The sequence below is a fragment of the Sphaerisporangium sp. NPDC004334 genome (assembly GCF_053602655.1).
Window position 1 is genome coordinate 171,506 of sequence record NZ_JBSGDZ010000016.1, and the last position, 56,573, is coordinate 228,078.

Genomic DNA, 56,573 nt, shown 5'->3' on the forward strand with positions numbered 1-56,573 from the left:
CGGCCTGTGGGCGCCCGGCGTGATCGAGGCCGCCCACGACCTCGGCATGTTCGCCGAGCTGGCGAAGGGCGCGGCGTCCGCGGTCGAGGTCGCCGAGACGCTCAAGACCGACGAACGCGCCACGCGCATCATGCTGGACGCCCTGCACGCCTACGCGATGGTCGACGCCGTCGTGCCGCCGGACGGCATCACCCGCTACGTGCTCGGCGAGCGGATGCTCCCGTCCGTCCTGCCCGGCGGGGTCTGCAGCCTGACCGGGAAGATGGACTACGACCGGGCGGTCGCCTGGCCGGCGTGGCGGAGCCTGGCCGAGGCCGTGCGGCACGGCTCGCGCGACGCCGCCGGCCACGACCGCGCCAACCAGATCTCCGAGGCCGACTACGAGTCGCTGGCCCTGGGCATCAACTTCTGGGCTCCGCCGATCGTCGCCCGGCTGCACGACTGGCTCGACGCCTCCGGATGGGACGCGAGCGTCCCCGCGCGGGTGCTCGACGTCGGCTGCGGCAGCGGCCTGTACGGCCAGCTCATGCTCCGCAGGCGGGAGAACTGGCACGTGACCGGCGTGGACGCGCCGCGCATCATCGAACTGGCCCGGGCCCAGGCGCGGCGGCTGGGCGTCGCCGACCGCTTCAGCGGCATGGTCGGCGACTTCTGGGCCGACGCCTGGGGCGCCGGCTTCGACCTGGTGTTCTTCGCCAACATCTTCCACCTGCAGACGCCGGAGAGCGCCGCGAAGCTCACCGCCACCGCCGCCGGCTCCCTGTCGGAGCGCGGACTGATCTGCATCGCCGACCACATCGTGGACGACACCGGCCGGGGCGACTCCGAGCAGGACCGGTTCGCCCGGCTCTTCGCGGCCTCGATGCTGGCGACCGGCGGCGGCGACGCCTACCGCCTGAGCCGCTACGACCGGTGGCTGGAGTCGGCGGGGCTGAGGCGGGTGGCCCTGATCGACGCGCCCATGCACCGCATCCTCATCGCCACCCGTCCGGACAACACCTTCTGACGGCGGCGGCGCCCGCGCCGACGCCCAGCTCGGCCGACGCTCAGCTCGGCCGACGCTCAGCTCGGCCGGCCCTGAGCCCGGCCGGACGCGCGCCGAACCCGATGTGAGACCGGTGAGTTCTGAGCCGGGCCGGAGCGTGAGCCGGGGCCGGACGTGAGGGGCCGCGGTGGTCCCGTCCTCGTGGGGACGCGACCACCGCGGCCTTCTTTTCCTCCCTCGCCGGTGGCGCGGCCGGTGGCCGGCCGCTCTCAGCCGCGGAGCTCCAGCTCCGCCTCGATCTCCACGGGCATGTTCCACGGCAGGCCCGCGACGCCGACGGCCACCCGAGAGTGCCCGCCCACCTCGTCGCCGAAGGCGTCGAGGAGGAGCTGCGAGGCCGGGTTGAACACGGCGGGGAAGTCGATGAAGTCCGGGGACGCGTTGACCATGCAGTTCAGGCGGCACCACGCCCCGACGCGGTCGAGGTCGCCGAGCTCCCGCTCGAGGTCGGCGAAGATGCCCAGCAGCGTGAGCCTGGCCGACTCCTGCGCGGTGGCGAGGTCCACCTCGGAGCCGACCTTGCCCGACGGCCCGGCCACCGTGCCGTCCTCGCCGATGGGGACGTGCCCGGACACCAGGACCCGGTTTCCGAGCACCCGGACGAGGCTCGGAGCGATCTTGATCTGGTTGGGAAGCTGCCAGGGCTTGGGCAGCGACCTGCCCTGGGCGGCCAGGCGCGCACGAACCTCCTGGCTGCTCACGGCCGGGCCGTAAATATTCCGGACGTTCATGTGATCGGTTCTCTCTCTTCTTGTCGGCGGGCGAAGGACGACGCCCGCGGCGGTCAGGCCTCGGGGGCGGGGCGCGCGGCGCCGAAACGCTCCCGCAGGGCCCGCTTGTCGACCTTCCCGACGCCGGTCCTGGGCAGCTCGGTGACGACGCGCACGGTCGGCAGCCACGACGGCGGGACCCGGCCGGCGAGGTGGGCGGCGAACTTCTCGGGGGCGGGCCGCGCGCCGTCGCCCTCGCGCAGGACGACGCAGGCGAGCGGGCGCTCTCCCGACTCGGCGTCGGGCACCCCCACCACGGCGGCGTCGGCGACCGCCGGGTGCGCCATGAGGTGCTCCTCCAGCTCGACCGTCGAGATCCACTCGCCGTTGGCCCGGATGAGGTCCTTCATCCGGTCGACGATGCGGATGTAGCCGAGCTCGTCGATGCGGGCCGCGTCGCCGGTCCGCAGCCAGCCCTGCTGGAACTTGTCCGGCGGCGACCCGTCGCGGAAGTACTCGCGCACCACCCATGGCCCGCGCACCTGCAGCTCGCCCATGGACGCGCCGTCCCACGGCACCTCGCCGCCGGTGTCGTCGGCGATGCGCATGTCGACCATGGCCAGCGGCCTGCCCTGCGAGACCGCGTAGTAGGCGCGGGTCTCCTCCGAGGGCCGCTCCCCGGCCTCGGCGGGCGGCCGGCTGAAGCTGCCGTGCCCGCTGGTCTCGGTCATGCCGAACACCTGCACGATCGGGACGCCGACCTCCTCCTCGAAGGCGCGCGAGACCGCGCGCGGCACGGGGGAGCCCCCGCACACCATGCGCCGCAGCGAGGACAGGTCGGGCCGGTGGCGGCGCCAGTGGTCCAGCAGGCCGGTGAGGGCGGCGCCGAACCCGACCGACACCGTCGGCCTCTCGCGCTCGATCAGCTCGCACACCCCGGCCGGGGTCAGGTCGCCTCCGGGCAGCAGCAGGCCGCAGCCGTGCATGGCCGCGCTGAACGGCAGCCCCACCTGGCTCAGCGAGAGGGGCACCAGGGCGAGCAGCGTGTCGCCGGACGACAGGCTCTCGGCGTCGGCGAGCCCGGCGCAGAAACTCTGCAGCACCGTGCTGCGATGGCTGAAGACCACGCCCTTCGGGCGTCCGGTGGTGCCGGTGGTGTAGCTGACGTGCGCCGCCGCGGCCTCCTCCACCTCCGGCCAGGCCTTCAACGGGTCGGCCTCGGCCAGCAGCCGCTCGTAGCCCAGCCGCCCGCCGGCGGGCGGCTCGTCGCCGTCCCCGTCGGGCAGCACGACGACCGGGCGGCGGCGCGTGAGCCGGGACTCCGCCTCCTCCCAGGCGGGCAGCAGGCCCGCCTCGCACAGCACGAGCGTGTCGTCGGCGTGGTCGACGATGTAGGCGACGTGCTCGGCCGGCAGGTGGACGTTGACCGTGTGCAGCACCGCCCCCATCGAGGTGGCGGCGAGGTAGGCCTCCACGTGCCGGTGCGTCCCACCGGCGAAGGTCGCCACCCGGTCGCCCGGGCCGACCCCGAGCGCGGCGAGCGCCCCCGCCAGCCGGCGGGCACGGGCCACCACGTCACCCCAGGTGAGGCGGGTGACGCCGGCCCGTGACCGGGTGACCACCGGCCGCCTCGCGAACAGCCGCTCGGCGCGCGAGGTGACCATCCCGGGAATGGTGAGCGGAGATTCCATCATCCCGCTTCGCATGCGATCTTTCTCCCTGTGGGTCGAGATGTGCCCGTCACGCGACGACCGCGCGCGACGGTTCGGCCGTCTCCGGGGCGCCGCGGCGCGCCGGGACCACCAGCAGCACCGTCACCGCGGAGAGGATCATGAAGCCGGCCACGACGTACAGGCCGGCGCCGAACGAGCCCGTCCAGTCCTTCAGCAGGCCGAACAGGTGGGGGCCCAGGTAGCCGCTCGCCGCGCCGATGCAGTTGATCAGGGCGATCGCGCCCGCGGCCGCCACGCCCGTCCCCGCGACGACCCGGGCGGGCAGCTGCCAGAACGCGACGGTGGAGCTGAGCATGCCGGTCAGCCCGAGCGCGATGCCGGCGACCAGCACGTACGGGTTGCTCGCCAGCACGCACGCGACCACGGCGACGGCGCCGAGCAGGAGAGGCACGGCGCAGTGCAGGCGCCGCTCGCCCGTCCGGTCGGAGTGGCGCGCCCACCACACGAAGCCCACCGTGGCCACGGCGAACGGGATGGCCGTGACCAGGCCCACCTGCAGGTAGGAGAACTTCGTGCCGAAGGCCGTCTCGAGCCCCTTGATCATCTGTGGCAGGAAGTAGGTCAGCGCCCACAGCCCGAACGCCTGGCCGAACAGCACCACGCCGAGCAGCAGCACGCGCGGGTCGCGCACCGTCCGGCCCAGCGCCCCCTTCTGGTGGGGCGGCGCCTGGTTCTCGGCCTCCAGGGTCCCGACCAGCCACTCGCGCTCGTCGTCGGCCAGCCAGCGGGCCTCCTGCGGGCGGCTGGTGAGCCAGAAGAACGCCCACACGCCGACGATCACCGACGGGATGCCTTCGGCCAGGAACAGCAGGCGCCATCCGGACATGCCGAACAGTCCGTCGCCGTACTGCATGATCGCCGTGGACAGCGGCGCCCCGAGCACCGACGACAGCGGGATGCCGAGCAGGAACATCGACAGCATCTGCGCCCGCCGGCGGGCCGGGAACCACAGGGCGACGTAGAGCAGCAGCCCGGGGTACAGGCCCGCCTCGGCGACGCCGAGCAGCGCGCGCAGCGCGTACAGGCTGCCGGGGCCCTGGGCGAAGGCCAGGGCGGCGCTGCACAGGCCCCAGGTGACGGCGATGCGGGCGATCCAGACCCGGGCCCCGAACTTGAGCATCGCGATGTTGCTGGGCACCTCGAACAGCACGTACCCGATGAAGAAGACGCCGGCGGCCAGGCCGAACATCGACGCGGTCAGCCCGAGCTCGGCGTTCATGTCGAGCGCGGCGTAGCTCATGTTCACCCGGTCGAGGAAGTTCAGGAAATAGAGCACGATCATCAGGGGGATGAGCCTGCGGACGAGTTTGCGTACGGTCCGGGTCTCGATCTCCTCGGACCCGGCGGGTGGAACGGACATGTCGCCCTCCGGTGGCGGGTGGACTCGGTGCGGCGGGAAGCTCACGCGTCGACCGTGCGCATGATCCCCTCGGGGTAGCGCTCGCCGGACACCGAACCGGCGGGGACGGCGCTCTCGAGCAGGCCCACCTGCTCCGGCGTGAGCCGCACCTGCGCCGCGGCGACGTTCTCCCGCAGGTAGGTGACCCGCTTGGTGCCGGGGATGGGCGCGATGTGCTCGTCCTGGGCGAGCACCCAGGCCAGGGCGATCTGGGAGGGGGTCATCTCCAGCTCCGCCGCGATGCTCTGCACGCGGTCCACCAGCGCGAGGTTGCGGGCGAGGTTGGCGCCCTTGAACCGGGGGTCGGTGTGCCGGTAGTCGTCCTGCGACAGCGTGCCCATGTCGCGCACGGTGCCGGTGAGGAAGCCGCGCCCGAGCGGGGAGAACGCCATCAGGCCGATGCCGTGCTCGCGGCAGGCCGGCAGCACGTCCTTCTCCACGTACCGCTCGAACAGCGAGTACTCGCTCTCCAGCGCCGTGATCGGATGGGTCGCGTGCGCGCGCAGAAGGGTGTCGGTGCTGACCTCCGACAGCCCGATGTAGCGCACCTTGCCCGCGGTGACCAGCTCGGCCATCCCGCCCACGATCTCCTCGATGGGCATCTCGCGGTCGCGGCGGTGCAGGAAGTACAGGTCGATGACTTCCACGCCGAGCCTGCGCAGCGAGGCCTCGCACGCCTCGCGGGCGTACTCGGGGCTGGAGTCCAGGACGAAACTCCCGTCGCCGGTCCAGCCCTTGATGCCGAACTTGGTGGCCACGACCGCCTGGTCGCGCCGGCCGGCGATGGCCCGGCCGACCAGCGACTCGTTGTGGCCGTTGCCGTATCCGTACATGTCCGAGGTGTCGAGCAGGGTGATGCCGAGGTCGAGCGCCGCCCGGATGGTGGCGATGGACTCCTCGTCGTCATAGGGGCCGTACGACTGCGACATTCCCATGCAGCCGAGGCCGATCGCGGACACGTCCAATTCCCCGAGCTTCCGGTGTTCCATCGGTTTCTCCTTGTGGTCCGCCGGGTGTTTCTCCGGCCGCGGCGGGACTGTGATCCACGGAATCGGAAAACGCGGGCAGCCCTTTTACGGCGGCGCGGTCATGCCGCCGGCGCTGGGCCGTCGCGCCGATGGACGAGCAGTCCCCGCCGACGCCCGGGACGACGCCGACCACGTTATCCGAGGGATGGTTAGGTGACGGGCGAACCGTCATCGACGCCGGTCGCGCCCGCTCGCGCGCCGTCGGCGTGACTCCTCGCCCGGTTGTTCCGGCGGCGTCTGTGATATACGGGTGAGAAATGATTAAAGGCCGGACGTGATACCGCTCCCGAATTAATGGCGAGGCCCCGTGACTTCTTTATCCCGTGATATGACGGAAAGCGTGGGCGAGCTGCGCGCCCGGCTCGGCCCCCGCCTGCTGACCGGCGATGCCGTGCAGGCCTACCGCCACGACGCCGCCCCGCTCGCCGCGCCCGGCGTGCCCCTCGCCGTCGTGCGCGCCCGGGAGGAGGGCGACGTCCAGCAGGCCCTGCGCTGGGCGCACCGGCACCACGTCGCCGTCGTGCCCCGCGGCGGCGGGACGGGTCTGGCCGGCGGCGCGACGGCCGTGGACGGGTGCCTGGTGGTGAGCCTGGCCGGCATGGACCGCATCGTCGAGATGCGCGCCGACGACCAGTACTGCGTGGTCCAGGCCGGCGTGATCACGGCCGACCTCGACCGCGCGGCGGCCAGGCACGGGCTGATGTACGCCCCCGACCCCTCGAGCCACGAGACCTCCACGATCGGCGGCAACCTCGCCACCAACGCCGGGGGCCTGCGGTGCGTCAAGTACGGGGTGACGCGCGACTGGACGCTCGGCCTGCGGGCGGTGCTCGCCGACGGCCGTGTGCTCGCCACCGGGCGGCGCACCGTCAAGGGCGTCGCGGGATACGACCTCACCGGCCTGCTGGTCGGCTCGGAGGGGACGCTCGGCGTCATCGTCGAGGCCACCCTGCGGCTGCGCCCCCGCCCGTCCGGCGCGCCGGTCACGGTGGTGGCGCAGTTCCCGCTGCTGGAGGCCGCCGCCATCGCCGCGCTGGAGATCACCAGGGCCGGACTCGACCCCGGCCTGATGGAACTGCTCGACGCGGCCACTCTCGCCGCGCTGAGCGACCACACGCGCATGGACTTCGAGGACGCGGCGGCGCTGCTGCTCGTGCAGTTCGACGGCGCCGGCCGCGAGGACGCCGCCGACGCCGCCCTGGCGGTCCTCACCCGCGGCGGCGCGGGGACGGCCCTGCGGTCCGAGAGCGCCGCCGAGGCCTCCGAACTCGTGGGACTGCGGCGCCTGGCCTACCCGGCGCTCGCCCGGCGCGGCGTCCCCTTCACCGAGGACGTGTGCGTGCCCCGGTCACGGCTCGCCGAGATGGTGCGCCACATCCAGGCCGTCGCCGCCGCCCACGCCTGCGAGATCGCCACCGTCGCCCACGCCGGGGACGGCAACCTGCATCCGTTGTTCGTCCTGCCGCACGGGACGACGGGGATCCCCGCCAACGTGTCGCGGGCCGCCGACGAGATCTTCGCCCGCGCGCTGGAGCTCGGCGGCACCCTGACCGGCGAGCACGGGGTCGGCACGCTCAAACGGCGCTGGCTCGAACGGGAGATGTCGGCCGAGTGCGCGGAGGTCACCCGCGCGGTCAAGCGGGCGCTCGACCCGCACGGCATCCTCAACCCCGGCAAGGCCGTCCCCTTCCCCGGCGAAGGGAACGGGGACGACCTTCCCGGCTGAGACGACACTCCTCACGAGTGCGGGTCGTGTCACCGAGCTACCAGAGTCACCAGCGTTACCGGGTTCACCAGGGGAGCGGGCCGTCGGCTCCGAAGCAGCCGCCCGTCGGCCCGTCCGGCGCGAGGACCGCCAGCCGCACGGCGATCGCAGCGCCGTCGGCCGCGGTGCGCGCCATGCCCGCCAGGGCCGGGGCGAACGCCGTCGCGCACGGGCCCGGGTCGGCCGCGTTGACCAGCACCCCGTGCTCGCGCAGCGCGTTGGCGTACTGCACGGTCAGCGCGTTCACCGCCGTCTTGGACGGCACGTACGCCGCCGACGGAGGCCTGCGGGCGAACGGCCCCGCCGGGTCGCTCATCAGCGTCAGCGAGCCGAGGCCGCTGGTGAGGTTGACGACCCGCCCGCAGGGCGAGCGCGTCAGCAGCGGGATCATCGCCGTGGTCACCGCGATCAGGCCGAAGACGTTGGTCTCGAAGACCTCCCTGACCACCTCCAGGTCGGCGTCGCACGGGTCCTGCCCGGCCACGTCGCCGAGGATGCCCGCGTTGTTCACCAGGACGTCCAGCACGCCGAACCGCTCGGCGACGTACCGGGTGACCGCGTCGATCGACGCGCGGTCGGTCACATCGAGCGTGACCGTGCGCACGTCGGCGCCGGTCGCCGACCGCAGCGCGGCGGCGGCCTCCTCGCCCCTGCCCGGGTCGCGGGCGCCGAGCAGCACGGTCATGCCCCGTTCCGCCAGCTGGGCGGCGATCTCGCGGCCGATGCCCTGGTTGGCGCCGGTCACCAGCGCGACCTGCGGCCGGGTGCCGTTGGCCGTCATCTCCGGGTACCGCCCCGCACGGGCGCGGGCGCCGCGTGGCCGCCCACGTCAGTCCTGTTCCGCGGTGGGACGGGCGGCGCCGCGCTCGGCGCGGAGCACCTCCACGACCGCGGCGATGTCGGCGCCGGAGCCGCACCGCTCCGCGGCCTCCTCGTACCGGCGCCCGACCAGCCGCGCGATCGGCAGCGACAGCCCGTGCGCGTCGGCCGCCTCGACCAGGTGCCGCACGTCCTTGGCGCCGAGCCGGGTGGAGAACCAGCCGTGGTGCTCGCCGCCGATGATGTCGTCGATGCGGTTGCGGACGGCGATCGGCACGGTCGGCCACTGGTCGAGGACCTCGCGCAGGAGCTTGGTGTCCAGCCCCGTCGCCTCCGCCGTGGCGACCACCTCGGCGACCAGGGCGACCTCCGCCATCAGGAGATAGTTGTTGAGCAGCTTGAAGGTGGTCGCGCTGCCCGGGTCCTCGCCGCAGTACCAGTGGACGTCGAAGAGGCGGACCCACAGGGGCTCCAGCCGTTCCACCAGATGGCGCTCGCCGCCGAGCAGGCCCGAGGCCCTGCCTTCCAGGACGGTCCTCGGCGCGCCGATGATCGGCGCGGCCACGAACCGGCTCCCGGGCGCCAGGTCCGCCAGCCGGCGGGAGGTGCGCGGAGAGACGGTGCTCATGTCCACCACGATCGGCCCGTCGGCGCCGGACGCCTGCTCGGTGAGCCTCTCCATGACCTGCAGAGCGGCCTGGTCGTCGGCGAGCGACATGAGCACCGCGTCGGCGCCCCGGGCCGCCTCCGCGGGGGAGGACGCCTCCACCGCCCCGGCCGCCACCACCTCTTCCACCTTGCCCGGCGTGCGGTTCCACACCCGCGGCCGATGCCCTTGAGCGGCCAGCCGCACGGCCACCGCACGCCCCATGTTGCCCATTCCCAGGACAGTTATTTGCATATGTCATCCCCCTGCCGCCAATTGTCGCCGCAGGCGCCGCTCTCGCCGCGGAGACTCGCTGGAGAAAGCCGGAGATGGAGATCTGCCGGGGTGCTGAGCTGGCATGTCATGCATGTGTGATAAGGGCGGACTTCGCGCTCGCTGATTGGTGTCATGGGGGAGAGGGGTATATACACGCATAATTCCGCCCGGAGCGGGGACACGCGGCCGAATGGCCGGGTGAGGACGCGAACCGCATATATGTTTGCCGCAGGAGCGCATAATCGGGGGGCACGAATGGAAAACCGTCGACGCGGGAAGAGGGCCAGCGGCCTGGCAGCCATCGGAGGAGCCGGTCTGGCGTTGCTGTGCGCCCTGCCACCGGCCGCGGCCGCGGCCGCGCCGCGGGGCGCCGACCCGGACGCGGCCGCTCTCGGCGACATCTGGCGCCGGCAGGCCGAGGCGTGGGGCAAGGGCGACGCCGCCGCGTACGCCGCGATGTACACCCCGGACGCCGACCTGGTGAACATCAAGGGCGAGCACCTGCACGGCCGCTCGGTGATCGCGGCCCGCATCGGGTACTACTTCAACAACCGGCTCAAGAACACCCAGATCATGCGGCTGGCCGAGAGCGTCCGCATGGTGGCGCCCCTGACGGCGATCATCGTCAGGAAGGACTGCGTCCTGTACGCCGCCGAGACGGCCTGCCGCCCGTCCAACCTCTCGATCAACAGCAGCGTCGCCGTCAAGCGCCAGGGCCACTGGCTGATCGAGTCCTTCCAGAACACCCTGGTCAGCCCCCAGGAGGAGCGCCAGCGCCCGTTCAGGATGACCGGCGACCCGGCCCCCGACCACCCCTCCGTCGCGCTCGCCGCCGCCCAGCCGCCCCCCGTCGCCCCCAACGTCCCCGCCCTCGCGCCGCCCAGCATGGCCACACCCGGCCTAGCGCCCTCCGGCGCGGCCGCACCGGCACTCGCATCGCCCGCCGCGGCCGCCGGTGACATCGCGGCCGAGCTCACCGCGCTGAGGCGGCTGTGGTGGCGCCAGGCCGACGCGTGGTCCAAGGGCGATGGCAAGGCCTACGCCGCCACCTACACACCGGACGCCGACTTCGTGAACGTCACCGGCGAGCACCTGCGCACCAGCGCCGAGATCGGCGAGAAGTTCCAGCGCTACCTGCACGCCCAGCTCGCCCACAGCCGCATCGTCACCCTGGAGGAGAAGATCGACCTGGTCTCCCCGACGGTCGCCTTCATCATCCGCAAGGGGTGCGTGCATTTCGGCGCGGAGAACAAGTGCCGCCCCAACACCGTGTCCTACAACACGAGCGTCGTGGTCAAGAAGTCCGGCCAATGGCTGGTCAGGTCCTTCCACAACACCCTGGTCAACCAGCCCGGCCGCAAGACCACCCCGTCCCCGAGCCCCACCCGCACCTGAAGGCACACCCCGCCGCCGGCATGGTCACGGCGTCCCGGCGGCCCGGCGTCCCGGCGTCCCGGCGGCCCGACGGCCCGACGGCCCGACGGCCCGACGGCCCGACGGCCCGACGGCCCGACACGACGGTGGGCACCCGGGCGGAGCAGGCGAGGCGGAATCACCGAGCCGGGCGAAGCCGCTCCGCCCGGCTCGGCACGCCTTCGCCTCCGTGTTCACGAAGCACGCACGACCATCAGGCGCCCGCCCTCGACGAGGAGCGAGGCGGCGTTCAGAGGCCGGTGGCGGTCAGGACCACCGCTTCGACCGCCTCGCCGACCGCGTATGCGGCAACAGCAGAGATGACGCTCATGACGAGGGACAACAGGCATCCCCGCCCGCCGCCCAGCCGCGAAGAGGGCGGTGGCAGGTCGTCGAACGGCCGCCAGAGCGGGCGGGGCTCCAGGACGAGGAACAAGATCGCCCCGACACGGCCCACCGTGAACAGCCAGAACCACGCCCAGCGGTTGCCGGCACGCGGCCGTTCCACGGACAGCATGCCCAGCAGGGCCAGGACCCAGGCCGCGCCCACCGGCCACGACCCGTAGGGCACCGGTACGTGGAAGGGCCAGCGGGGAAGGAAGCCTCGCCCGTTCTGGGGGCCGATCCGCCAGTCCACGGGAGGCGGCCCGTACACGACGCTCAGGTCCGCGTTCAGATCGGTCTGCGAATAGCCGCTGGTGCCAGGAACGGGGAGGATCGCGCGCGACCAGAACAGCGTCCCGGACGACCACCGCAGGTCACGCAGGACGCGCCCGGAGCCTTCGGCGATGACGTAGCTCACCTCCCCAGCCCGCAGCGCCGCGCGGAACTCCCCGAGGGGGCGCAGGGGCGGGTTCACCGAGAGGGCGGTCACGAGCGCCCCCCATGACAACACCACCAGCAGCACTACCCGCAGCCATAACAGCACCACCACGCCCGGCTCCAGCAGAGCAGGCCTTCCCCGTTGCACGTCCACAGCACTCCCCGTCATCACCCATACGGCCGTCCCCGCCCAGGCGATCCCGCCCCGAGGCCCGTGTCGCGGTGACCCCGCCCTGGTGACCCCTTGAGGCGACCCGTTGTGGAATTGCGGGTATCCCTTGCGGTGATCTCGTCCCGACGGCGCCGTCCTGCCGACCGCGTCCTGGGCTCACTTTGCCGCCGTCCACCGACGCGAATCAAGGGCCCCGGCCACGCTCCCATGCGCGACTCCGGCCGGGAAGCGCCTCCACAGCGAAACAGGCGGCGGCCGGTCGGCGGAGGCCGCCTGCAAACGGCGGGGACGTGCGGTGATGTCGTGGTGTCGTACATCGGGTTCTGGCGCTGGCGTGTCCGGCCACGCCAGGTTACACTTATTTCAGATATTTCTCGGTGGGAGGTGGTCATGCCCCGCACAGGCGTTCTGGCCGGCGCGACCCGTGTCGAGGCGGACAGCGGCGATCGCGAGCTGCTTGCCCACCTGGAGGCGGCAGCGGCCTCGACGAAGGCGTCGCTGGTGCTACGAGAGCCCGACGGTGCCGACATCGAGTTGCCCCGGTCACTGGTGAGCCTCCTGGTGGCGGCAGCGCACGACCTGGCGAAGGGTAATGCCGTCCTCGCTTTGCCGGTCGAGACTCGGCTGACTCCGAACGAGGTCGCCGAACTGCTGGGACTGTCCCGCCCCTTCGTCGCGCGACTGCTCGACGAAGGAGAGATCCCCTCGCAACATCTGCCGGACAGCCGTCATCGTCTGGTGCGCCTCGCGGATGTCCTGGAGTTCCAGGCTCGTCGCGAACGCCGCGCGGAAGGCCGTCGCAGGATCATGGAGGTAGCCGAAGAGGCGGATCTACCCTACTGACCTCTGACCTCCCGGGGAGCATGCCGATGGTGCGGGTCTTCGTTGACACCAACGTGCTGTTCCCCTTCTCGCTGATGGACCTGATGCTCTCCCTGACCGAGGACGCGGTGCACGCCGTGGTCTGGAGCGATCACCTGCTGGAGGAGTGGGAGCGGGTCATCGTACGCGAGCAGCACCGCTCCGCGTCGGCGGCGGCCCGCATCAGCATGGCGATTCGCGAGTTCTTCGCCGACACTCGAGTGCCCGAGGAGGACTACAAGTATCTGCTGGACCGGTTGGTCGGTCCTGATCCCGATGATCTTCACCACATGGCGGCCGCCATCGCCGGCCGCGCACAGACTTTGGTCACCTGGAATCTCGCCGACTTCCCTGCCACGACCTTGGGCCGCTATGGGCTGACCGTCACCGATCCCGACAGCTATCTGTGCTCTCTGCTGGCGCAGAGCCCTCAGGAGGTGGTCGCGGCGCTGGCCAGGATGGCGGCGGGCAAGCGGCGACCGCCCATGACCGCAGTGGACATCACCCGTGCGCTGGAACGTGCCGGGGTGCCGGTGTTCGCCCGCAGGTTGCGCGACCGCCTGCTCGTCGTACCCGAAGGCCCCTGATCAGATGGCCTGCTCGGTGGCGGGGGAGGGGTGGGTGGGGAGGGTCAGGGGGACGAAGAGGAAGGCGGCCGCGGCGGTGAGGAAGGGGGCGGGGCCGGTCTTGCCGGTGAGGCCGGCGGCCAGTGCCACCACGCCGGGCACCGCGGGCTGGGCGAGGCCCCAGGACGACCCGAGGAAGGCGAACCACCGGGGTCGCTCGGCCTCCGGGGCGGTGTCGGCGATCAGCGCCATCCACCGGCCGAGCAGCACGCCGTTGACGCTCGCCCAAACCAGGTAGGCGCCGATGAGGACGGCGAGGCCCGAGGCCCGGGCCATGGCCAGGGCGAGCAGCCCGAGCAGGATGGCGCCGGCGGCCAGCACGACCACGTGGGAGCGGCCGGTCAGCGGCCGCCGCGTCGCCCACAGCGCCAGCGGGGCCAGCAGGGCGGCGCCGGCCAGCACGAGCCCTGGAAGCCACGCCGCGGCGCCCCGCCGCAGGAGCTCCAGGGGAAGGAACATCACCACCGACAGGTAGCCGAGGGCGAAGGCGGTGCCGGCGACGGTGAAGCGCACCAACACCGGCGGCGGCCGCCAGCGTCCCCCGCCCCGCCTATGGCCGGGCCGGCCGCTCGTGGGGGCGGGGCCGGTTCTCGGGAGGAAGGTCAGAGCGACCGCCGCGGCGGCCAGGCAGGTGAGGGCGTCGACGACCACGAGCCACCGCACTCCCAGCGGCAGGAGCACCGCGGCGATCAGCCCCGCGACGGCGCCCGCCGCCACCAGCGCGTTGCCCAGCAGCGCGTACAGCTCCTGGCGCCGGTCGCCCTCGGTGACCGTGGCCACCAGTTCCTGGCTCGCCGGCTCGTAGATCTCGAAGGCCAGGCCCACCAGAGCGATGCCGATCAGCACCTGCGCGGGAGTGCGCGCGAAGGCGAGGATCGCCAGCGACATACCCGTCGCTCCCAGGCCGGCGGCCACCGTGAGCCCCGGCGGCAGCCGGTCGAGCATCAGCGCCCCGCCCCAGCGGGACAGCAGGGCCGCGACCCCGAAGACCGCGAGAGCGGCCGGGGCGAGATCGGGCCCGGCGAGGACCGCGAGGAAGGCGAGCGCGTACGCCCCGAGCTGGTTGAGCACTCGCACCCACAGCAGCGCCTTGGCCGCCCCCGGCAGCGCAGCCGACACCTCGCACCTCCCGTCGTCATCGGAGGGGTCGCGGCGATGCTCATGGCGGTGGCCGGACCCGTGACGACCACCCGAGCGCAGACCCGCCACGGCGGCGGGCAGGCGGAACGCATCCTGCCGGTCGGCACCGACATTTCCACGATCCATGGGGCCGCTCCCCGTCCGCGGGTTCCGGCATCTCCTGGGATGTGGGCGCTCGCCGCGAGTGCGTCTCCAGGGAGGCTCTGTCCCTTGTTGTGATCCTCGGGTATGGCGATCGCTCACAAGGAAGGACCAGGCATGGGTGGCGAGGGCTGGCGGGCGAAGGTCCGGCGGTTCGCCGCCGTGACGCTCAGGGGAGGCTGCGTTCTGCTGCTCCATTTCGGCCGGACGGGCGCGGCCTACGTCGTCATGGCGCACGCGGAGCCGGACGACACGCCGCCGCGATGACGGCCGGCCCGGTCAGGGCGCGTGGTGCGTCCTGACCGGGCCGGTGGAGTGGCCGCGGGGTCTCAGCCCATGTGGGGGTAGCGGTGGTCGGTCGGCGGGACGAAGGTCTCCTTGATCGCGCGGGCGCTGACCCAGCGGACCAGGTTGAAGATCGAGCCGGCCTTGTCGTCGGTGCCCGAGGCGCGGGCCCCGCCGAAGGGCTGCTGGCCGACGACCGCGCCGGTGGGCTTGTCGTTGATGTAGAAGTTGCCCGCCGCGAAGCGCAGCCGCTCGGTCGCCGAGGCGATGGCGTACCGGTCCTGGGCGATGATCGAGCCGGTCAGCGCGTACGGCGACACGCTCTCCATCTGGTCCAGGACGGCGTCGAACCGGCTGTCGTCGTACACGTGCACGGCCAGGACGGGGCCGAAGTACTCCTTGACGAAGATCTCGTCGGCCGGGTCGTCGCCGACCAGGATGGTGGGCTTGACGAAGTAACCGGTGGAGTCGTCGTAGGAGCCGGTGAGCACCTCGATGCCGCCGGTCGCGCGGGCCCGGTCGATGGCGGCCTTGTTCTTGGCGAAGGCGCGGTCGTCGATGACGGCGCCCATGAACGTCGACAGGTCGGCGGCCACGTCGCCGACGGTCAGAGACTCGGCCGTCGCGACCAGGTCGTCCTTGATGGCCGACCAGACCGAGCGCGGGACGTACGCCCGGGAGGCGGCCGAGCACTTCTGGCCCTGGTACTCGAACGCGCCGCGGATCAGCGCCGTGGTCAGCGCGGCCGGGTCGGCGGAGGGGTGGGCGAGCACGAAGTCCTTGCCGCCGGTCTCGCCGACCAGCCGCGGGTAGCTCCGATAGCCGGCGATGTTGGCGCCGACGGTGGCCCACAGGTGCTGGAAGGTGGCCGTGGAGCCGGTGAAGTGGATGCCCGCCAGGTTCGGGTCGGTCAGCGCGACCTCGGACACGGCGGCGCCGTTGCCGGTGACCATGTTGATGACGCCCGGCGGCAGGCCCGCCTCCTCCAGCAGCCGCATGGTGAAGTGCGCGGCGAACTGCTGGGTCGGGGACGGCTTCCACACCACGACGTTGCCCATCAGGGCGGCGGAGGTCGGCAGGTTCCCGGCGATGGCCGTGAAGTTGAACGGGGTGATCGCCAGGACGAACCCCTCCAGCGGCCGGTACTCCATGCGGTTCCACACGCCCGGCGAGGAGATCGGCTGCTCCTGGTGGAGCTGGCGGGCGAAGGACACGTTGAAGCGCAGGAAGTCGATCAGCTCGCACGCCGCGTCGATCTCGGCCTGCTGCGCCGACTTGGACTGGCCGAGGATCGTGGCGGCGTTCAGCGTCGCGCGGTACGGCCCGGCCAGCAGGTCGGCGGCCTTGAGAAAGATCGCCGCCCGCTCCTCGAACGGCAGCGCCCGCCACGCCGGCGCGGCCTTCAGCGCCGCGTCGATGGCGGCGCGCACGTCGCCGGCGGAGGCGTCGGCCGTGCGGCCGAGCACGTGGGCGTGGTTGTGCGGCTGGACGACGTCGATCGAGGCGCCCGCGGCCATGCGCCGCTCGCCGCCGATCGTCATCGTCAGGTCGATCGCGGTGCCGGACAGCTCCTTCAGGCGGCTCTCCAGCACCGAGCGCTCGGCGCTGCCGGGTGCGTAGCCGTGCACCGGCTCGTTGGCCGGGACGGGGACGTTGCTGACGGCATCCATGGAAGACCTCACTTGGAGCGGAGTGAACGCAGGAAGAAGGCGACGTTGGCGGGGCGCTCGGCCAGGCGGCGCATGAAGTAGCCGTACCAGTCGTCGCCGTAGGGGACGTACACGCGGACCGTGGAGCCGGCGCGGGCCAGCGCCTCCTGCTTGTCGGTCCGGATGCCGTAGAGCATCTGGTACTCGAAGGAGTCCCGGCCGCGTCCGGCGCGGTCGGCCAGCAGCTCGGTGATGGAGATCAGCCGGTCGTCGTGCGTGGCCACCATGGGGTACCCCTTCCCCTCCATGAGGATGCGCAGGCACCGCACGTACGCCTTGTCCACGTCGGCCTTGTTCTGGTGGGCCACCGACGCCGGCTCGGCGTAGGCGCCCTTGACCAGCCGCACCCGCGAGCCCTCGCGGGACAGGTCGCGCAGGTCGCCCTCGCTGCGGAACAGGTAGGCCTGGACGGCGACGCCGGTCGCCGGGAAATCCTCGCGCAGCTCCCGCAGGATGGACAGCGTGGAGTCGACCGTGGTGTGGTCCTCCATGTCCAGCGTGACGGTGGTCCCGGCGTCCCGCGCGGCGGCGCAGATCTCCCGGGCGTGGTCGAGCGCCATGCCGCGGTCGAGCATCTGCCCGACGGCGGACAGCTTGACCGAGACCTCGGCCCGCGTGCCGAGACCGATCGGGCGCAGCGCGTCGAGCATCGAGACGTAGGCCTTGACCGTCTCGGCGGCGGCCCGCGCGTCCTTGGTCTCCTCGCCGAGGTGGTCGAGGGTGACCGTCAGGCGGGCGTCGGTGAGGCGCTGGACGGCCGCGAGCGCGGACCCCGCGTCCTCACCCGCCACGAACCGGTCGACCACGAGCCGGGTGACCGGGAAACCGGAGACGGCGCGACGCGCGAGCGGGCTCCGCGAGACCGCCAGAAGTACGGAACCGAGCATGTTCACCACCATAAATGCGCAGGTGAGCGGCTTCTATGGACATCCGCCACGGGCCTCGTCTACCCGCTTCATACAGATGTATGACAATGGGCGGGTGGATCTGCAGGAAATCGTGGACGACATCGCGCGCATTCTGGACGCCTCGGCGACGCTGGAGGACCGGGCCTTCCAGTTGCTCGCCTACGCGGCCCAGAGCGGCGACATCGACGCCGTCCGGCGCGAGTCCATCCTGCGCCGCCGCGCCTCCGACGAGGTGCGCGCCTACTTCGAGGGCTACGGCATCGCCACCGCCGCCGGGCCGGTCCGCATCCCCGCCGACCGCGGCCTCGGCGTGCTGGCCCGCGTGTGCGTCCCCCTGCGCCACCGCGGGGTCACCTATGGATACCTGTGGCTGCTGGACGCCGGCGCGCTCACCGACCAGCGCCTGGACGCCGTCGCGCCGCTGGTCGCCCGGGCCGCCGCCGCGCTCGCCCAGGAGGCCCGCAGCCGCCAGGACCTCGGGGTGCGCCTGCGCGACCTGCTTTCGGCCGACCCGGAGGTGCGCGCCGCGGTCCCGCTGGACCTGTCCGGTCCGGTGGCGGCGGTCGCCGTCCGCACCGCCTCAGGCGTCGTCGCGCCGCTGTGGACGCTCCCGCGCGGCGTGCTCGCCGACGCCGGCGACCCGCTCACCGCCCTGCTGGCGCCCGCCGAGCAGGCGGCCGCCGTCGCCGCCCGCGTCCAGGGCATGTACGGCACGGCCGCCGGCGTCGGCGGCCCGCGCGAGGACCCCGGCGAGGCGTGGCGGAGCTGGCGGGAGGCGACCCTGGCGCTGCGCGCGGCCCAGCGGGTGCCGCGCCTGGCCCCGGTCGCCGTCTGGGCCGATCTGGGGGTGCACCGCCTGCTGGTGCGGCTGTCGCCGGCCGAGCTGGCCGACCTGGCGGCCGAGGCCGCCGCCCTGTCCGGCGAGCTCGCCGCCACCGTCGGCGCCTACCTGGACCAGGGCGGCCGGGCGCGGGAGACCGCCGCCCGGCTCGGCGTGCACCGGCAGACGCTGTACTACCGGCTGGCCAAGGCCGAGCGCGTCACCGGGCTGGACCTCGACGACGGCGAGAACCGCCTGGTCCTGCATCTGGGGCTCAAGGCCGCCGAGCTGCTCGCCGGCGACCGTCAGGGCGCGCGGTAGATCTTGACCCAGTCGACGAACATCGACACCGTGCGCGGCGTCGAGGCGTTCCTGCACGGCGACCACTGGTTGCACACCACGTCGTTCTGCAGGGTCAGGTGCATCGGCTGGGCCTCGGGCACGCGCGGCCCGGTGTAGTCCCACACCTGCCTGCCGTCCAGCCAGAACGTCAGCCGGCCGGGCAGCCGGTCGACGGCCACGGTGTGCCACTGGGTGAAGTCGGCCCGCATCTGGCTCTGCGCCTGCGGGGCCTCGCCGCGGTGGACGTAGATGCCGCCGGTGCGCCGGGTCGGGTCGATCACCTCGGCGAAGTCGATCTCGGCGTACTCGCCGCGCTCGCTGCTCGGCCACAGCAGCGCGACCAGCGAGTACCCGGCGCCCGCCTCGCCGCGGAAACGCACCTCCCACCGGCCGTAGGTCTGCGACAGGTGGGAGGCGACGCCGCCGGACAGGTCCTTGCCGCCGTAGAAGCCGCCGGTCATCCGCAGCATGCCGCCGCCGACGCTGGTCGCCTGCGCCGTGCGCGGGTTCACCTTGGCGTCGGGGGAGTGGTACACCTCCCAGGTGCCGCGGTCGATCTGGGTGCCGTCGAAGTTCTCCACCAGCACCGGGGCGCCCCACCGGGGGTCGGTGCCGGACGTGGCGCGCTGCCCCGCCGTGGGCGCCGCGCTCGTGGCCACCGGGGGCGGCACGGTGCTGGAGGCGGTCGGCGGCCCGCCCGGCCGTGCCCCCGGGGACGTGCCCGGCGGCACGTCCAAGGGAGCGCCCGGGCCCGGCGGCCGGGAGGAGGGAGTGCCCGGCGGCCGGTACGACGGGCCGCCGCGCGGCCCGTACCGGTGGTCGTAGACCGGGGGAGGCGGGTAGCCGGGCGCGGCCAAGGGAGCCCCTGAGGAGCCGCCCGGGGAGGCGGCGCGCGGCACCCGGCTGGTCACCGGGCCGGCGTGCGGAGGGAAGCTCCGGTCGCCGGCCGAGGGGGACGCGCCGGCGTGGACGGGCGGACGCCCGTCGCCGGGGCGCCGCCCGTGCGGGCCGTCCTGGCCGGGGCCAGGACAGAGGGTCAACGTCGTCGCCGCTACGATCATGTATGCGCTACGAATCGACATGCGCCCATGAAAGCAAGCATCGTCCCCTGATCACAGGGTTATAGCGATTTGGCGTTCCCGGTCGGACGCACCGCTTCACCAATCTGGTCGTTAGCCGCACACTTGGCGTTGTGTCCGACTACGAGGTACTTGTCCTGGGTTCCGGACCCGGCGGCCAGAAGGCGGCCATCGCGGCCGCCAAGCTCGAACGCCGCGTCGCGATCGTCGAGCGGCGCAGCATGATCGGCGGCGTGTGCATCAACACCGGCACGATCCCCTCCAAGACCATGCGCGAAGCCGTTCTGTACCTGACCGGCCTCAACCAACGAGAGATGTACGGCCAGAGTTACCGTCTGAAGGAAGACGTCACGGTGGCCGACCTGACCATGCGCACCGCCCACGTGGTGGGGCGCGAGATCGACGTCATCAGGAGCCAGCTGTCGCGCAACCGCGTGACTCTGCTGCTCGGCTCGGGCCGCTTCCTCGACCCGCACACGGTCGAGGTGGCCGACGAGCACGGCAGGGGCACCAAGATCACGGCCGACAACATCATCATCGCGACCGGCACCCGGCCCGCCCGCCCGGACAGCGTGGAGTTCGACGACCGCACGATCATCGACTCCGACGGCATGATCCAGCTCGACAAGGTGCCCGACTCGATGGTCGTCGTCGGCGCCGGGGTGATCGGCATCGAGTACGCCTCGATGTTCGCCGCCCTCGGCACCAAGGTCACCGTGGTCGAGCGGCGCGAGCGCATGCTGGAGTTCTGCGACCTGGAGGTGGTCGAGGCGCTGAAGTACCACCTGCGCGACCTCGCGGTCACCTTCCGGTTCGGCGAGACGGTGGCCGCCGTCGAACGGCGGGCGCGCGGCTGCGTCACCGTCCTGGAGAGCGGCAAGAAGATCCCCGGGGACACCGTCATGTACTCGGCCGGCCGGCACGGCGTCACCGAGGCGCTGAACCTGGAGGCCGCCGGGCTCACGGCCGACGCCCGTGGCCGCATCGCGGTCGACCAGGACTACCGCACGACCGCGCCGCACATCTACGCGGTCGGCGACGTCATCGGCTTCCCCTCGCTCGCGGCCACCTCGATGGAGCAGGGGCGCATCGCCGCCCACCACGCCTGCGGCGAGCCGCTGAAGGGCATGTCGGACCTGCAGCCGATCGGCATCTACACCATCCCTGAGATCAGCTACATCGGCCGGACCGAGGACGAGCTCACCAAGGCCCTGGTGCCCTTCGAGGTCGGGATCTCTCGTTACCGGGAGCTGGCCCGCGGGCAGATCATCGGCGACACCTACGGCATGCTCAAGCTGTTGGTCTCGCCCGACGACCACGCCCTGCTCGGGGTGCACGTCTTCGGCACCGGCGCGACCGAGCTGCTCCACATCGGGCAGGCCGTCATGGGCTGCGGCGGCACGGTGGACTACCTGGTGGACGCGGTCTTCAACTATCCGACCCTCGCCGAGTCCTACAAGGTCGCCGCCCTCGACGCCATGAACAAGATCCGCAGGATGGCCCGCTTCGCCGACTGAGATCCGCCGGCCGAGACCCCGCGCCGAAGGCCGTTCCGCCCCGCCCGGGGTGGAACGGCGAAAGCCCGTGCCGAGGGAGGTGGCACGGGCTTTCGTCCCTCCGCGCGAACCGGTCGCTTTCGAACAGTGAATGTTTCAGCGGACCGTGGACCGCACGGCCGGCCGGAGGGTCGTTCCCGGCCCGGGGCGCGCCTGCCGGTCGCGGGTGCGGATTCCGGCTCGTCGCCGGGCGCGCGGTCTCCCGCGGGCCGCGGGCTCCGCGATCGCGGAGCGGGCCGCCGGCGGAGCGCGCCGTCGATACGTCCCGCCCCGCACCGGCGTTTGAGCCCGGACGAAACCCGCGGGCGTTGACCGCCGGTCCGGGAAGGTGCTGAATTCGCTTTGCTCGAAGTCGGCGCTACATGAAGGGACGTCCATGATTGCTGGGAATCCGGTCCGGCGGGTGCTGGCGCTCGGCTCGACGCTGGTGGCGATAGGCGCGTTGGGCGTGGTGGCGTCGCCGCCCGCCGCCGCCGACGGCATCGTTCTGCAGGCCACGGTGGACTGCCTCAACAACGACTACTACGGGGACACCAGAGACTGGTATCCCACGATCACGGCGCTGCCCTACAGCTCCATGACGGCGATCCCGGCCACACACGCGTGGCAGTACACCGTGACTCTGCCCGCCGGCAGCACCTCCGCGGCGAGCGTCCCCGCGACGTGCAGCAGCGGACACCAGTACGGCGACTACGCGGGGTCGGTCGGCTCCGTCAGCATCCCCGCGGGCACGACCACCGTGACCGCCACCTGGGGGTGCTATGCCGCCCCCGTGTACCCCGGTCCGTGGCTCACCACCTGCAGCCCGCAGTCGGTGACGTACAGCTGACCGTTCTGTCCCCGCGTCCTGAGAGAACCGACGAGCCCGCGCCACCACCGGTGGCGCGGGCTCGAGGAGTGTGGAGGGAGCCGGCTCAGGCGGCCTCGGCCTCTTCGGCGTCGGCCTCGGCGGGCAGCGCGACACCGGTGACGGTGTCGTACACCCGCACCAGCTCGCGGCTGATGCGCTCCATCGAGTAGCGCGAGCCGGCGCGGTCGGCGCCGGCGAACCCGAGGGCGGTGCGCCGGGTCAGGTCGCTCAGCAGCAGGCGGGTGCGGCGAGCGATCGGGGCGGGGTCGTTCGGGCGCACCAGCAGGCCGGTCACCCCGTCCACCACCGAGTCCAGGTGGGCGCCGACGGCCGAGGCGACGACCGGGACGCCGCAGGCCATGGCCTCCAGGGCCACTTTGCCGTTGGGGACGGCGACCGGCAGCGACAGCACGATGTCGGCGCTGCGCATCAGCTTGGCGACCGAGTTGTGCGGCACGTGCCCGAGCAGGGTCACGCGGTCCTCGACTCCGACCTCCTTGGCCAGCAGGCGCAGCCGCTCGAGGTCGGTCTCGGTGTCGGGGGCCCCGGCGATCGGTCCGCCCGCGATCAGCAGTTCGGCGCCCGGGATGCCGTCGAGGGCCCGGATCGCGGTGTGGGCGCCGCCGCCCTGGGTGATGTGGCCGACGTGGACGAGGCGGGGGCGCTCGCCACGTGACAGGGACGGGCCCTGGCGGCGGAACCGCTCGGTGTCGACGCCGTGCGGGACGACCGCGATGTTCTTGCGCGGCACGCCGAGCCGGATGAGCTCCTCGCCCTCACTCCCGCAGGAGGCGATGACCGCGTCGGCGCGGCGGCCGATCGCGCGCTCCAGCCGCACCCGCGCGGCCTGCCCGCCGCCGCCGGGACGGATGCGCGAGGAGCCGAGCTGGTGAAAGGTCTGCACGATCGGGATGTCCATGCCGTCGGCCGCGGCCACCGCGGCCAGGCCGCCGGTCCAGGAGTGGGCGTGGACCACCTCCGGGCTCTCCTTGGTCCAGCGCCGCCGCAGTTCTTCGCTGAACTCCGCGATGTGCGGCATGAGGTCGCTCTCCGGCAGCGCCTGCGCGGGGCCCGCGTCGATGTACTCGATCGTCACACCGGTGGCCACCTTCACCCGCGGCTTGCGGTCGGGGGCGTTGCGGCGGGTGTAAATCGTGACGCGGTGGGAACTGCTGAGTTCGCGGGCGATGGCCGGGATGTCGGCGGGAAGCACGTGCACGGAGACGATGGCGATGTTCACAGGAGGCACACCTCAGGGATGCCGGGTCGCATCACAGGACCCGAATGGCGTACTGAGTTGTGCCTGCGTCTTAGGCACGGAATCTGTGTCTAAGCTTACCGGCGTCTGGAACTCGACAAACCCCTCAGGGCAAAAAATCTTAGAAAAACCTTGTTACCCTGGTTGCAGGAGAAACGTCCCCGTACGTACGGACGGCGTCGGCGCAGGTCAGCGCGTGCGGCGCATGGCCAGGATGGTCGCCTCGTCGAGGATCTGACCGCCGCAGAAGGCCCGCTGGTCCTCCTCGACGGCCTTGACCACCGCCGCCCCCGGCTGGCCCGTGCAACGCGCGAGCACCTCGGTGAGCCGGCTCTCGCCGTAGGCCAGCTCCGACTGACCCGACCTGCCCCGCGAGCCGGCCAGCCCGTCGGAGTACAGCACCAGCGTCTCGCCCAGGGCCAGCGCGACCTCCTCGACCGGGACGGCCACGCCGGTCTCGATGCCGAGCGGCATGCCGCCCCCGGAGGTGTAGCGCACCCCGCCGTCGTTCTTCAGGACCGCGGGCGGATGGTTGCCGGCGGAGGCGAGCCTGACCCGCCCGCCGCGCCTGCCCGGGGTGACGAACCCGGCGGCGACCATGACGAACATGCCGGTGTCCTGCGCCACCAGGGCGTCGTTCAGCCGGGCGACCACCGTCCCCGGGTCGTCCTCCCACACGCTGAGCGTGCGGAGCCCGCCGCGCACCATCGCGGTGACCGACGCGGCCTCCTCGCCCTGCCCGACGACGCCGCCGACGGCGAAGCCCCAGCCGTCCTTGACCGGGAACACGTCGTAGAACTCCCCGCCGATCGCCCTCGGCCCCGCGCCGGTGTGGTACGTCGCGGCCACGTCGTAGCCGGGGACGTCGGGCAGCGTGCGCGGCAGCACGCCGGTCTGCAGGGTGTCGGCCGCCTGCGCGCTGCCCTGGAAGACGCGCTGGGCCCGCAACGCCAGCCCGATGTGCGCGCCGGCGTCCTCCATGAGCGCCAGGTCGGCCAGGCCGAACGGCGGCCGCTCGCGCATCCGCAGCAGCGTGATGACGCCGTGCACCTCCTCTCCGGCCAGGATGGGGACGCTCAGCACCGAACCCGCCCGGGTGGCGTGCAGGACGGAGGAGCCGTCCGGCAGCGCGCCGAACAGGGTGTCGTCCTCGACCATCTCGTGCACCACGCCGCCACCGCTCGCCAGCACGTGCGCGACCAGCGCCGCCCCCGAGGGGTCCATGCGCTCCAGCGTCTGCACCAGACGGGCGACGGGCTGGTTGGCCGGCCCGATGACCAGGGAGCGCTGCGGCGCGCCCTCGCGCACGACGTCGGCGAAGATCCAGTCGGCGGTGTGCGAGGCGAGCAGCCGGCCGGCGCGGATGAGCGCGACCGGCTCGCTGAGGCTCTCCTCGTCCAGTAGCAGGCGGGTGAGCCGCGACATCAGCTCCTGGCGGCGCGCGGCGGCCATGATGAAGGACTCCTCGGGCGACTGCTCCGGCTCCGGCGCGACCTGGCCGGCCTCGGGCGCGCGCACCTCGACCGGCAGCGCCACCGCGGCGATCATCTCCTGCGGCTCGCCGGGCATGCGCAGCTGGGTCAGGACCAGCCGCACGTTGTGCGCGCGTCCCTGGTGGGCCAGCCGGGTCGGGAAGGCCGCCGTCTCGCCGGTGTGCAGCACCGAGGTCAGATGGGAGCGGAACGCCGCCCGGCGCGAGACGTCCACCAGCAGCGGGAAGGCCCGGCCGGTCAGGTAGCCGTCCGGGCTGCCCAGCAGGCGGGACGCCTCGGCGTTCACCCGCCGCACCGTACCCGTCGTGTCCAGGATGATCACCGGGACGGGAAGGGTGCGGTAGACCGTCCGCAGGAGCTTCAGCTCGCGGTTGGAGCTGCTCTCTTTGCCACCCGACCTGCGCCTGGTCTTGCCCAGCTCGCCGATCGAGGCCCGCAGCAGGTCGCGGGCCGTGTCCAGTTCGACCAGCGCGGCGTCCAGGGTCGGGCCGGGGTCGCCGGGGTAGGCCGAGCGGGCGTCCCGGAGCGAGGAGATGCGGGCCGTCAGGCCGCTCAGCGCCTGCTCCAGTGCGGGAAGATCAGTGGGGTCGGTCAAGTTGCGTCCTTCGGATGGCGGCGGGGAGCGTGGGGTCCCCCTGCTAGACCGTACGTCAAGGAGACGCCCGTCATCGATGAGCACCTCCCGGCGGGAATTAACCTGGCTCTGAGGGGAAGCGGAAGGCCTGTATGGAGACGATGCGCATGTTCAGTCCGGCCCTCGCCCGGGACCTCGCGGCCCTTGGCCGTGTCAACGAGGGCACCTCCATGGAGAGCGTCCTCAGCGGCGTGACCAGGGCCGTGGCCGTCGGGGTGCCGGGGTGCGCGGGCGGCACCGTGGAGTTGCGGCGCGACGAGCGCCTGATGCTGTCGGCCTCGCACAGCGACCTCATCGCCCTGGTCGACCGCGAGAGCGCCCTGCGGGAGGGGCCGTCGGTCGAGGCGGTGACGACGGGCAGGAACGTCCTGATCCCCGACGTGCTGCAGGAGACCCGCTGGCCACGGTACGCCGCGACGGCCGTCAAGCACGGGGTGCGCTCGTCGTTGGTGTTGCCCATCTCGGTGGACGGCGCGACGCTGGTGCTCGGCCTGTACGCCACGCGGCCGGGGGCCCTGGCCGGCGGCTCGGCCGACCCGCTGGCCGCCCTGCTCACCGAGCAGCTCACCGTGGCCTTGGCCAACGTGTCGGACTACGACGAGGTGCTCACCGACGCCGCCCAGATGCAGGAGGCGCTCGCGGGGCGCGCGGTCATCGACCAGGCCAAGGGCATCATCATGCACGCGAGCGGCTGCTCGGCCGAGGCGGCCTTCGACGAGCTGCGCCGGCTCTCGCAGCACCACCAGGTGAAGGTGGCCGACCTGGCCCGCCTGCTGGTCAGCGAGCACCAGAGCAAGCATGGCGGCGCCCTGCCGTCCTGACCGCGTTCTTGTGACTTCTCATGCTTCGAGGCACTTTAGCGCCATATATGTGCTCGAAGCGGGGCGATCGGTCACTCCTTGAACGCGGCGAGCGCCTCCTCGGTGGTGTCGTACAGCGGCAGCCGCTGCGCCAGGCCGGTCACCCACATCACCTTGGAGTTGGAATATTGCACCCCCACCAGGGCGAAGTGTCCCTTCGCCGCCATGGTGCGCTGCCAGTGATGGACGATCAGCCCGAGCGCCCGGGAGTCCATGAAGGTCACGCCGGCCAGGTCGAGCACCAGGTCGGGGCCATGGTCGTCGGCGATCTGCGCCAGCCGGTCGGTGAACCGGTCGCGCGTCGTCGCGTCGAGGATGCCGCTGACCCGCACCACCGGCACATCGTCCGTGAGCTCGGACGTAAGGGTCAGAGCGGAGTTCGCCCTGTCTGGAACGGTCACCACGCGCCTCCAAGCCGCTTCCCTGGCGCATGGCGCCAACCCCATCGGGGGTCAATCGCAACATTACTGTTGCCTGGGGGGTAGCAATACTCTTGATTTTTGGGGAATACTGGAGCCGAGGTCCAGCAGAGGGCCTCGTCTCGACAGTAGTACGCGAGGCGATGTCGGCTCTGCATGGGCATTGTCGGTTCCGCCTCGCTTGCAAGGCATACGAGGGAGCAGCAATGGCTGCCGAGAACCACACTTTCTCCCAGACCGACGTCACCGCCGAGGACCTGCTGCGCGAGCTGCACGAGCCGGGCACGACGCACGACCGGCAGGCGCGGCTGCGAGAGATGATCGTGGAGATGCACCTCCCGATGGCCCGCGAGATCTCGCGGCGCTACCTCCACAGGGGCGAGCCCATGGAGGACCTGCTCCAGGCCGCGTACGTCGGCCTCATGAAGGCGATCAACGGATTCGACGCCGAGCTCGGACATAGCTTCAGAGGCTATGCCATGGTGACCATGACCGGCGAAGTGAAGCGCCACTTCCGCGACCGCACCTGGGCCGTACGCGTGCCGCGCCTGTACCAGGAGCGGCGCTCGGAGCTCAACCGCCTGGTCGCCGACTTCACCCAGGAGCTCGGCCGGTTCCCCACCGTCGCCGAGCTGGCCAAGAGGATGGGCATCTCCGAGGAGGACATGCTCCTCACGATGGACGCCTCCGCCGCCTACAGCACCCTGTCGCTGGACGCCCCGATGGGCGCCGACGACGACGCGGCCGCGCTCGGCGACCTCATCCCCGACGAGGACGACGAGCTGGCGACGCTGGTCGACCGCGAGGCCATCAAGCCTCTGATCGACCAGCTCCCCGAGCGCGAGCGCAACATCCTCCTGCTGCGCTACTACGGCAACATGACCCAGGCGGAGATCGCGGCGGAGTTCGGCATCTCGCAGATGCACGTCTCGCGCATCCTGCGCAAGGTGCTCGACCAGCTCCGCTCGCAACTGGTGGCCGCGGGCTGATTAAGCGGCCCTTCCTGGGGCACTGAAGGGCGGAACAGTAGTCGCGTGGAGGGGGCACTTCCCTTACGGGCCGATATCCCGGGGTATCTTCGTCGATGTAATCGGCCCCGAGCAGGGTGACCTTTCCATAGCTGATCGCTTCTGGAGGCGGTTATCGGGTGAACGAGGACGAAGTCCCTCCTCCCCGCTTCCTCTCGGACGGGGGCGGCCCGATGCCGCTCCCGTCCGGCGTGGTGGTCAAGGAACTGACCTTCAGTGTCGGAGACCTGCCCGAGGTGCGGGACTTCGCCGCCCTTCAGGCGCGCCGCCTGGGGATGCGCCACGACTCCATCGGCGACTACCTGGTGGCCGTCAACGAGGTGGCGACCAACGCCGTCACCCACGGGGCGGCCAAGGCGCGGATGCGGGTGTGGTGCGACGGCGGAGACCTGCTCGTCGGCGTGCACGACGACGGGCACTGGGTCCCCGACGAACCGCCCGGAATGATCGCCCCGCACGACTACTCCACCAGCGGCATGGGCCTGTGGGTCGCCCGGCGGCTCACCAAGGAGCTCGTCCTGCGAACCGGGCAAAACGGCACAGAACTGATAATGCGCTTCAAACTGCCGTAAATCCCCATGTAGTTCTTGGGGGCCCGGGGTACGTCCCCGGCTATGACCCTGCGAATTCCGAACGTGCTGGTCGTGGGCGGCGGTGCCGTCGGCATGCTCGCCGCCCGCCGCCTGGAGAAGCGGCTCCACCGCGGCGAGGCCCGCGTCACCGTGGCCGACCTCGACTCCTACATGACCTACCAGCCGTTCCTCGCCGAGGCCGCCGCGGGGAGCGTCGAACCCCGGCACGTCGTCGTCTTCCTGCGCCGGGTGCTGCCCCGGTGCCAGATCCTCAGCGGCAGGATCAGCCGGGTCGAACTGGCCTCGCGCACCGCCCGCTTCCACCCCCACGAAGGGCCGGAACGCGTGCTCGAGTACGACTACCTGGTGTTCGCCCCCGGATCGGTCTCCCGCACGCTGCCCATCCCCGGGCTCGCCGAGTGGGGCATCGGCTTCAAGACCCTCGAAGAGGCCATCCACCTGCGCAACCACGTCCTCGCCCAGCTCGACCTGGCCGACTCCACCACCGACGAGCGCGTGCGCAGGCGCGCCCTGACGTTCGTGTTCGTCGGCGGCGGCTACGCCGGCGTCGAGGCCCTGGCCGAACTGGAGGACATGGCCGCCGACGCCTGCCGCTACTTCGCCCACCTCAACCCTTCGGACATGCGGTGGATCCTCGTCGAGGCGACCGGGAAGATCCTCCCGGAGATCGGCGTCGAGATGGGGGAGTGGACCGTCTCCCAGCTGCGCATGCGCGGCATCGAGGTGCGCACCGGCACCCGGCTGGAGTCCGCGGTGGACCGCCACATCATGCTCAGCGACGGCGACGCCTTCGACGCCGACACCCTGGTCTGGACGGCCGGCGTCAAACCCAGTCCGCTCACCGCCGCCTCCGACCTGCCCCTCGACGAGCGCGGCCGGGTCAAGGTCGACGCGGGACTGCTCGTCGACGGCACCCGGTTCGCCTTCGCCGCCGGTGACTGCGCCGCCGTCCCCGACCTCACCCGGCCCGGGCGGACCACCCCGCCCAACGCCCAGCACGCCACCCGCCAGGCCGTCCGGCTCGCCGACAACCTGATCGCCACCCTGCGGGGCGAGCCGCGCCGCCCGTACCGGCACCGCAGCGCCGGATCGGTCGCCAGCCTCGGCATGTACCAGGGCGTCGCCAACGTCTACGGGCACCGTATGCGCGGCTTCCCCGCCTGGTTCCTGCACCGGACCTACCACCTGAGCAAGATCCCGACGGTGAACAAGAAGGCCCGCATCCTGATGGACTGGACCCTCAGCCTGCTGTTCGCCCGCGAGATCGTCTCCCTCGGCGCCATGCAGGACCCCCGCCAGGAGTTCGAACTGGCCGCCCGCACCGCCGACCGCCCCGTCCCCGCCCGCTCCCCGGCCGCCTCCGGCGCCCGCGAGTGACCCGCGGCGACGCGCCGCGGGGAGGAGGGCGAGCCGTACGGCACGCAAGGAGTGCTCTGGGGGAGGGGGCGAGGTTCCGCCGCCCGCGTCGCGGAGACGCGGAAGGGCGCCGCCCGTGACGGACGGCGCCCTTCCTCCTTCACCGCGTGCCCCGAGGCCCGGAGGGGACGCGCGGTGGGGTCCTCAGCCGTTCGGGGGAGCGCCGCTGATCTCCGACAGCGGAGACGACGGCCGGTTCTCCAGCGCCATGTCCCCGAGGGACACGATGCCGACCGGCCGGCCGTCCACGACCACCGGCACTCTGCGGACGGCCCTTTCCCGCATCAGCCGGATGACGTCCTCGACGTCCTGGTCCGGCCGGGCGGTCACCAGGTCGGAGGTGCACAGGGCGCCCAGGGGAGTCGAATCGGCGTCCCTGGCCTCGGCGACGGCGCGCACGACGATGTCCCGGTCGGTGACCAGGCCGCACAGCCGGTCGTCCCTGGTCACCAGCACGTCCCCGATCGCCTGGTCGCGCATCAGGCGCGCCGCCTTGGACACCGGAGCGTCCGCCGGCAGGCAGATCGGCCGATGCGTCATGACGTCCCGCACCTTCTGGCTCATCATCGGCACCCCATCTCCGCCGTCGGGTCGCCGTGCCGTCAGCGGCGGGTGCGCCGGTAGCCGCGCCACGGGGCGCCGCCGCCCATGCTGGCCGTGCCGATGCCGCCCTGGTGCAGGGCGAGCAGGCACAGGCCCAGCGCGATCAGCGCCGTGGTGGAGATGCCGATGCTCGTGCCGAGCAGGCTGAACAGGAAAGCGATGCCGAAGACGATCGCCGCGACGATGGCAAGCATCGGATTACCTCACTTCGTGTCGGCCGGGCCACCGCTGCGCGGGGCGCCGGAGTAAGAGAGCCCCACCAGGTCCTGGAGGAGCGAACGGTAGTCGCGCAGAGCGAGCCGGAGCCGCTCGGTGTCGTTCTGGTCGCCGTCCTTCCACTGGTCGACCAAGGCCTGCTTGCGGGAGGTGATCGCGGCGACGGCCTCGTCGACCAGCCCGTCGGCCCGCTCGACGGCTTCCCGGGGATCGTCGACGAAGCTCACCTGGACCTCGCGCCACCGCCGCTCGAAGTCCTCGGCCCCGAACCCGCGGTCGCTCTCCCCGGTGCCACCGGAGACGGCCGTCCCCGCGGCCGCGGTGCCCACCTCGCCGGCCGTGGTCCCGACGCCGGCCACGGAGTCCAGCCCGGTCGTGGCGCCGGTGCCGTAGGGGACTCCGGCGTGCGTCTCGCCGGACCGCTCGTCCAGGTCCTCCCTGGCGCTCACCGGCTCGGGCTCCACCTGGGGCACGGCCGACAGTTCGGCGTCCTCCGCCCGGGTCGGGTAGTCGGCCTCCTCCGGGTAGACCATCAGGTCCCGCTCGGGGGTCGTCTGCCCCACCGGCGTCGCCCGCCCCTCCGCGGCGGCCTGCTCGTCCGCGCCGTCCTCCGACCGGGCGTCGCCCAGGCCGGGGGAGTGGTGGGCCGGATCCGGGTCACCCGCCGCGCCGGTGCTCAGCCCGGACGCGCGGACGGCGGAGCCGGTGGCGCCGCCGGCGTCCCGCCCGGTCAGGTCGTCCGACCCCCGGTCGACCGCGTGGCGCTGATCGGCCTCGTCCAGCCGGTCGTGCTCGTCCCGCACGCCCGGTCCGTCGGGGTCGTCCGTCGTGCCGAACCCGTCGTGGTCGTCGCGCGTGCCGTGATCGTTGTGCACGTCCAGCCCGTCGTGGTCGTTTCGCGTGTCGTGGTCGTTCCGCACGTTCAGCCCATCGTCGTTTCGGGCGTGGGACACGTTCATGTCGTTCCGCACGCCGAGTCCGTCATTGTCGTGCCGGTCGTCGTCGGGGTCGTCGTCCTCGTCCAGCCCGCGTTCGCCGTCCCCGCCGGCGTCGCCCGCCCAGTTGGGCCGGGAGGGGTCGTAGACGGTGCGGATGTCATCGACGGCGGAACCGGAGGCGTCGCCGTTCTCGGGCCGGTCGGAGTCCGGGTCGTGCACCGATCCGGGCGTGGTGTCGCGGCGGTACGGTTCCATCGGTCAGCTCCCCTGGGCGTCGCGGTAGGTCCGGCCGCCGGCGACGCGGGTGCCGGTCTCGGAGGCGGCGTGACCGCCCGGCTCCTGGCCGCCGTACTGCCGTCGGTCCTGCTCGCGGCGCTCGTACTGCTGCCGGTCGAGCTCCGCGTCGCCGTACCCGGCGCCGTTGCGCCGCTGACCGTCGTACCCGCCGGAGTCCGTCCCCGTCTCGCCGTCCGCCCGCCGCCCGGCGGCGTCGCCCTCGTACGCGTGCCGCTCGCCGTGAGCGGTCTCGGCCTCGCGAGCCGTCTCGACGTCGCGGCGCTCCTCGCGCGCCTCCTCGTACCGGCGACGCTCGTCGCGCGGGTCCTCGGCCTCGCGCCGCTCGGCGCCGATGTCCGCCGCCTCCTCCAGCAGTTCCTGGAACAGCGCGCGGTAGTGCACCATCGCCTGCCGCAGCTCCTCGGTCGAGGCCTCCCGGCGGGCGGCGCGGCTGCTGATCTCGTGAGCCTTGCGGTAGTGGTCCAGGGTCTGGCCGTGGGCGACCGACAGGTCGGAGACCTGCTGCTCGAAGCCCTCGGTCGGGTAACCCCGGTCGGCCATGACCGAGGTGACCAGGTGATCCGCCTCGGTCACCGCGAAACCGGGAGCGTCCACGAACCGCTCCTGAACCTCGGTCCACTTCTTGGAGTAGGACGACCGGCTCTCCGCGGACAGCGGCCGGATGTCCAGCTTGGCGTGACGCTGCTCCCTCTCGAGCAGTTCCTGCTCCGCCTCACGGCGATTCTCGCGTTCACGCACGGTGCGCTCGTACTCGGGTCCGAAGCGTTCTTGGAGTCGACGCCTGCGCTGCTGCTGCGCCACGAGGTAGCCGACGGCCAGGATCGCCACCACCGCGGCTACAACGACGGCCACCCAGGTGATGGTCATGTCTGCCTCCGGTTATGTCTGCCTTTGTAACCCCCCGACTGCCCGAGATGACGATTTCAAAACGACACGATCCCCCGGTTTTCCTCGACGTCCGCTCCAGTGCCACGACCCGCCCAAGCGCCGGTCAGCGACCCCCCTCACCGACACGGGGGATGTTCCCGCCGAACCCCCGGCGGGCCGCGGCCCAGCACCCCATTCGCCCGAACCGTCCCGGGTCGCCCAACTGCCGGTCAGGACCTGCTCTGCGGCGGGTCCTCCTGTTCCCCTTCCCCTTCACCGAGGACGGCCAGGGCGCCCTTCAGCACCGACTCCACGTGCGATTCGCCGGCCACCGGCGTCTCGAAGAACCCCTCCTCCGGGTTGTAGGAGATGTCCAGGCCGCTGTCCACGAGCCTGCGGGCCCAGCGCAGAGCCGTGTTGACCTTCATGCGAGGGACCTCGCCCCCCTGGGCCACCGCCGACAGGTTCCTCAGGTTGGTGGCCGGTCCGGTCTGGTTGTGGGCGCGGTTCAGCTTCCACGGGATGGCCGCGCTGTGGTCGAGCATCGGCTTGGCCAGCCCCGCCGCCCGCTTGGCCTGCAGAATCCCCGACTCGGTCACCCCGAAGTGCACGGCCAGCCGCGCGTTGGACCATCCGCCGGCGACCAGCCGCCCCAGCTCATCCCGATTGATATGAGCCTTCCGCCCCATACGCCCATCCCGCCTTCAGTCGGCTCCACCGCTTCATCGCGTTCATCGCGCCACGAGCTCCGAAGATCGATCATCGGCCATCCCGCGACGCTCGCAGCTAAGACGCGCGACCACTGGGACAGGAGTGCCCACCCCGCCAGGCTCACCCGTACGCAGGACTGCTCGATCTGCGCTAAGGTTGTTCTTGCTCGCCACGGCGGGCAACGGGACGTAGCGCAGCTTGGTAGCGCACTTGACTGGGGGTCAAGGGGTCGCAGGTTCAAATCCTGTCGTCCCGACAGACGAAAAGGTCTGTCGATCTGGGAGTAATCCCAGGTCAACAGACCTTTCTTTATGTCGGCCGGCTCATCGCGTGTGGCTACACCACCCGCGGCCGGGGGCCATTTGGGGACCGGCGCCCTCGAGAAATGGGCACTCAACGCCTCCCGCCGGTGACCCGACGTTCCCGTCAGGAAATGGCGCAGCTGACGCCGTTGAGGGCGAACTGGTCAGGCTTGCCGGTATTGCCGGTATGGGTGGCCTGGAAGCCGATGTCGGTGGATCCGCCTGCTGCCAGCGTCCCGTTGTACGAGACGTTGCGCGCGGAGATCTGACCGCTGGAGCCGGTGTAGGTGGCGTTCCAGCCGCTGGTGATGGTCTGCCCGCCAGGAAGGGTGAACGCCAGAGTCCAACCGTTGATCGTTGATGTGTCACGGTTGGTGATGTGGATGCTGGCGGTGAACCCGTCGTTCCAGGAGTTCATCGTGTAGCCCACCTCGCAGGCACCGGACTGGCTCGGCGACGGAGTGGGGCTCGGCGAGGGTGTGGGGCTCGGCGACGGAGTAGGGCTCGGCGAGGGTGTGGGCGTCGGCGACGGCGTGGGGGTCGGCGACGGCGTGGGGGTCGGGGCCGTGGAGAAGGTGATGTTGGAGACGTAGGAGTTGATGTTCCAGCTCGCGTCCGCGTCGGTCGAACTGGTGACGGGTTTGCCCTGGACGGTGAAGTTGGTGAAATGTACGCCGTTGATGTTCACGGCCGACGAACGACCGTGCAGGTTGACGACCTTCTTCACGTCGGAGGAGACGTTGGTGAAGTAAGCGTCGCGGATCGTCGCGGTGTTCTTCACGGTTCGCCAGGAAGGCGGCCGGTCCTCCTCCAGGTCGATCAGGCTGTCGGTGTTCTCCACCCTGATGTTCTCCCACCGGGTGTTCGAGACAACGGCCGTGTCGACCGCGTCGATCACCATCGAGCGTCCCGCCTTCACCACGTCGATGTCACGGAACGCGACCCCGTCCATCGACCGCCCTTCCGTCTTGGTGCCGATCTTCGCGCAGCCGGAATTGCTGTAACAGACGACATGCTCGTGGACGACGTTCTTGGTGTCGATCGCACCGGCGGTCGTGTCCTCGTTCTTGGTCGCCATGTTGTCGTCACCGGTGTAGAGCAAGGCGTTGGACAACAGGCCGTTGGTCGACTCGTCGAAATCCACACCGTCGGTGTTGTTGTAACCCGTCGTGGGCCGACAGTTGATCAACTTGTAGTTCTTGATGGTGACCTTGTCGCTGCGATAGACGAGCGTGTTCCAGTAGCTGGAGTCACGGACGATCGGGCCGTCGACCTCGATGTTCGAGCTCTGCTCGATCTTCAGCAACGCCAGATTCAAGCCCTGCGCCCGCAGCGACTTCCCGTTACCGTCGATGACACCGCGGCCCAGCAGCTTCGCGTTGCTGACCTGGTACACCCGCAGGGAGGCATGCTGCATGCCCTCGATGTTCACCCCGCCGCTGCCGGTGTTGAAGTCCGCCTTGTTGTTCGAGCCGTAGAGGACCGCACCGGCGGCCAGATACAACGTCATGTTGCTTTTCAGCCAGAGCTCGCCGACCAGGTACTTGCCCGCCGGCACGTACAGAATATTGCGGGTCGCTCCCGACGCGGCGTTGATGGCACTTTGGATCTTGGCCGTGACGAGTGTCCCCCCGGTGTTGTCGACCCCGTAGTCGGCCAGGCTCTTGACGTTGGCGTCCCCCAGGTGCGGCGGAGCGGACTCGGGTGCGTCAATGAGGATGAACAGCAACTCTGCGGAGTCGAACTGGACGATCAAGTAGTTCGGGCCGCTGTCGAAGGTGATGGTGTTGCCGCTTCTCGTGACCGCCAGCTTCCGGCTCTTGGGGCTGACGGTGTAGGAGCTGAAGCTTTGGGCGACGGTGACGGAGAACCTGGCGGTGCCCGCTGCCGCCATCGAGCAGTGCGCGTAGTGCACCTGCATCTCGGGAGCGAACTTGGTCATCTTCTCGACGTACAGCGGGGAGCCGTCCGCCGTGACGGTGTAGAGGGAACTCTTCGTGGCGCCCGGCAGCGCGGGATCGGCGACGCAGCCGCCGGCTGCCAGGCCGGCCGAGTCGTTGCCGGCCGGGCCGGTCGCCGCAATCGCGCCGTACTCCGGCACCACGAGGGCGGTCGCACCGACGCCGACGCCAACGGCAAGCAGTGTGCTGATCAATAGCTTCGCCAGAGGTTTGATCTTCACGGGGATTCCTTGTTGTGGGGAGGGCATGGAGTGCTGAGCGACTCGCATCAGAAACCGGTCATCGATTCCCTCCTCCCGAAAGGGACTGATCCCAGCGGGTCAGCGGTGTGAATCCCTGCGTTTCCCTGCCCGTCAGGCCGGCGGGGGCGATCACGTCGTTGCAGGCGACCACCGCGGCGACGGAGGCGGCGAGGAGGACATCGGCGACGGCCACGCCACCCGCGAACGTGGGCGACACGGCACCGGCTTCGAAGATCGCCGTGGGTCGTTCCGGGCAGTGCAGCAGGCGGAGCGCGGCCACTCGTCCGTCATGTCTGGTCAGCTCGGCGTGTACGACGAGGTCGGTGCCCACGCGAAGGCCCGCGGCTTCCGGGGCCGAGCGGTAGCCGTCCAGTCTGGCCCGGCAGCACAGAATCCGGTCGCGGCCGGCGATCATGGCAATGCGACGGTGTCCCAGTTCGATCAGATGTCGGGTCGCCGATCCGCAGGTGGACTTTTCGTGAGCTAGGCGGTTTCACGATCGCTCCCTCGATGTCGACCTTGACGGCGCTGATCAGTACTTCCTGGCTGAACCGGCATCGGACGACCAGATATGTGGACAGGTATATGGAGACGATCGGCGCGTACTGGGCCTCGTGCGCGCCATGGACTCTCCGTTGATGAGGAGCGGTCCGCCCAACCCGTTGAACCGTCTCAGAACGGAAACTTTCTGGCTGGTCAGCTAGAAACATAACCTAGAGATGAGGCGCGTCTCGGTCCACCTGCCCTCGGCACTGTCACCCCACGCGGGCGGCCTCGCCCTCTCACCGACTGGTCCGCTGCCCCTATGACCATCGCCTTTGTCATCGACGCCGACCCGAAACGCCCGTAAGCAAAGAAACTTTCGAGGTGAACCTCCCTGAATCTTTCAGAGCGGATGCGGCGTACGGCGACGGCCACGCGTCCCAGCACATCCCAGGCGGCTCCGGCCGCTGATGGATCCTTGATGAGGAGGTGCACATGCCGTCGCGGGCGGACGGGTTTTCTTGCGCCGTGAACGGACCTCCGCGCGGTCCGGCCCGGGCGGAGGAAGTGATGAAGGGGGCCAGGCTCTTGGGCGGCGGGGACGATTCGCGACGAGGGCTCCTTCTTCGCCGCCACGTACCCGCCCCTGGACGAGACCGCCTACCGGGGCAGCAGCCTCTCCGTCACCGGAGATGCTCAGGGCCGCTTCAGCATCGGACATCGTCACTTACCAGACCTGGCGTCTGACCATGCGCCAGTGACCGCGTGGGTCCGGCGCCTCCGGTGCCGGACCCCACCATCCCGAGGGCGGAGTTGGTGGCGCTCACCAAGGTCGAGCTGTTCGAGCAGATCCGCCGAGACTCGTGGCGTGAAGGTCTAGGCAAGAGCTAGATGACGGGGAGTTCACCGCCGTCGACTGTCAGGCTTACTCCGGTGACCCACTGAGCCCGGTCCGATGCGAGGTAGGCGACGGCCTCGGCGATGTCGCGCGGGTCTCCGGGACGACCCAGAGGGATGCCCGCTGTGGTGGCGGCAAGCGGGACGTCCATCGCGTCGGCGAACTTCTGGCGGATCGCGTCGGCGCCCGGGGTGAGCACGTTGCCGGGGATGATCGTGGTGACGCGGATTCCGGCAGGCGCGAGCTCGGAAGCGAGCGCTTTGCTGTAGGTGTTGAGGGCGGCCTTGGCGGCAGCGTAGTGAGCCAATGGCGGCGCCGGCGTGAGGGCCGCTCCCGATGAGATGTTGACGATCACGCTGCCCGGCCCGGCCTCGCGTAGCGCCGGCAGCAGCGCGTTGTTGACCCTCACGGCGGACAGGTAGTTGAGGTCGAGTGCGTCGGTCCATTCGTCATCGGGGATGGATGAGATGCCCCCGATGTGGGCGCGTGCCGCCGCCGCGTTGTTGACCACGATGTCGACGCCGCCGAGTTCGTCGAGCGCCGCCGCAGTGAATGCCTGCACGCCTGCGAGCGTGCCGATGTCGCCCTGGATGAAGGTGGCGGCCTTCGGCGTCTCGTCGGAGGCGTTACGCGCCGTGGTGACGACGGTCGCGCCGCCGTCGAGCAGCCGCTGCACGATGGCCGCGCCGATCCCGCGAGTGCCTCCCGTGACGATCGCGCGCTTTCCTGCGAACTCAGTGGTGTCGGGTGAAGTGCCAGTTCTGAACATACGGTCCACAATAACGGGTTCTGGACCGATCGTCCAGAAGTTCTGGACCGGTAGTTCAGAACGACGTACCATGGAGGCATGGGGCGACCACGGAAATTCAGCGAGCAAGACGTCCTGGCCGCTGCGCGCCGGCAGTTCAACGAAACCGGCTACCACGGCACCTCGGTCGACGATCTCTCCCGCGCGACAGGGCTCAGCAAGGGAAGCCTCTACGGCGCGTTCGGCGACAAGGAGGCCCTGTTCCAGCGAATCTTCGAGGAGTACTGCGCGAACTCCGACGAGGACGCCGCCGCCCTGCTCGAAGGCCCGGAGGACCAGGCCCTCGACCGTCTCCGCAAATGGCTCACGGCGCCGGACGACCACACCGGTAGGCCTGGCTGTCTGCTGGCCAAGGCCACGGCCGAACTGGCGTCGGAGAACGACGCCATCGCGACCAGATCACTCGCGGCGTACGAAATGCTGCTCGACAGCTGCCGCCGGCTTGTCGAGCAGGCGCAGCGGGCCGGGCACGTGGATCCGGCCGCCGACGCCGAGGTGCTCGGCGGACTGATCCTCACCACGCATCGCGGGCTCGAAGCACTCGCCAAGGCAGGGATCGACGCGAAGACCAGGAACCGAATCGCCGGCGCCGCGATCGACGGCATCGCACTGCCGGTTTCTTGACCAGCTGGATCTCGTAGGGAGTCTCGCAGGTGGTGCTGGAGTGAGCGGCGGACCGGCGCCGTCATGTCTTCGAAGGCCGTGCGGGGGCGGATTCGATTGACACGCGGAACGGCGCATGCCTACTTTGTAACTAGTTACTGTAACTAGTTACTTTCGGGAGGGCGTAAGCCGTCGAGCCGAGGTCATCAGTTCCCTTTCATCCGCCCCGGCTCAGACGATGAGCGCCGAGACCGGCGACATCTGAAAGGACCCAGCAAGCCCCACGAGAGACGAGGGAGACCGATCAGCATGGTCGAGCATGTGGTCGTCATCGGTGCCGGCGTCTACGGTGCGGCGGTGACCGCCGCGCTGACGCGGCGGGGCGCTCGTGTCACGGTCGTTGACGCCGGTGCACCGGCGGCCGGCAGTTCTGGTGCGACGTTCTCGTGGATCAACTCCTGCGGCAAGCAGCCGCGGTCGTACCACGATCTCAGCGTCGCGAGTATGGCGGCCCATCGCAAGCTGGCCACCGACGTGCCCCATGGCGACTGGTACCACGAGGGCGGCAACCTCGAATGGGCCGCCGACGACGCCGGCCGCGAGGAACTGCGCAAGAAGGTCGCGGGCGTCCTCGACTACGGATACGAGGCACGGTGGCTCAGCCGAGCGGAGGCGCTGGGCCTGGAACCGGACATGGACCCCGCCGAGTTGCCGGCAGGCGAGATCGCCTACTTCCCCCGCGAAGGCTGGATCGAGCCGGTGCGCCTGATCGCCCACCTGCTGTCGAGCGCGGTGGCCGGCGGTTCCGAACTGGTGGCGAACGACGCCGTCACCGGACTGGAGGTGACCGCGGGCACGGTACGCGCCGTACGGCTCGCCTCCGGCCGGCGGCTCCTCGCGGATGCGGTCGTGAACTGTGCGGGACCCCAGGCCGCCGGGGTCGCCGCGCTGGCCGGACTGGTTCTGCCCATGCGCAACACCCGCGGTGTGCTCGTCTCCTCCTCACCGGTCGCGGTATCGGTCTCGCGCGTCATCCATGCCCCGCACGTCCACCTACGCCCGGATGGCGGCGGGCGGCTGCTGCTGCACACCCCTGAGATCGACGGCACGGCGCACGTGTCCGGCACCGGGGAGATCAGCGTCGAACCGTCGGCCGTCGACAAGGTGGTCGAGGCCGGTCGTGCGCTGTACCCGGGACTGCGAGCCTCGACCGTGGAGGCCGTCCGGGTCGGTCAACGGCCCATCCCCGGCGACGGCCTGCCGGTACTCGGCCGGGTCGTCGCGCTGCCCAACTTCCACTTCGCGGTCTCGCACAGCGGCGCGACGCTCAGCGTGCACGCCGGCGACCTGGTCGCCGGCGAGGTGCTCGGTGAGGACCACGACGACGCGCTGGCCGCGTTCCGGTTCGAGCGGCCGGCACTGGCGGCCCGGTAACGGAGTGATCATGCGCACGATCGTCCTGCATGGCTGCGACCTGGTCGACGGCACTGGCACGGATCCACGGCACGGGGTCGACATCGTCGTCGCGGGGGGCACCGTCCGCGAGATCGTTCCCGCGCGACCGGCTGACGCCTACGGCACGGTGGACGAGATCGTTGACGGGGCCGGAATGCTGATGATCCCCGGACTGATCAACAACCACACACATGGCACCGCGTACGGACCGCTGTTTCCCAGCGGACATGTGGGCCTGCCGCACGAGCAGGTCCTCGCCAACCTCGACCGGCACCTGCTGGAGGGGACGACCACGGTGCTCTGCGTGGACGGGTTCGTCACCGCCGAAGCGCTCGCGTGCACCGGTGAAGCGCACCCGATCAACGTCAAACTCGCCTCGTGCAACACCCCGGCGTGCCTGGCGGCGGCGACCATCGCCGACGGCGGCGGCCTCACCGAGGCGAACCGCATGTTCACCGCGCGGCACGCGGTACGCGCCGGCGCGGTCGCGCTCGGCGAGATCGGGGCGGGACACACCCTCGGTGGGGGCGGGGCGAGTTACATGTACATCCCGGCCGAGGTCGAAAGACGTACCGGCGTGAAGATCACACCCCGGCAGGCGGACGGGCTGAAGACCGCGGTGCTGGGCCGGCACATCTCGAAGAAGGCGTTCGATCGGGACCGTGTCGAGGAGGCCCTGGCGAGCGCGGGCCTGACTGGCACGCTCTCGGTCGAGGACACCTGTGAGATCGTCTCTGGCATCGTGTTGCCGGCCTTCGACATCGCCTTGAACGGGCTCGCCGAGGCGGCCGGGCAAGCTCGCGAGGCGGGCGTCCCGGTGCTGGTGCACAACGCGGCGGCATCGATGACCCAGGTCGCCTCCATCGCGGAGACGGACGTGACGCTGATCGCCGGGCACTCCAACCACTCGAGCTTCGAGCTCCGCGAGGCGGTCGAGCACGCCGGACGGCTCAAGGAGATGGGTGCGATCGTGGATGTCTCCACCCTGGACACCTTCGGGGCACAGCGGCTCACAACGGGGCCGGAATTGCTTTATGCGATGTTTTCCGCGGGGGTGGTCGACACGATCTCGACCGACTACGCGGGCGGCCACCACGACCCGATCCTGCTGGCGATCGACCGATCCATCAAGGCGGGCGTGGTGAGTCTGCCGGCGGCGGTCCGGATGGCGACCGCCAACGTCGCGGACGCCATCCCCGGCGTGGCGCCGCGGCGTGGCCGTGTCCTGCCGGGAACGATCGCCGACCTCGTGCTCACGGACCCTGCGGAGCTCCACCACGTGGGGATCGTCATGGTCGGTGGTGAGATCGTCGCGAGAGCCGGTCGGCGCGTCGCCGCCTGACCGGCGCCGGAACTGCTGGGGGGACCGGGAGAATCATGGTGAAACGAGCGACCATCGGCGACGTCGCCGCGGACGCCGGCGTGTCCACGGCCACGGTCTCCCGCGTCCTCAACGGCGGCGCCGTCACCGAGGCGACCGCCACCCGGGTGTGGGAAGCGGTCGCTCGTCTCGAGTACACCCCCAACGCGCTCACCAGGGGTGTCTTCGCCGGACGCTCCAGCACGATCGGAGTCGTCATCCGCGACCTGAGCAGCCCGTTCTACCTGGACCTGATCCGCGGCATCGACGAGGTGGCGGCCGCGAACGACAGCCTGGTCATGCTCGCCAACACGTTCCGTCGCGTCGACCGCGAGGTCGCCCAGGTGCGGACCATGGACGAACAGAGGGTGCGTGGCCTGATCGTGACGACCGGCGAAGCGACCGATGGCCGGACACGCCGGATGGCCGAGAACGGCACCCCCTGCGTGATCATCGCGCGCTCCGTGCTGGACGCGCCGCCCGGCATGCACTCGATCAGCTTGGACAACGTCGAGGCCGGGCGGCTGATGGCCGTCCATCTGGCCGGGTGCGGGCGGTCGTCCATAGGCGTCGTGTCCTCGGGACGCCGCACGTCTCAGATCGAGCGCACGGCGGGGCTGAGGCGGGCCCTCGCGGACCTGGGGCTGCCCTTGCCCGAGGACGCGGTGATGGTCGCGGAAACCGATGACGAGGTGAGCGGTGCCGTCGACACGCTGCTCACCCGTGGCCGTGATCGCGGCGAGCCATTGGACGCGATCGTCTGCACCACCGGCCGGCTCACCGTCGCGGTCCACACGGCCCTCACCGCTCGCGGCATCGCCATCCCCGGCGACATCGCGTTCGTGACGATGGACGATTTTCCGTGGGCCACCGCGCTCGGGATCACCGTGATCGCCCAGCCCTCCTACCAGATGGGCCTGAAGGCGGGCGAACTCGTCGTCGACCGCCCCAGCGGGCCGCTCGAGTTGGTCTTCGCGCCTACGCTGGTCGCCCGCACCTCGTGCGGCGAGCGCCAGAAGGCCTGATCCCGTACCGCGGCAGCTCGGCGCTCCCGCCGACCCTGACTCGAGCACGGGACGCTGCTCCGTCACTGTTTCCGCGACGGCAAAAGGCACGATGCGCGGTCAGCCGGATGATTCACGGCATCGGCCGAGGCTGCGAGGTGCAGTGTCAGAGATCTGCGTATTTGTCCCGGTAGATACAAGTGAAGCCTGCATGCCGGTCCGTGAAGCCGGTGCGGGAGCTTCGGGTGCCCGACCGCGCGGTCCCACCTCCGGTAAATGCGTTGCGGGGGCCGGAACGGGCGGGCATGCTGGGTTGATCGAGCGGCGGCGAACGCTGCCTGGACTAAGGAGGGCTGACGGATGGCCATCACTGTGCTGCGGCATGTCCGCATCAGTCCTACTTCTTTGTTCAGGAGCACACCCGTTGTCTTTCGAGTACGAACTCTCTGATTCCTCTTCCGACCTCCACTCCCGCTGGGCTGATCTCACCGGTGACGAGTCTCGATCAGATCCGGCCGACGCCTTCGTCGTGGAGTTTCATCCGGTCGACGAGAAGCTGGGCCCGGATCAGCGATGGTCCACCTGGCTGGAGGTCGAGCGCGGGTCTCGCGGCCCAGAACCACACCCCTCGTGGGTTGTGACGGAACAGGCCGCGATCGACACCGAGCTCGGCGTCCTCAAAACCGGCAAGGAAGCCGACGTCTTCCTGCTCGAACGGGCCGTCGAAGCCATCGGCGACAACCCGGCGAAGTCCTCGCTGCTGGCCGCGAAACGGTATCGCACCGAGGAACACCGGTCCTTTCACCGCAGTACGTCGTACGTCGAAGGCCGCCGCACCCGCAACAGCCGCGACAGCCGGGCGATGGCGAAGAAGACCTCGCACGGTCGTAGCGTCGCGGCCGGTCAGTGGGCGTACGCCGAATGGGACGCCCTCAATCGGCTGTGGAAGGCAGGCGTCCCGGTGCCGTATCCGGTGCAGGTGGACGGCACCGAGCTGCTGATGGAGTTCATCGACGACGGCGAGGGCGGTGCCGCGCCCCGGCTCGCCCAGGTCCGGCCGTCGAAGGAACTGCTCGGCGTGTACTTCGAGCAGCTCCGCAACGGCATGCGTGAACTGGCCCGCGTGGGGCTCGCGCACGGCGACTTGTCGCCGTACAACGTCCTCGCGCAGGCCGAGCGGATCGTGATGATCGACCTGCCCCAGGTCGTCGACATCGTGGGCAACCCGAAGGGCATGGACTTTCTGATGCGTGACTGCCACAACATGGCCACGTGGTTCACCAACCGCGGGCTCGAGATCGACGAACAGGAACTGTTCACCGACCTGCTCACCATGGTGCTCTGATCGCCTCCTGCAGAACGCGGTCGAAGCAGACTGCCTGCTCTGAGCCGGCGGCTGGTGTCATCGGCGGGAGGCGCGTCACGGCGACGACACCAGCCGCCGTTTCCTCTACGTCGGCGAACGCACGGGCTCCGGTGCGATCCGGGCGTTCGTCAGTTGGCGCGTTCGCGCGGTGCGCGGTCGGGTACCGTCGCGTGGCCCGGGAAGCGACTGTCGATGAGTTCCTTGTATTCAGGGTGGTCGGCGATGTAGTCCGCCACGAAGGGGCAGTAGTTGGTGAGTTTCAGGTCTTGCGCTCGTAGGTCGTCCAGGGCGTGTTCGACAAGCCGGGTTGCGACCCCTCGGCCGCGGAACTCAGGCTCAACGATCGTGTGGCTGAACGTCACGCGTTGATCGCCTCGCTGTGTGTGGTAGACGATCATGCCGACGACCTGTCCGTCGACGACGGCTTCGTATGATCCGCTGTCGCCGTTCTTCTGTATGTTCATCTCGGGTCTCACTTGGTTTCTCCTGGTATTTCGTTGAGCAGCGCGGTCTTCGCTGCGCAGTTTGGACGGCTTGTGTCTGGCCAGAACCCATCTCACGTCACCAAAGCCCGCACCCTGGGCCGAATAGACGAGGGCGAAGCGATCTCAGAGCGTGCGCGGCGTTATAGGTCCAGCCCCAAGTCCGACGGGTAGAGCAGCACAAAGCGCGGAACGCGACAGGACCGCTCCGCCGGTTGGTCGGGGGACGCCAAGCTCGCCGTGCCGATCTGCGGCCCGGCGATCGCGTCGCCGAGTCCTCATGGGCGAACGCGGATGATCGTCTTCCCTTGGGCCCGCTTGGTCGGGTTGAAGGCGGCGACGGCATCGTCGAGGGTTGCGATGGCGCCGATGTTCGTCCGCACTCGTCCGTCACGCACCCGCCGGGCGATCTCACGCAGTTGGGGGCGATCGGGCACGACAACGAAGTCGACCACCAGACCGTCGGCGGGCCGCGCTTCGAGCGGCCCGGTGATGCTCACCAGCGTTCCTCCGGGTCGAATCAGACCTGCGGACCGCTTCCCGATGTCGCCGCCGATGACGTCGAACACCAGGTCGACTCCGCCGACATCTTCCAGGGTGTCGTTCTCGAGGTCGACGAACTCCTGCGCGCCGAAGTCGAGCGCCGTCCGCCGGCCGGCAGCGCGTCCGGTACCGATGACATAGGCGCCCGTCTCGTGGGCGAGCTGCGTCGCCATCGAGCCGACCGCGCCGGCCGCACCGTGCACGAGGACACTCTGCCCCGCCTGGAGGCGGCCGTGCTCGAACAGCCCCTGCCATGCGGTCAGACCCGACATCACGACGCTCGCGCCCACCGTGAAGTCGACCTCGCCCGGGAGCGGGGCGAGGTTACGCGCCTCGACGGCTGTGTACTCCGCCAGCGTGCCGTCGCGGGTCCAGTCCGTGAGGCCGAACACCCGCTGGCCCACCGACAGCCCCGTCGTCCCATAGCCGAGAGCGCTGACCACTCCGGCCAACTCGTGGCCCGGGATCGACGGTGTCCGGTCACGGCCGAGGCGGTCGGTCCAGGTCGAGGGCCACTCCAGCTCAGTCCAGGTGAATCCCGACGCGTGAACCTCGACCAGCACATCGTTCACCCCCGCCTCGGGCCGGGGTCGCTTCGCCAGCGTCATCCCGGCCGTTCCCGCGGCCTGGTCCGTCACCACGATCGCCTTCATCCGGCACCTCCCCGTATTCAGTCCCCGCCGCCACACCTCTGGGCATTTGATGGACTATTTAGTCCATCATAGTATCTGCGCAGATATGACCGGCCAGGCGAGCGTGTACCGCTACGACCGTCGGACATGTCACGATGCCGCACCGCCGATGACCACGGAGACGTGCCGATCGACGTCATGCCGGTGACTATGGACGTTATAGTCCAGAATGCGCTGGTGGGCGGGCGGTCGCGCCCTCACCGCGGAGAATCTCATCACCGCATCTCTCGACCGCACACCTGGGCCACCGGCCTGACCAGCGAACGACCCCCAACACCAACTTCCCGGAATCGACCGTTCTGGAGGAGACCCGTGGCCGAGCGGGACCGTGGAGTCCATGTGGCGGCTGCGATCAGACGGGGTAGCCTGAGGACTGTGAGCAGGCCGGAGAACGCGCACGCGGGGCAGAGGATGACGCCACGTGGGACCGCCACCCGTGCGCGCATCGTGGCGGCCGCTGTCGAGCTGATGTACGTGAAGGGAGTGAACGCGACCACGCTGGACGACGTCCGGGCCGCGAGCAATACCAGCAAATCTCAGCTTTACAACCACTTCCCGGACAAGCAGGAACTGGTTCGCGCCGTCGTTGCGGCGCGCGCCGCGCAGGTCCTCGAGCGTGAACGCGGCAACCTTCAGCGCTTGAAGTCGTTCCGCGGCCTGGTCCGCTGGCGCGACGCGCTGGTGCAGCGAAACTCGCTGCGGAACGGTGCCTACGGCTGTGCGCTCGGCTCGCTGGCCGGCGAGCTCGCCGACCAGGACGACCAGGCCCGCGCCACACTCGCCGAGTCGTTCGTGGAATGGGAAGGGTTGCTCGCCGCCGGCCTGTGGCGGATGCGGGACAGCGGGGTGCTCAGGCCGGACGCCGACCCGGAGAAGCTCGCCACGGGTCTGATGGCGGCCTTGCAAGGCGGCTACCTGCTCGCGGAGACCGCTCATGACATCAAACCCATGGAGGTCGCCCTCGATATGGCGCTTGACCACGTGAAGTCGTTCCTCACGGCGTGACGCGGCTGCGCGGACGTGGCCGGGGGCTGTGTCCAGGGCCACCTCCAACCGCCGCACCTCGCGGGTAGGATGCCGGCCGCGAACAGCGCCGCGATGAGGGTGCGCCGAGCCCGGACGGAGCCAGGGCGTTGAAGGAGCGGCATATCACCTAGGCGTGGTGCAGGTGGCTGTCTCCGTGCTTCGACCGGACCTCTTCTGGGCGCCACGCGTCATGGCGCCGCTCTGGCTTGCATTGGACGTTTTAGTCCAGTCAACAGCAGAAGGCGGGTCTCTGTTCCGTCAGTCGCGTCGGTCCCGACAGGTGCACACGATGCTGGACCAGGGCTCGCAACGGGGCAGCTTTCTGCTGATCAATACTGTGACGCCGCTCCTGACGTCATGGCTGCCGGCCGGACGCGCTCGCTTCTGATGCGAACACATCGCAGGCGGCCTGAGTCGATCGCGAACTTCCGAGGCCGTACGGTCCCCCGCGCCGTAGTGGGTCAGGACAGGGTCACTTGGTGGTCGCGCATCCAGGCGTCGAGTTCGACGAGTTGGACGAGGAGTTGTGCGGCGCTGGCGCCGCCGGGGAGTTGTGCGTTCAGTCGGCCGGTGTCGATCTGGCGCAGGAGGTTGCTGAGGCGGGGGGTGTCGAACATTCCGTGCAGGGGGGAGTCGCCGGCGTTCGTTATGCGCATCACCTCGTGTACCAGGGCTTTTTCGTGGGACGGGTTCTGGACGTGGGGGTAGGCGCTCTTCTGGCGGTTCAGTGTGGTGGGGGGGAGGATGTCGGCCATTGCCTGCTTGAGCAGGCTTTTCAGGCCGTCGGCGCATTTCATGGACCAAGGGACGTTCCATACGTACTGGACCAGGCGGTGGTCGCAGAACGGCAGGCGTACGTGGAGGCCTTGTGCGGCGCTCATGCGTTCCTTGCGGTCCAGGACCACGGCCAGTGGGCCGGCCATTCCCAGGTACAGGACTTCGCGCATGCGTGCGTCCAGGCCCTGTTCGCCCGGCAGGCTTGGCACTTCGCTGAGGAGTTGTGCGTAGCGGGCCTTTTCGTCGCCGTCCTGGGTGAGGTCCGGGGTCAGGTAGTCGGCGAGTCTTGGGCCGTCGCCGAGCCAGGGGAAGGTGTCGCGGCGGATCAGGGCGGGTTTGAAGAGGTAGGGGTATCCGCCGAAGAACTCGTCGGCGGCCTCACCGGACATGGCCACTGTGGTGTCCTGGCGCATTCGCCGGAACAGCAGGTACATCGACGCGTCGAACTGGCCCCAGCCGGGGAGGTCACGTGCGCGGCGGGTGGCCGGGATCACGTCGAGCAGGTCCTGCATCGTCGCGGTGAGAGTGGTGTGCCTGCTTCCTATGTGTTCCGCTGCGGCGGCGGCGTACGGGCTGTCCACGTCGGGTCGTAGTTCGGTCGGTGCGAAGTGGGCCTTGTCGCTGTCGAACTCGACGCAGTACGTGTCGAGGGGGTACGGCAGGGAGCGGGCCGCCAGTGCGGCGACCGAGGTCGAGTCGACGCCGCCGGACAGCATCGCGGCGCAGGGGCCGGAGGCGGGGAGCTGGGCCGCCACGGCTTCGTGGAGAAGTTCCCTCACGTGTTCGGCGGTCTCGGCGGGGGTGTGGGGGTGTGGTTCGCTCGTCAGGCGCCAGTAGGCGCGCGAGACCGGGCCGTGGTCGGGGGTGTAGGTGATGACGTGCGCGGGTTTCACCTCGTGTACGCCGACGAGCGGTGTCTCACCAGCGAGTGTGAGGCGCGGCTGGAGCACGATCGTCATCAGGGAGCGGTCGAGGCGCGGGGTGAAGAGGGGGTTCGCCATGATTCCCTTGGGGAGGGAGGCGAACAGGATCCCGCCGGGGTAGGGGTGGTAGTACAGCGGCTTCAGGCCCATGTGGTCCCGTGCCAGCAGCAGTCGCCGGTGGCGTCCGTCCCAGACGGCGATCGCGAACGCGCCGGCGAGGCGGGTGACGAAGTCCGCGCCGTGCGTCAGGTAGGCCTGCAGCAGCACGTCGGTGTCGGTGGCGGCGGGGGGCAGGTCCAGGGACCGGCGGACGGCGGCCAGGTTGTAGATCGCGCCGTCGTACACGAGCGCGACGGGCCCCTCGTCCACGGAGGGGCCGCTGTGCGCGGGGAACAGCGCCGGCTGAGGGCCTTCGGTGATGCCGGGGGTGGTGAGCTCGCGGTGGCCGAGCGCCGCGTGCCGGGTGATGTGGACCGCGCCCGCGTCGGGGCCGCGGTCGCGCATCGTGTCCGTCATGGCGTGCACGATGTCCGCCTGCTCCGTCAGGTCGCGTTCGAAGTCGATCCATCCGACGAGACCGCCGCTCATCTGCTCAGCTCCCCTGTGGTCGTTGGTGGTCGAAGCTCCATGAGAACCCGGCGTACGCGGGTCGGTGCCGGAGACCGCCGCTCATCCGGTCGGCTTCCCTGTGAGCGTGAGTGGTCCGAGCCTGGTGAGCACCCGGCGTACGCGGGTCAGTGCCTCGCGGGTGCGGTCCTGCGGGTGGACGAGCGCGATGCGCAGGTGGCCCGCGCCGGGGTTGAGGCCGCGGTCGGTGGCCGTGCCGAGGTAGCGGCCCGGCATCACCGTCACGGCCTCTTCGCGCCACAGCCGGCGCGCGGCCTCCTCGTCGTCGGGTACGGGGAACCAGAGGAAGAATCCCGCCTCGGCCCGCTGGTAACCGGGCAGATCGCCGAGCAGTTCGTCCGCGGTGTCCCAGTTGGTGCTCACCGCGGACCGCAGGTGCGCGACGTGCGCGTCGTCGGCCCACAGGCGTGTCGCCACCGCGCACACCGGCGCCGCCTGGGAGACACCGCAGGTGCGGTTGTGGTTCGCGTACGCCGCCACGCTCGCTGGGTCACCGAGCACGAAACCGGACCGCAGGCCCGGCATCCCGGAACGTTTGGACAGGGTGTGCAGGACCAGGAAGCGTCCCGTTTCACCGGCCGTGCCGGATGTCAGGAACCCGTCGTGCGCGGACGCGGCGTGGACGAGGTCGATGTAGCACTCGTCGACGACGAGCAGCGCGCCGGCCGCGCGCGCCGCCGCGCTGATGGCGCGCACTGTGGCAGGGGTGTGGGTCTCACCGCGGGGGTTTCCCGGTGAGCAGACGACGACCGCGGCGACACCCCGGTGAGCGGCTACGGCGGCGGGGACCTCCGGCGCGTGGCCGTAGAGGATCGCACGGCCTCCCGCGGCCTCCACCGCCGCGTGGTAGGTGGGGTAGAAGGGGTTCGGCAGGACGACCCCCGGAGCGCGCGAGTGGACGGCGAGGGTGATGGCGGCCGTGACGGCCTGCTTCGTGCCGGGGGTCGGCTCGATGGCGAGCGATCCTTCGTCCACGGCGGCGCGCAGGTGGGGGCCGAAGCGGCGTTCCAGCCAGCCTGTGTAGGCGGCCCGGAGTTCGGGTGTGCCGCCGAGCGGCGGGTAGCGCGTCCAGCCGTCCACCTCACCGAGGAGACGGCCGTCCACCGGCGGCGTGACGAGGCGGGCCTCGCCGAGATGGAGGGGGATCGTGGTGACGCCAGGGGGTGCGGGGATTCCCGTCAGGAGCGCGCGCAGCCGGTCGAACGCGCTCGGTGCCGACGTCGGTCGCGTCGATGGCATCGAAGCGGTCAGTCGCGGACGAGGTCGTTGAGGGCCGTCTTGCCCCGGGTGCGCTCGTCGGCGTACTTGACGATGATCGCCGCGGAGATCGAGATGTCGGGATTGTTCGGGTCGACACGGGAGCCCGGGACGACGACGGCGTTCTCGGGGATTTCGCCGTAGGTGACCTTTCCCGTGGCGCGGTCGACGATGGGGGTGGACTTACCGAGGAACACCCCCATGCCGAGCACGGCGCCACGCCTCACGACCACTCCTTCGGCGACCTCCGAGCGCGCGCCGACGAAGACGTCGTCCTCGACGATCACCGGCTGCTCCCCGAGAGGCTCCAGGACGCCGCCGATGCCGGCTCCGCCGGAGATGTGGCAGCGCGCACCGATCTGCGCGCAGGAGCCGACCGTGGCCCAGGTGTCGATCATCGTGCCGGGGCCGATGTAGGCGCCGACGTTGACGAAGCACGGCATCAGCACGGCCCCGGGCGCCACGTACGCGCCGTGGCGGACGACGCCGCCGGGGACCACACGCAGGCGCGCCTCGCGGAAGGCGGCGTCGTCCCAGTCCTCGAACTTGAGTGCGATCTTGTCAAAGCTCTTCGGTCGCCGCCGGCCGCCGGCGCCGACCTCGTTCCGGCGGGTCAGGAACGACAGCAGGATGACCTTCTTCACGAAGGTGTCGACCACCCACTCCGGCCCCTCCGGCCGCGCCGCGCGCAGCTCTCCGCGGTCGAGGGCCTCAAGGCCGGCGGTGACGTGGGGTGCGAGGGCCGCGAGGTCGTCCTCGGACAACGACTCCCGGCGCTCGAAGGCGGTCTCGACCATGCTTCTATCCACGATCAAACTCCCAGCGGACGGTCGCCATGTAGTCCTCGTAGGTCTCGGCACGCCGGATCTCCACCACGTCGCCGGCGTCGGTGAGCATCAGCTCGGCGGGTCGCAGGCGGCCGTTGTAGGTGAAGCCCATGGCGTGGCCGTGGGCTCCGGTGTCGTGGAGCAGCGCGATGTCGCCGTCACGTGGCTCCGGCAGCTCGCGGTCGACGGCGAACTTGTCCATGTTCTCGCAGAGCGCGCCGACGACGTCGAACCTGCCGACGGGCCGTCCCTCGGCGTAGGGGAGGGAGAGGTGGTGGTAGGCGCCGTACATGGCCGGCCGCATCAGCGACGACATCGAGGCGTCCACGCCGGCGATCTCGTGGCCTTTGCGGCAGCGGTTGATGACGCGTGTGACCAGGACGCCGTGCGGGCCGGTCACGTACCGGCCGATCTCGGTGATGACGCGCGGCCCGTCGACGCCGAAGAACTTCTCCCGCGCCGCGAGGATCTCCTCCGCGTAGGCGGTGATGTCGATGGGTCTGTCATCCAGGCGGTAAGGGATGCCGAGACCGCCGCCGACGTTCACGTACTCCAGCTCGATCCCGGCCTCCTCGGCGACACGCGCGCCGAGCCGGATGACGTCGGCGGCGGCCTGCGCGGCGCGGCCGGTGTCGAGCTCGTTGGCGCACGTCATGCCGTGGATGCCGAACCGCCGCGCGCCTCGGGCCGTCGCGTCCGCGTACGCGGCGGCGAGCTCGCCGGCCGGGACACCGAACTTGCTGTGCGCCGCGTCACCCATCAGCGTGGAACCGGCGGCGAGACCGGTGGGGGAGACGCGGAAGGCGACGACCTCGGGAAGCTCGTCGACTTTCTCCGCGAACGACCTGTCGTCGAACGTTATCAGCGCGCCGGCCTCGCGTGCCGTCCTGTATTCGGACAGCGCGGTGTTGTTGGAGGTGAAAACGACGTCGCCGCTCCGCGCGCCGACCGCCTCCGCGAGACGCAATTCCACCGGAGAAGAACAGTCGAAACCGCTTCCCGCGGCGCGCAGCAACGCGAGGACGGCCGGGTTGGGTAAGGCCTTCACCGCGAAATACTGCCGGTAGGGGATTCCACTGAACGCGCGGGCCAACGTCTTGTGTGTGGACACGATTCCGTGGGCGTCGTAAATGTGGAACGGTGTGCCGTGGTTCGCGACGATCTCGGGAAGCCGCGGCAGCAGTCGCTCCGCGAATTCAGCCGACATTGGCAAGGCGGGATCCGATCATCCAGGTACGAACGCGACGCATATCGTGCGGTTGCGCATGCCGCTCACCGGCCGTTGGTAAGGAAAGTAGTAGCTTTCCTCGGGCTCGAACCCGAAAGACGCCAGGCTCTTGTGCAGATAGTCCCTCGCGATGAACCAGAACCCCTCCACGTGCTCGTGCGGCGCGAAGTCGGCCTTGCCGTCGCGTGGAGCGTCGTTGGACAGGATCAGGTAGGTCCCCGGCCGCAGGGCCAGGTCGCGGAGTTTGCCGAGCGCGGGGGCCAGTTCCTCGGTGGCGTCGAAGAGGTGGCCGAGCAGGCCGTCGGCGTAGACGGCCGACACGTCCGCGGCGTCCTCCGGGCGCAGCTCGAAGAAGTCGACGGTGCGCGCGTCGACCCCCTTCTTCCTGGTCAGCTCGACGGCTTCGGCGTTGCAGTCGATGGCGCGCACGTCGCGGCCGTGCGTCACCAGGTCGGCTTCGACGAAGCCGTTGCCGCAGCCGAGCGACAGCACCGTCGCCTCGGGCGCGGTCAGCATGCGGATCTTGAGAGTGATGTGCGATCGGTACTCGGGGACGTAGGTCGACGGGGTGACCGAGTCGTTGAAGGCGTCGCCGTTCTCCCAGATGTCGTAGATGCTCTGAGGAGCGGAGCCGACGGAGCGTGGCAGGCAATAATAGTCGTGAATGCGAGCGAGCTCCGGTTCGGATCGTGGCACCCTGTCCCTCCCTGGTCTAACCGGTGTCTAAACCATGCCAGTGGGATGGATTCTCGCCTTTGAGTTTTCCAGCCATCGAACACGCGGCAGGAGCGTAACACGCGGCCGGCGGCCGGCAAAGGGTTGTATCAATTGCTGGACCGACCAAGCTCCCATTATGTGCCGCCCGTATGGGAGTGAGCGGTTTGTAACATGTTAACCGCCTAGTCAGTGCCGGTGAGCGGGTTTCGGCGCGGCACTTATCGCGGCCGGCTGTGGGACCGATAACGAGTGGTGAAAGTTTCTCGCCGTCTTGCGTGCCGCTGTGGCGGTGTCGTATGCTCCGGCCGTCGCCGCTACGGGTTCTATGCGAGGTTCTGCCATGCCCGAGTTGATTCCCATTACGGAAACCATTGGCACTGAAGTCCGCGGAATCGATGTCACAGGTCGTATTTCAGATCACGACTTCGAGCGCATCTATCGGGCGTGGATCGACACCACCATTTTGCTGATCAGGGGCCAGAAGATGACCCCGGCGCAGCAGGTGGAGTTCACCCGCAGATTCGGTGAGGTGCTCACCTACACACGGTCCCGGTTCAACGCCGACGACCACCCCGAGATACTCGTCCTGTCGAATCTGACCCGCGACGGCAAGCCGATCGGCTCGGCGTACAGCGGCCGCGTGTGGCACAGCGACGGCGCGTACCTGACCGACCCGCCGACGGGATCGATGCTGTACGCGCGCGAGATCCCGCCGGTCGGCGGGGACACGTGGTACGGCAACATGTACGCCGCCTACGACGCGCTCCCGGTCAAGATCAAGGACCGGATCGCCGACCTCAAGGTCGTCATCAGCCGCGTCCAGTCCCGGCCCTACAACTACCCCGACCGGCCGCCTCCCACCGCCGAGGAACGCGAGGAGTGGGTGGACGTCGCGCACCCCATCGTCAAGGTGCACGACGTGAGCGGACGCAAGGCACTGTACGTCGGCGGCAACGTGCCGTGGCGCATCGAGGGGATGGACGAGGAAGAGAGCCGGCCGCTCATCACGTTCCTGCAGGAGTTCGCCACGATGCCGCGTTTCACCTACCGGCACCGATGGCAGGTCGGCGACATCATCCTGTGGGACAACCGCAGCGCCATGCACATGGCCACCTACTACGACGACGTCAACCACCGGCGCCTGATGCACCGGACCACTCTCGCGGCGGCCCGTTAGATGCGGGCCGACTACATCATCGTGGGGGCCGGCGCGGCGGGGTGCGTGCTGGCGTCGCGGTTGTCGGAGGACCCCGGCACACGGGTGCTCCTGCTGGAGTCGGGGTCGCGGCGGCGCAGCCCGCTGCTGTCGATCCCGGCCGCCGAGACCATCCTCATGGGAAACCCCAGGTACGACTGGTGCTTCGAGACCGACGCCGATCCGACGATCGGCGGCCGGAGCGTGAGCATTCCACGCGGACGCCTGCTCGGCGGGTCCAACCAGATCAACGGCATGATCTTCGTCCGCGGTCAGCGCGAGGACTACGACGAGTGGGAACGCCTCGGCAACCCCGGCTGGTCGTGGGCCGGCGTCCTGCCGTACTTCAAGAGCCTGGAGCGTACGGGGATCGGCGGGCCGAGCCGGGGCGGCGAAGGGCTGATCAGCGTCGGACTGCCGCGTGAGCGGGACGAGCTGTGCGACGCGTTCCTGCTGGCCGCGCAGAAGGCCGGATACCCGGAGAACCCCGACTACAACTCCGGCGACCAGGAAGGATTCGGCTACTACCAGGTCAACCACGACGGCGGCCGCCGCTCGTCGGTCGCCGGGACGTATCTCCGCCGTGCGCTGCGCCGGCCCAACCTGACCGTGCTCACCGACGCGCACGTCACCCGCCTCAGGTTCGACGGCAAACGTTGCGTCGGCGTCACCTACCGCCACCAGGGCCGCAGCCGGCAGGCCGACTGCGGCCGCGAGGTGATCGTCAGCGCCGGGACCGTCCAGTCGCCGCAACTTCTCGAACTGTCGGGGGTCGGCTCCGCCGACGTGCTCGCCGCGGCCGGGGTGCCGGTCGTGCACCACCTGCCGGGGGTGGGCGAGCATTTCCGCGACCACTACGCGACCCGGCTGCGCTGGCGGGTCACCCGTCCCATCACGTTCAACGAGCGCTCGCGCGGCCTGCGCCTGGCCCGCGAGGTCGCGACGTACCTGACGCGCCGCCGCGGCCTGCTCAGCCTTCCCATCGCGCTCGGCCACGGCTTCGTCCGCTCGTCCGACGCCGAGCCGCGGCCCGACATCCAGTTCCACTTCGCTCCGGCCAGCTACGGCGCGGGAGCGACCCGGCGGCTCGACACCGCTCCCGGTATGACCGTCGGCGTCTATCCGCTGCGGCCGGAGTCCGCCGGGTCCATCCACATCAGGTCCGCCGACGCGACGGCCCCTCCGGCGATCCGGCCGCGTTTCCTCGCCGACGAGGCCGACCGCGCGCGGCTGGTCGCCGGGATGCGCATCGCGCGCCGCGTCGTCGAGGATCCGGCGCTCGACGCGTTCCGCGCGTTCGAGCTGATCCCGGGAAAGGACGTCCAGACCGACGACGACCTGGTCGCCTACGCGCGGGAGAACGGCGACACCTCCTACCACCCGGTGGGGACGTGCCGGATGGGCGCCGACCCGATGTCCGTCGTCGACCACCGGCTGCGCGTCCACGGCTTGTCCGGGCTGCGCGTGATCGACGCGTCGGTGATGCCGGCCATGGTCTCCGGCAACACGAACGCCGCGAGCATGATGATCGGCGAGAAAGGCGCGGCCCTGGTCACCGCCGACTCGAGGGAGAACGCATGAGGTTCGACTACGTACGCAACAAGGCCGCCGCCGGGACGTACCGCCACTGGCGCGGCGCCTTCTGGCCGCCGTCCGGGTCCTACCAGCTGGCGTGCCTCGACCTCGCGGCCGAGACCCCGGACCTCGGGGGAGGTCTCCTCGCCGGGCTGGCCGCGCTGAAGACGGTCATCGACGCCGAATGGCAGCACCTCAAGGAGACGGCGGGGGAGGACACGCGGCGGTTCCACGCTCCGGCGCTGGTCGCCTCCGCCATGCGTGACATCGCCAAGCACCTGCCGGACGACGCCGGTCGGCGCGCGCTCGCGCTGCGCGCCGACGCCGTCGAGCACGGCTACACGACCGAGGCGTTGTGCGAGCTCGCGGAGCTGCGTGAGGACGTGACGCTCGTCGCCAACCACCTCGGCACCTGGTCGGGGAAGGACCCCGGCGGGTTGCCGACCGCGTTCGCCTGCCGGCGGGACGAGACGGGACAGCGGTTCGTGGACGCCGCGCTCGCCGAGCGCGACAAGGTCGAGCCGTACCTGCGCACGCTCATGGTCGACCTCCGGCTCGGCGACCTGCCGGCGTTCGGCGCGACCCGGTTGTTCTTCATGGCCGGTGAGGGGAACCTGCACCCCAAGCACATCGCGTACTTCCTGCCGGAGGACGAAGGCGTCGGCCGGTCGCCGTACATGAAGACCTACTACTTCCGCAACACCCACCGCGCCATCCTGGACACGGTGTCCGGGCCGCTCTCCG

50 protein-coding genes, 1 tRNA gene and 1 pseudogene (2 of these 52 running past the window's edge) are annotated in these 56,573 nt (G+C 70.6%); 23 read left to right on the forward strand and 29 right to left on the reverse strand.

The genetic code is table 11. The features are described from left to right. Positions 1-1,006, forward strand: the 3' portion of a protein-coding gene (locus tag ACWEN6_RS22345) for a methyltransferase domain-containing protein (protein ID WP_452572427.1). It extends 164 nt beyond the left edge of the window; the window shows 1,006 of its 1,170 coding nt (coding positions 165-1,170); its start codon lies beyond the left edge, outside the window; it ends in the stop codon at positions 1,004-1,006. 248 nt (positions 1,007-1,254) lie between these two features. On the opposite strand, the gene ACWEN6_RS22350 is transcribed toward ACWEN6_RS22345, so the two are convergent. From ACWEN6_RS22350 to ACWEN6_RS22365, 4 genes are all read right to left on the reverse strand, one after another. Next, a complete protein-coding gene (locus tag ACWEN6_RS22350) occupies positions 1,255-1,746 on the reverse strand; it encodes a RidA family protein (RefSeq protein WP_452572429.1) in 492 nt (163 codons plus the stop codon). Positions 1,747-1,829: 83 nt separating this feature from the next. Then, complete coding sequence (locus tag ACWEN6_RS22355) at positions 1,830-3,461, reverse strand: long-chain-fatty-acid--CoA ligase (RefSeq protein ID WP_452572430.1); 1,632 nt, start codon at positions 3,459-3,461, stop codon at positions 1,830-1,832. A gap of 34 nt (positions 3,462-3,495) precedes the next feature. Then, positions 3,496-4,848: an MFS transporter gene (locus ACWEN6_RS22360; RefSeq protein WP_452572432.1), complete on the reverse strand. Its 1,353-nt coding sequence runs from the start codon at positions 4,846-4,848 to the stop codon at positions 3,496-3,498. 41 nt (positions 4,849-4,889) lie between these two features. Continuing rightward, a complete protein-coding gene (locus ACWEN6_RS22365) occupies positions 4,890-5,876 on the reverse strand; it encodes an aldo/keto reductase (RefSeq protein WP_452572434.1) in 987 nt (328 codons plus the stop codon). A gap of 367 nt (positions 5,877-6,243) precedes the next feature. On the opposite strand from ACWEN6_RS22365, the gene ACWEN6_RS22370 reads away from it, so the two are divergent. Beyond that, complete coding sequence (locus tag ACWEN6_RS22370; protein WP_452572436.1) at positions 6,244-7,641, forward strand: FAD-binding oxidoreductase; 1,398 nt, start codon at positions 6,244-6,246, stop codon at positions 7,639-7,641. A gap of 64 nt (positions 7,642-7,705) precedes the next feature. On the opposite strand, the gene ACWEN6_RS22375 is transcribed toward ACWEN6_RS22370, so the two are convergent. Beyond that, a complete protein-coding gene (locus ACWEN6_RS22375; RefSeq protein ID WP_452572438.1) occupies positions 7,706-8,461 on the reverse strand; it encodes an SDR family NAD(P)-dependent oxidoreductase in 756 nt (251 codons plus the stop codon). A gap of 48 nt (positions 8,462-8,509) precedes the next feature. Further along, complete coding sequence (locus ACWEN6_RS22380; RefSeq protein ID WP_452572440.1) at positions 8,510-9,400, reverse strand: NAD(P)-dependent oxidoreductase; 891 nt, start codon at positions 9,398-9,400, stop codon at positions 8,510-8,512. 276 nt (positions 9,401-9,676) lie between these two features. Between ACWEN6_RS22380 and ACWEN6_RS22385 the strand changes: the two genes are divergently transcribed. Beyond that, positions 9,677-10,816, forward strand: a complete 1,140-nt coding sequence (locus ACWEN6_RS22385) for an SgcJ/EcaC family oxidoreductase (protein WP_452572442.1) — start codon at positions 9,677-9,679, stop codon at positions 10,814-10,816. 268 nt (positions 10,817-11,084) lie between these two features. Here ACWEN6_RS22385 and ACWEN6_RS22390 read toward each other — a convergent pair whose 3' ends face one another. Continuing rightward, entirely contained in the window at positions 11,085-11,804 is a 720-nt protein-coding gene (locus ACWEN6_RS22390) for a hypothetical protein (RefSeq protein WP_452572444.1), read from the reverse strand. A gap of 414 nt (positions 11,805-12,218) precedes the next feature. Between ACWEN6_RS22390 and ACWEN6_RS22395 the strand changes: the two genes are divergently transcribed. Together ACWEN6_RS22395 and ACWEN6_RS22400 are read left to right on the forward strand one after the other, a co-directional pair. Continuing rightward, the gene (locus ACWEN6_RS22395) at positions 12,219-12,671 is read left to right on the forward strand and encodes a helix-turn-helix domain-containing protein (RefSeq protein WP_354919066.1); all 453 of its coding nucleotides are present in this window, start codon (positions 12,219-12,221) and stop codon (positions 12,669-12,671) included. 26 nt (positions 12,672-12,697) lie between these two features. Next, entirely contained in the window at positions 12,698-13,276 is a 579-nt protein-coding gene (locus ACWEN6_RS22400; RefSeq protein WP_452572446.1) for a PIN domain-containing protein, read from the forward strand. On the opposite strand, the gene ACWEN6_RS22405 is transcribed toward ACWEN6_RS22400, so the two are convergent. After that, positions 13,277-14,581, reverse strand: a complete 1,305-nt coding sequence (locus ACWEN6_RS22405; protein ID WP_452572448.1) for an MFS transporter — start codon at positions 14,579-14,581, stop codon at positions 13,277-13,279. It lies immediately after the preceding gene. Positions 14,582-14,713: 132 nt separating this feature from the next. Here ACWEN6_RS22405 and ACWEN6_RS22410 point away from each other — a divergent pair, with 132 nt between their 5' ends. After that, positions 14,714-14,863: a hypothetical protein gene (locus ACWEN6_RS22410; RefSeq protein WP_452572450.1), complete on the forward strand. Its 150-nt coding sequence runs from the start codon at positions 14,714-14,716 to the stop codon at positions 14,861-14,863. A 62-nt stretch (positions 14,864-14,925) separates the two neighbouring features. Here the strand turns inward: ACWEN6_RS22410 and pruA are convergent, their stop codons facing one another. Then, on the reverse strand, positions 14,926-16,551 hold the full coding sequence (gene pruA / locus ACWEN6_RS22415) for an L-glutamate gamma-semialdehyde dehydrogenase (RefSeq protein ID WP_452572452.1): 1,626 nt from the start codon (positions 16,549-16,551) through the stop codon (positions 14,926-14,928). A gap of 8 nt (positions 16,552-16,559) precedes the next feature. Beyond that, complete coding sequence (locus ACWEN6_RS22420; RefSeq protein WP_452572454.1) at positions 16,560-17,477, reverse strand: proline dehydrogenase family protein; 918 nt, start codon at positions 17,475-17,477, stop codon at positions 16,560-16,562. Between the two features lie 94 nt (positions 17,478-17,571). On the opposite strand from ACWEN6_RS22420, the gene ACWEN6_RS22425 reads away from it, so the two are divergent. After that, positions 17,572-18,639, forward strand: a complete 1,068-nt coding sequence (locus ACWEN6_RS22425) for a PucR family transcriptional regulator (protein WP_452572456.1) — start codon at positions 17,572-17,574, stop codon at positions 18,637-18,639. Here ACWEN6_RS22425 and ACWEN6_RS22430 read toward each other — a convergent pair. After that, positions 18,624-19,742, reverse strand: coding sequence for a family 16 glycosylhydrolase (locus ACWEN6_RS22430; RefSeq protein ID WP_452572458.1), 1,119 nt, complete (start codon positions 19,740-19,742; stop codon positions 18,624-18,626). The genes ACWEN6_RS22425 and ACWEN6_RS22430 overlap by 16 nt on opposite strands. Positions 19,743-19,852: 110 nt before the next feature. On the opposite strand from ACWEN6_RS22430, the gene sthA reads away from it, so the two are divergent. Beyond that, the gene (sthA, locus tag ACWEN6_RS22435; RefSeq protein ID WP_452572460.1) at positions 19,853-21,256 is read left to right on the forward strand and encodes a Si-specific NAD(P)(+) transhydrogenase; all 1,404 of its coding nucleotides are present in this window, start codon (positions 19,853-19,855) and stop codon (positions 21,254-21,256) included. Between the two features lie 415 nt (positions 21,257-21,671). Next, the gene (locus ACWEN6_RS22440) at positions 21,672-22,124 is read left to right on the forward strand and encodes a hypothetical protein (RefSeq protein ID WP_354846354.1); all 453 of its coding nucleotides are present in this window, start codon (positions 21,672-21,674) and stop codon (positions 22,122-22,124) included. An 85-nt stretch (positions 22,125-22,209) separates the two neighbouring features. On the opposite strand, the gene ACWEN6_RS22445 is transcribed toward ACWEN6_RS22440, so the two are convergent. Together ACWEN6_RS22445 and ACWEN6_RS22450 are read right to left on the reverse strand one after the other, a co-directional pair. Further along, entirely contained in the window at positions 22,210-23,385 is a 1,176-nt protein-coding gene (locus ACWEN6_RS22445) for a glycosyltransferase (RefSeq protein ID WP_452572462.1), read from the reverse strand. 207 nt (positions 23,386-23,592) lie between these two features. After that, a complete protein-coding gene (locus ACWEN6_RS22450) occupies positions 23,593-25,491 on the reverse strand; it encodes a SpoIIE family protein phosphatase (RefSeq protein ID WP_452572464.1) in 1,899 nt (632 codons plus the stop codon). Between the two features lie 146 nt (positions 25,492-25,637). On the opposite strand from ACWEN6_RS22450, the gene ACWEN6_RS22455 reads away from it, so the two are divergent. Beyond that, the gene (locus ACWEN6_RS22455; RefSeq protein WP_452572466.1) at positions 25,638-26,351 is read left to right on the forward strand and encodes an ANTAR domain-containing response regulator; all 714 of its coding nucleotides are present in this window, start codon (positions 25,638-25,640) and stop codon (positions 26,349-26,351) included. 71 nt (positions 26,352-26,422) lie between these two features. On the opposite strand, the gene ACWEN6_RS22460 is transcribed toward ACWEN6_RS22455, so the two are convergent. Beyond that, positions 26,423-26,791 carry an STAS domain-containing protein gene (locus ACWEN6_RS22460; RefSeq protein ID WP_354846364.1) on the reverse strand — a complete coding sequence of 123 codons (369 nt, stop codon included), beginning with the start codon at positions 26,789-26,791 and terminating at the stop codon, positions 26,423-26,425. 224 nt (positions 26,792-27,015) lie between these two features. Between ACWEN6_RS22460 and ACWEN6_RS22465 the strand changes: the two genes are divergently transcribed. The 3 genes from ACWEN6_RS22465 (at position 27,016) to ACWEN6_RS22475 (ending at position 29,807) form a co-directional block, all read left to right on the forward strand. Next, positions 27,016-27,798, forward strand: coding sequence for a SigB/SigF/SigG family RNA polymerase sigma factor (locus tag ACWEN6_RS22465; protein WP_354846367.1), 783 nt, complete (start codon positions 27,016-27,018; stop codon positions 27,796-27,798). A 158-nt stretch (positions 27,799-27,956) separates the two neighbouring features. Further along, a complete protein-coding gene (locus ACWEN6_RS22470) occupies positions 27,957-28,409 on the forward strand; it encodes an ATP-binding protein (RefSeq protein ID WP_452572468.1) in 453 nt (150 codons plus the stop codon). Between the two features lie 42 nt (positions 28,410-28,451). Then, entirely contained in the window at positions 28,452-29,807 is a 1,356-nt protein-coding gene (locus ACWEN6_RS22475) for an NAD(P)/FAD-dependent oxidoreductase (protein WP_452572470.1), read from the forward strand. Positions 29,808-29,990: 183 nt separating this feature from the next. Here ACWEN6_RS22475 and ACWEN6_RS22480 read toward each other — a convergent pair whose 3' ends face one another. The 5 genes from ACWEN6_RS22480 to ACWEN6_RS22500 form a co-directional block, all read right to left on the reverse strand. Beyond that, the gene (locus tag ACWEN6_RS22480; RefSeq protein WP_452572472.1) at positions 29,991-30,386 is read right to left on the reverse strand and encodes a CBS domain-containing protein; all 396 of its coding nucleotides are present in this window, start codon (positions 30,384-30,386) and stop codon (positions 29,991-29,993) included. A 62-nt stretch (positions 30,387-30,448) separates the two neighbouring features. Further along, positions 30,449-30,643, reverse strand: coding sequence for a hypothetical protein (locus ACWEN6_RS22485; protein ID WP_354846378.1), 195 nt, complete (start codon positions 30,641-30,643; stop codon positions 30,449-30,451). Between the two features lie 9 nt (positions 30,644-30,652). Then, positions 30,653-31,858, reverse strand: coding sequence for a hypothetical protein (locus ACWEN6_RS22490; protein WP_452572474.1), 1,206 nt, complete (start codon positions 31,856-31,858; stop codon positions 30,653-30,655). Positions 31,859-31,861: 3 nt separating this feature from the next. After that, positions 31,862-32,767 (reverse strand): hypothetical protein, encoded by a 906-nt coding sequence (locus ACWEN6_RS22495; RefSeq protein WP_452572476.1) that lies wholly within the window; start codon positions 32,765-32,767, stop codon positions 31,862-31,864. A 230-nt stretch (positions 32,768-32,997) separates the two neighbouring features. After that, positions 32,998-33,456, reverse strand: a complete 459-nt coding sequence (locus ACWEN6_RS22500) for a hypothetical protein (protein ID WP_452572478.1) — start codon at positions 33,454-33,456, stop codon at positions 32,998-33,000. 204 nt (positions 33,457-33,660) lie between these two features. Between ACWEN6_RS22500 and ACWEN6_RS22505 the strand changes: the two genes are divergently transcribed. Beyond that, a tRNA-Pro gene (locus tag ACWEN6_RS22505) sits at positions 33,661-33,734 on the forward strand. 170 nt (positions 33,735-33,904) lie between these two features. On the opposite strand, the gene ACWEN6_RS22510 is transcribed toward ACWEN6_RS22505, so the two are convergent. The 3 genes and pseudogenes from ACWEN6_RS22510 to ACWEN6_RS22520 all read right to left on the reverse strand — a co-directional run bounded on the left by ACWEN6_RS22510 (position 33,905) and on the right by ACWEN6_RS22520 (position 38,133). Beyond that, on the reverse strand, positions 33,905-35,962 hold the full coding sequence (locus ACWEN6_RS22510) for a cellulose binding domain-containing protein (RefSeq protein ID WP_452572480.1): 2,058 nt from the start codon (positions 35,960-35,962) through the stop codon (positions 33,905-33,907). 58 nt (positions 35,963-36,020) lie between these two features. Beyond that, positions 36,021-36,431: pseudogene (locus tag ACWEN6_RS22515) on the reverse strand (substrate-binding domain-containing protein); the annotation flags it as partial. A gap of 922 nt (positions 36,432-37,353) precedes the next feature. Continuing rightward, the gene (locus ACWEN6_RS22520; RefSeq protein ID WP_452572482.1) at positions 37,354-38,133 is read right to left on the reverse strand and encodes an oxidoreductase; all 780 of its coding nucleotides are present in this window, start codon (positions 38,131-38,133) and stop codon (positions 37,354-37,356) included. A 78-nt stretch (positions 38,134-38,211) separates the two neighbouring features. Here ACWEN6_RS22520 and ACWEN6_RS22525 point away from each other — a divergent pair, with 78 nt between their 5' ends. The 5 genes from ACWEN6_RS22525 (at position 38,212) to ACWEN6_RS22545 (ending at position 43,939) form a co-directional block, all read left to right on the forward strand. After that, the gene (locus ACWEN6_RS22525) at positions 38,212-38,796 is read left to right on the forward strand and encodes a TetR/AcrR family transcriptional regulator (protein ID WP_452572484.1); all 585 of its coding nucleotides are present in this window, start codon (positions 38,212-38,214) and stop codon (positions 38,794-38,796) included. 288 nt (positions 38,797-39,084) lie between these two features. Then, positions 39,085-40,209, forward strand: a complete 1,125-nt coding sequence (locus tag ACWEN6_RS22530; RefSeq protein ID WP_452572486.1) for an NAD(P)/FAD-dependent oxidoreductase — start codon at positions 39,085-39,087, stop codon at positions 40,207-40,209. A gap of 325 nt (positions 40,210-40,534) precedes the next feature. Then, positions 40,535-41,572, forward strand: a complete 1,038-nt coding sequence (locus ACWEN6_RS22535; protein ID WP_452572488.1) for an amidohydrolase family protein — start codon at positions 40,535-40,537, stop codon at positions 41,570-41,572. Between the two features lie 35 nt (positions 41,573-41,607). Then, positions 41,608-42,615 (forward strand): LacI family DNA-binding transcriptional regulator, encoded by a 1,008-nt coding sequence (locus ACWEN6_RS22540; RefSeq protein ID WP_452572490.1) that lies wholly within the window; start codon positions 41,608-41,610, stop codon positions 42,613-42,615. Between the two features lie 616 nt (positions 42,616-43,231). Then, positions 43,232-43,939, forward strand: a complete 708-nt coding sequence (locus tag ACWEN6_RS22545) for a serine protein kinase RIO (protein ID WP_452572492.1) — start codon at positions 43,232-43,234, stop codon at positions 43,937-43,939. Positions 43,940-44,088: 149 nt separating this feature from the next. On the opposite strand, the gene ACWEN6_RS22550 is transcribed toward ACWEN6_RS22545, so the two are convergent. After that, on the reverse strand, positions 44,089-44,424 hold the full coding sequence (locus ACWEN6_RS22550) for a GNAT family N-acetyltransferase (protein WP_452572494.1): 336 nt from the start codon (positions 44,422-44,424) through the stop codon (positions 44,089-44,091). Positions 44,425-44,720: 296 nt separating this feature from the next. Beyond that, on the reverse strand, positions 44,721-45,638 hold the full coding sequence (locus tag ACWEN6_RS22555; RefSeq protein WP_452572496.1) for an NADP-dependent oxidoreductase: 918 nt from the start codon (positions 45,636-45,638) through the stop codon (positions 44,721-44,723). Between the two features lie 414 nt (positions 45,639-46,052). Between ACWEN6_RS22555 and ACWEN6_RS22560 the strand changes: the two genes are divergently transcribed. Continuing rightward, positions 46,053-46,682: a TetR/AcrR family transcriptional regulator gene (locus tag ACWEN6_RS22560; RefSeq protein ID WP_452572498.1), complete on the forward strand. Its 630-nt coding sequence runs from the start codon at positions 46,053-46,055 to the stop codon at positions 46,680-46,682. Positions 46,683-47,164: 482 nt separating this feature from the next. Here the strand turns inward: ACWEN6_RS22560 and asnB are convergent, their stop codons facing one another. The 5 genes from asnB to ACWEN6_RS22585 all read right to left on the reverse strand — a co-directional run bounded on the left by asnB (position 47,165) and on the right by ACWEN6_RS22585 (position 53,038). After that, entirely contained in the window at positions 47,165-48,991 is a 1,827-nt protein-coding gene (asnB, locus tag ACWEN6_RS22565; protein WP_452572500.1) for an asparagine synthase (glutamine-hydrolyzing), read from the reverse strand. Positions 48,992-49,072: 81 nt separating this feature from the next. Then, positions 49,073-50,269: an aminotransferase class I/II-fold pyridoxal phosphate-dependent enzyme gene (locus ACWEN6_RS22570; protein ID WP_452572502.1), complete on the reverse strand. Its 1,197-nt coding sequence runs from the start codon at positions 50,267-50,269 to the stop codon at positions 49,073-49,075. Positions 50,270-50,277: 8 nt separating this feature from the next. Continuing rightward, entirely contained in the window at positions 50,278-51,096 is an 819-nt protein-coding gene (locus ACWEN6_RS22575; protein WP_452572504.1) for a 2,3,4,5-tetrahydropyridine-2,6-dicarboxylate N-succinyltransferase, read from the reverse strand. Beyond that, positions 51,089-52,321: a diaminopimelate decarboxylase gene (locus ACWEN6_RS22580; protein WP_452572506.1), complete on the reverse strand. Its 1,233-nt coding sequence runs from the start codon at positions 52,319-52,321 to the stop codon at positions 51,089-51,091. Before ACWEN6_RS22580 ends, ACWEN6_RS22575 begins: the two co-directional genes overlap by 8 nt. Positions 52,322-52,339: 18 nt before the next feature. Beyond that, a complete protein-coding gene (locus ACWEN6_RS22585) occupies positions 52,340-53,038 on the reverse strand; it encodes a class I SAM-dependent methyltransferase (RefSeq protein WP_452572508.1) in 699 nt (232 codons plus the stop codon). A gap of 361 nt (positions 53,039-53,399) precedes the next feature. Between ACWEN6_RS22585 and ACWEN6_RS22590 the strand changes: the two genes are divergently transcribed. The 3 genes in view from ACWEN6_RS22590 to ACWEN6_RS22600 are tightly spaced (each overlapping or abutting the next) and all read left to right on the forward strand, a layout consistent with a single transcriptional unit that may run on beyond the window. Continuing rightward, a complete protein-coding gene (locus ACWEN6_RS22590) occupies positions 53,400-54,236 on the forward strand; it encodes a TauD/TfdA dioxygenase family protein (RefSeq protein ID WP_452572510.1) in 837 nt (278 codons plus the stop codon). Continuing rightward, the gene (locus tag ACWEN6_RS22595; RefSeq protein WP_452572512.1) at positions 54,237-55,835 is read left to right on the forward strand and encodes a GMC family oxidoreductase; all 1,599 of its coding nucleotides are present in this window, start codon (positions 54,237-54,239) and stop codon (positions 55,833-55,835) included. It abuts the gene before it with no gap. Then, positions 55,832-56,573: the 5' portion of a hypothetical protein gene (locus ACWEN6_RS22600; RefSeq protein WP_452572514.1), read on the forward strand. 596 nt of this gene lie beyond the right edge of the window; the window shows 742 of its 1,338 coding nt (coding positions 1-742); its start codon is at positions 55,832-55,834; its stop codon lies off the right edge, out of view. Before ACWEN6_RS22595 ends, ACWEN6_RS22600 begins: the two co-directional genes overlap by 4 nt.

Bases quoted from the DNA above. Each gene is read 5' to 3' on its own strand.
- ACWEN6_RS22395 (WP_354919066.1), top strand. From the start codon at position 12,219: ATGCCCCGCACAGGCGTTCTGGCCGGCGCGACCCGTGTCGAGGCGGAC.
- ACWEN6_RS22400 (WP_452572446.1), top strand. From the start codon at position 12,698: ATGGTGCGGGTCTTCGTTGACACCAACGTGCTGTTCCCCTTCTCGCTG.
- ACWEN6_RS22555 (WP_452572496.1), bottom strand. From the start codon at position 45,638: ATGAAGGCGATCGTGGTGACGGACCAGGCCGCGGGAACGGCCGGGATG.
- ACWEN6_RS22485 (WP_354846378.1), bottom strand. From the start codon at position 30,643: ATGCTTGCCATCGTCGCGGCGATCGTCTTCGGCATCGCTTTCCTGTTC.
- ACWEN6_RS22595 (WP_452572512.1), top strand. From the start codon at position 54,237: ATGCGGGCCGACTACATCATCGTGGGGGCCGGCGCGGCGGGGTGCGTG.
- ACWEN6_RS22455 (WP_452572466.1), top strand. From the start codon at position 25,638: ATGTTCAGTCCGGCCCTCGCCCGGGACCTCGCGGCCCTTGGCCGTGTC.
- ACWEN6_RS22550 (WP_452572494.1), bottom strand. From the start codon at position 44,424: ATGAACATACAGAAGAACGGCGACAGCGGATCATACGAAGCCGTCGTC.
- ACWEN6_RS22440 (WP_354846354.1), top strand. From the start codon at position 21,672: ATGATTGCTGGGAATCCGGTCCGGCGGGTGCTGGCGCTCGGCTCGACG.
- ACWEN6_RS22405 (WP_452572448.1), bottom strand. From the start codon at position 14,581: ATGGATCGTGGAAATGTCGGTGCCGACCGGCAGGATGCGTTCCGCCTG.
- ACWEN6_RS22490 (WP_452572474.1), bottom strand. From the start codon at position 31,858: ATGGAACCGTACCGCCGCGACACCACGCCCGGATCGGTGCACGACCCG.
- ACWEN6_RS22385 (WP_452572442.1), top strand. From the start codon at position 9,677: ATGGAAAACCGTCGACGCGGGAAGAGGGCCAGCGGCCTGGCAGCCATC.
- ACWEN6_RS22375 (WP_452572438.1), bottom strand. From the start codon at position 8,461: ATGACGGCCAACGGCACCCGGCCGCAGGTCGCGCTGGTGACCGGCGCC.
- ACWEN6_RS22420 (WP_452572454.1), bottom strand. From the start codon at position 17,477: ATGCTCGGTTCCGTACTTCTGGCGGTCTCGCGGAGCCCGCTCGCGCGT.
- ACWEN6_RS22475 (WP_452572470.1), top strand. From the start codon at position 28,452: ATGACCCTGCGAATTCCGAACGTGCTGGTCGTGGGCGGCGGTGCCGTC.
- ACWEN6_RS22530 (WP_452572486.1), top strand. From the start codon at position 39,085: ATGGTCGAGCATGTGGTCGTCATCGGTGCCGGCGTCTACGGTGCGGCG.
- ACWEN6_RS22410 (WP_452572450.1), top strand. From the start codon at position 14,714: ATGGGTGGCGAGGGCTGGCGGGCGAAGGTCCGGCGGTTCGCCGCCGTG.
- ACWEN6_RS22570 (WP_452572502.1), bottom strand. From the start codon at position 50,269: ATGCCATCGACGCGACCGACGTCGGCACCGAGCGCGTTCGACCGGCTG.
- ACWEN6_RS22495 (WP_452572476.1), bottom strand. From the start codon at position 32,767: ATGACCATCACCTGGGTGGCCGTCGTTGTAGCCGCGGTGGTGGCGATC.
- pruA (WP_452572452.1), bottom strand. From the start codon at position 16,551: ATGGATGCCGTCAGCAACGTCCCCGTCCCGGCCAACGAGCCGGTGCAC.
- ACWEN6_RS22430 (WP_452572458.1), bottom strand. From the start codon at position 19,742: ATGTCGATTCGTAGCGCATACATGATCGTAGCGGCGACGACGTTGACC.
- ACWEN6_RS22590 (WP_452572510.1), top strand. From the start codon at position 53,400: ATGCCCGAGTTGATTCCCATTACGGAAACCATTGGCACTGAAGTCCGC.
- ACWEN6_RS22360 (WP_452572432.1), bottom strand. From the start codon at position 4,848: ATGTCCGTTCCACCCGCCGGGTCCGAGGAGATCGAGACCCGGACCGTA.
- ACWEN6_RS22365 (WP_452572434.1), bottom strand. From the start codon at position 5,876: ATGGAACACCGGAAGCTCGGGGAATTGGACGTGTCCGCGATCGGCCTC.
- ACWEN6_RS22500 (WP_452572478.1), bottom strand. From the start codon at position 33,456: ATGGGGCGGAAGGCTCATATCAATCGGGATGAGCTGGGGCGGCTGGTC.
- ACWEN6_RS22525 (WP_452572484.1), top strand. From the start codon at position 38,212: ATGGGGCGACCACGGAAATTCAGCGAGCAAGACGTCCTGGCCGCTGCG.
- ACWEN6_RS22370 (WP_452572436.1), top strand. From the start codon at position 6,244: ATGACGGAAAGCGTGGGCGAGCTGCGCGCCCGGCTCGGCCCCCGCCTG.
- ACWEN6_RS22480 (WP_452572472.1), bottom strand. From the start codon at position 30,386: ATGACGCATCGGCCGATCTGCCTGCCGGCGGACGCTCCGGTGTCCAAG.
- ACWEN6_RS22580 (WP_452572506.1), bottom strand. From the start codon at position 52,321: ATGTCGGCTGAATTCGCGGAGCGACTGCTGCCGCGGCTTCCCGAGATC.
- ACWEN6_RS22355 (WP_452572430.1), bottom strand. From the start codon at position 3,461: ATGCGAAGCGGGATGATGGAATCTCCGCTCACCATTCCCGGGATGGTC.
- asnB (WP_452572500.1), bottom strand. From the start codon at position 48,991: ATGAGCGGCGGTCTCGTCGGATGGATCGACTTCGAACGCGACCTGACG.
- ACWEN6_RS22380 (WP_452572440.1), bottom strand. From the start codon at position 9,400: ATGCAAATAACTGTCCTGGGAATGGGCAACATGGGGCGTGCGGTGGCC.
- ACWEN6_RS22520 (WP_452572482.1), bottom strand. From the start codon at position 38,133: ATGTTCAGAACTGGCACTTCACCCGACACCACTGAGTTCGCAGGAAAG.
- ACWEN6_RS22465 (WP_354846367.1), top strand. From the start codon at position 27,016: ATGGCTGCCGAGAACCACACTTTCTCCCAGACCGACGTCACCGCCGAG.
- ACWEN6_RS22540 (WP_452572490.1), top strand. From the start codon at position 41,608: ATGGTGAAACGAGCGACCATCGGCGACGTCGCCGCGGACGCCGGCGTG.